Annotated in this window: 54 protein-coding genes (1 of these 54 cut by a window edge); 40 read left to right on the top strand and 14 right to left on the bottom strand. The window is 66.7% G+C overall.

What is annotated here, in order from left to right:
* The 3 genes from pgsA to DXK94_RS11045 all read left to right on the top strand — a co-directional run.
* A protein-coding gene (gene pgsA / locus DXK94_RS11055; RefSeq protein WP_079595483.1) for a CDP-diacylglycerol--glycerol-3-phosphate 3-phosphatidyltransferase crosses the window boundary here: on the top strand, window positions 1-479 show its 3' portion. 166 nt of this gene lie to the left of the window's left edge; the window shows 479 of its 645 coding nt (coding positions 167-645); the start codon falls outside the window, past its left edge; it ends in the stop codon at window positions 477-479.
* A complete protein-coding gene (locus DXK94_RS11050; protein WP_115525026.1) occupies window positions 476-955 on the top strand; it encodes a CinA family protein in 480 nt (159 codons plus the stop codon). The genes pgsA and DXK94_RS11050 overlap by 4 nt, the downstream gene beginning before the upstream one ends.
* A gap of 182 nt (window positions 956-1,137) precedes the next feature.
* Window positions 1,138-1,590, top strand: coding sequence for a helix-turn-helix domain-containing protein (locus tag DXK94_RS11045; RefSeq protein WP_079595481.1), 453 nt, complete (start codon window positions 1,138-1,140; stop codon window positions 1,588-1,590).
* Window positions 1,591-1,685: 95 nt separating this feature from the next.
* Here DXK94_RS11045 and DXK94_RS11040 read toward each other — a convergent pair whose 3' ends face one another.
* Window positions 1,686-2,213 carry a MarR family winged helix-turn-helix transcriptional regulator gene (locus tag DXK94_RS11040; protein WP_079595480.1) on the bottom strand — a complete coding sequence of 176 codons (528 nt, stop codon included), beginning with the start codon at window positions 2,211-2,213 and terminating at the stop codon, window positions 1,686-1,688.
* 41 nt (window positions 2,214-2,254) lie between these two features.
* Here DXK94_RS11040 and DXK94_RS11035 point away from each other — a divergent pair, with 41 nt between their 5' ends.
* The 6 genes from DXK94_RS11035 to dapF all read left to right on the top strand — a co-directional run bounded on the left by DXK94_RS11035 (window position 2,255) and on the right by dapF (window position 7,849).
* The gene (locus DXK94_RS11035) at window positions 2,255-2,479 is read left to right on the top strand and encodes a DUF3046 domain-containing protein (RefSeq protein WP_115525025.1); all 225 of its coding nucleotides are present in this window, start codon (window positions 2,255-2,257) and stop codon (window positions 2,477-2,479) included.
* 210 nt (window positions 2,480-2,689) lie between these two features.
* Complete coding sequence (gene recA, locus DXK94_RS11030) at window positions 2,690-3,745, top strand: recombinase RecA (RefSeq protein WP_079595873.1); 1,056 nt, start codon at window positions 2,690-2,692, stop codon at window positions 3,743-3,745.
* 147 nt (window positions 3,746-3,892) lie between these two features.
* Window positions 3,893-4,399 (top strand): regulatory protein RecX, encoded by a 507-nt coding sequence (locus DXK94_RS11025; RefSeq protein ID WP_115525043.1) that lies wholly within the window; start codon window positions 3,893-3,895, stop codon window positions 4,397-4,399.
* 3 nt (window positions 4,400-4,402) lie between these two features.
* Window positions 4,403-5,962, top strand: coding sequence for a tRNA (N6-isopentenyl adenosine(37)-C2)-methylthiotransferase MiaB (gene miaB, locus DXK94_RS11020; protein ID WP_115525024.1), 1,560 nt, complete (start codon window positions 4,403-4,405; stop codon window positions 5,960-5,962).
* A gap of 3 nt (window positions 5,963-5,965) precedes the next feature.
* A complete protein-coding gene (gene miaA / locus DXK94_RS11015) occupies window positions 5,966-6,862 on the top strand; it encodes a tRNA (adenosine(37)-N6)-dimethylallyltransferase MiaA (protein WP_115525023.1) in 897 nt (298 codons plus the stop codon).
* A 42-nt stretch (window positions 6,863-6,904) separates the two neighbouring features.
* On the top strand, window positions 6,905-7,849 hold the full coding sequence (dapF, locus tag DXK94_RS11010) for a diaminopimelate epimerase (RefSeq protein WP_115525022.1): 945 nt from the start codon (window positions 6,905-6,907) through the stop codon (window positions 7,847-7,849).
* On the opposite strand, the gene DXK94_RS11005 is transcribed toward dapF, so the two are convergent.
* On the bottom strand, window positions 7,821-8,444 hold the full coding sequence (locus tag DXK94_RS11005) for a class I SAM-dependent methyltransferase (RefSeq protein ID WP_115525021.1): 624 nt from the start codon (window positions 8,442-8,444) through the stop codon (window positions 7,821-7,823). The two genes, dapF and DXK94_RS11005, sit on opposite strands and share 29 nt — an antisense overlap.
* A 440-nt stretch (window positions 8,445-8,884) precedes the next feature.
* On the opposite strand from DXK94_RS11005, the gene hflX reads away from it, so the two are divergent.
* Together hflX and DXK94_RS10995 are read left to right on the top strand one after the other, a co-directional pair.
* Window positions 8,885-10,462, top strand: a complete 1,578-nt coding sequence (gene hflX / locus DXK94_RS11000; protein WP_115525020.1) for a GTPase HflX — start codon at window positions 8,885-8,887, stop codon at window positions 10,460-10,462.
* The gene (locus DXK94_RS10995) at window positions 10,455-12,512 is read left to right on the top strand and encodes an ATP-dependent DNA helicase (protein WP_079595472.1); all 2,058 of its coding nucleotides are present in this window, start codon (window positions 10,455-10,457) and stop codon (window positions 12,510-12,512) included. The genes hflX and DXK94_RS10995 overlap by 8 nt, the downstream gene beginning before the upstream one ends.
* A gap of 77 nt (window positions 12,513-12,589) precedes the next feature.
* Here DXK94_RS10995 and lexA read toward each other — a convergent pair whose 3' ends face one another.
* Window positions 12,590-13,327: a transcriptional repressor LexA gene (gene lexA, locus DXK94_RS10990; protein WP_115525019.1), complete on the bottom strand. Its 738-nt coding sequence runs from the start codon at window positions 13,325-13,327 to the stop codon at window positions 12,590-12,592.
* 469 nt (window positions 13,328-13,796) lie between these two features.
* On the opposite strand from lexA, the gene DXK94_RS10985 reads away from it, so the two are divergent.
* The 8 genes from DXK94_RS10985 to DXK94_RS10955 all read left to right on the top strand — a co-directional run bounded on the left by DXK94_RS10985 (window position 13,797) and on the right by DXK94_RS10955 (window position 20,015).
* Window positions 13,797-14,141, top strand: coding sequence for a LysM peptidoglycan-binding domain-containing protein (locus DXK94_RS10985; protein WP_258868520.1), 345 nt, complete (start codon window positions 13,797-13,799; stop codon window positions 14,139-14,141).
* Between the two features lie 82 nt (window positions 14,142-14,223).
* Window positions 14,224-15,342, top strand: coding sequence for a histidinol-phosphate transaminase (locus tag DXK94_RS10980; protein WP_115525017.1), 1,119 nt, complete (start codon window positions 14,224-14,226; stop codon window positions 15,340-15,342).
* Between the two features lie 64 nt (window positions 15,343-15,406).
* Window positions 15,407-16,033 carry an imidazoleglycerol-phosphate dehydratase HisB gene (gene hisB, locus DXK94_RS10975; protein ID WP_115525016.1) on the top strand — a complete coding sequence of 209 codons (627 nt, stop codon included), beginning with the start codon at window positions 15,407-15,409 and terminating at the stop codon, window positions 16,031-16,033.
* Entirely contained in the window at window positions 16,030-16,818 is a 789-nt protein-coding gene (gene hisH, locus DXK94_RS10970) for an imidazole glycerol phosphate synthase subunit HisH (protein ID WP_115525015.1), read from the top strand. The genes hisB and hisH overlap by 4 nt, the downstream gene beginning before the upstream one ends.
* Window positions 16,819-16,980, top strand: a complete 162-nt coding sequence (locus tag DXK94_RS21400; protein WP_181884810.1) for a hypothetical protein — start codon at window positions 16,819-16,821, stop codon at window positions 16,978-16,980.
* Between the two features lie 38 nt (window positions 16,981-17,018).
* On the top strand, window positions 17,019-17,765 hold the full coding sequence (gene priA / locus DXK94_RS10965; RefSeq protein WP_115525014.1) for a bifunctional 1-(5-phosphoribosyl)-5-((5-phosphoribosylamino)methylideneamino)imidazole-4-carboxamide isomerase/phosphoribosylanthranilate isomerase PriA: 747 nt from the start codon (window positions 17,019-17,021) through the stop codon (window positions 17,763-17,765).
* Between the two features lie 28 nt (window positions 17,766-17,793).
* Window positions 17,794-18,669, top strand: a complete 876-nt coding sequence (locus DXK94_RS10960; protein WP_115525013.1) for an SseB family protein — start codon at window positions 17,794-17,796, stop codon at window positions 18,667-18,669.
* 56 nt (window positions 18,670-18,725) lie between these two features.
* Window positions 18,726-20,015: an MFS transporter gene (locus tag DXK94_RS10955; protein WP_115525012.1), complete on the top strand. Its 1,290-nt coding sequence runs from the start codon at window positions 18,726-18,728 to the stop codon at window positions 20,013-20,015.
* 171 nt (window positions 20,016-20,186) lie between these two features.
* Here the strand turns inward: DXK94_RS10955 and DXK94_RS10950 are convergent, their stop codons facing one another.
* Window positions 20,187-20,573: a DUF1844 domain-containing protein gene (locus tag DXK94_RS10950; protein WP_079595872.1), complete on the bottom strand. Its 387-nt coding sequence runs from the start codon at window positions 20,571-20,573 to the stop codon at window positions 20,187-20,189.
* Window positions 20,574-20,963: 390 nt separating this feature from the next.
* On the opposite strand from DXK94_RS10950, the gene infC reads away from it, so the two are divergent.
* The 4 genes from infC (at window position 20,964) to DXK94_RS10930 (ending at window position 23,770) form a co-directional block, all read left to right on the top strand.
* The gene (gene infC / locus DXK94_RS10945; protein WP_395928962.1) at window positions 20,964-21,977 is read left to right on the top strand and encodes a translation initiation factor IF-3; all 1,014 of its coding nucleotides are present in this window, start codon (window positions 20,964-20,966) and stop codon (window positions 21,975-21,977) included.
* A gap of 118 nt (window positions 21,978-22,095) precedes the next feature.
* Complete coding sequence (gene rpmI, locus DXK94_RS10940) at window positions 22,096-22,290, top strand: 50S ribosomal protein L35 (protein WP_009358635.1); 195 nt, start codon at window positions 22,096-22,098, stop codon at window positions 22,288-22,290.
* A gap of 118 nt (window positions 22,291-22,408) precedes the next feature.
* A complete protein-coding gene (gene rplT, locus DXK94_RS10935) occupies window positions 22,409-22,795 on the top strand; it encodes a 50S ribosomal protein L20 (protein ID WP_050055645.1) in 387 nt (128 codons plus the stop codon).
* Between the two features lie 63 nt (window positions 22,796-22,858).
* On the top strand, window positions 22,859-23,770 hold the full coding sequence (locus DXK94_RS10930) for an RNA methyltransferase (protein ID WP_115525011.1): 912 nt from the start codon (window positions 22,859-22,861) through the stop codon (window positions 23,768-23,770).
* Window positions 23,771-23,857: 87 nt separating this feature from the next.
* Here DXK94_RS10930 and DXK94_RS10925 read toward each other — a convergent pair whose 3' ends face one another.
* Window positions 23,858-24,133: a GlsB/YeaQ/YmgE family stress response membrane protein gene (locus tag DXK94_RS10925; RefSeq protein ID WP_009358633.1), complete on the bottom strand. Its 276-nt coding sequence runs from the start codon at window positions 24,131-24,133 to the stop codon at window positions 23,858-23,860.
* Window positions 24,134-24,336: 203 nt separating this feature from the next.
* Entirely contained in the window at window positions 24,337-25,545 is a 1,209-nt protein-coding gene (locus DXK94_RS10920; RefSeq protein ID WP_115525010.1) for an MFS transporter, read from the bottom strand.
* A gap of 162 nt (window positions 25,546-25,707) precedes the next feature.
* On the opposite strand from DXK94_RS10920, the gene DXK94_RS10915 reads away from it, so the two are divergent.
* A complete protein-coding gene (locus DXK94_RS10915; protein ID WP_115525009.1) occupies window positions 25,708-26,169 on the top strand; it encodes a (deoxy)nucleoside triphosphate pyrophosphohydrolase in 462 nt (153 codons plus the stop codon).
* Here DXK94_RS10915 and DXK94_RS10910 read toward each other — a convergent pair.
* The 3 genes from DXK94_RS10910 to DXK94_RS10900 are packed head-to-tail and all read right to left on the bottom strand — an operon-like array spanning window position 26,166 to window position 28,501.
* The gene (locus DXK94_RS10910; RefSeq protein WP_115525008.1) at window positions 26,166-27,284 is read right to left on the bottom strand and encodes an Rv2578c family radical SAM protein; all 1,119 of its coding nucleotides are present in this window, start codon (window positions 27,282-27,284) and stop codon (window positions 26,166-26,168) included. The two genes, DXK94_RS10915 and DXK94_RS10910, sit on opposite strands and share 4 nt — an antisense overlap.
* A 60-nt stretch (window positions 27,285-27,344) precedes the next feature.
* Entirely contained in the window at window positions 27,345-28,025 is a 681-nt protein-coding gene (locus DXK94_RS10905; RefSeq protein ID WP_115525041.1) for an SIMPL domain-containing protein, read from the bottom strand.
* Window positions 28,026-28,036: 11 nt separating this feature from the next.
* Window positions 28,037-28,501 (bottom strand): hypothetical protein, encoded by a 465-nt coding sequence (locus tag DXK94_RS10900; RefSeq protein WP_181884807.1) that lies wholly within the window; start codon window positions 28,499-28,501, stop codon window positions 28,037-28,039.
* A 199-nt stretch (window positions 28,502-28,700) separates the two neighbouring features.
* On the opposite strand from DXK94_RS10900, the gene pheS reads away from it, so the two are divergent.
* The 3 genes from pheS to DXK94_RS10885 are packed head-to-tail and all read left to right on the top strand — an operon-like array spanning window position 28,701 to window position 33,015.
* A complete protein-coding gene (gene pheS / locus DXK94_RS10895) occupies window positions 28,701-29,762 on the top strand; it encodes a phenylalanine--tRNA ligase subunit alpha (protein WP_115525007.1) in 1,062 nt (353 codons plus the stop codon).
* Between the two features lie 2 nt (window positions 29,763-29,764).
* Window positions 29,765-32,308, top strand: a complete 2,544-nt coding sequence (gene pheT, locus DXK94_RS10890) for a phenylalanine--tRNA ligase subunit beta (RefSeq protein ID WP_115525006.1) — start codon at window positions 29,765-29,767, stop codon at window positions 32,306-32,308.
* Window positions 32,309-32,346: 38 nt separating this feature from the next.
* Window positions 32,347-33,015 (top strand): 4'-phosphopantetheinyl transferase superfamily protein, encoded by a 669-nt coding sequence (locus tag DXK94_RS10885; RefSeq protein ID WP_115525005.1) that lies wholly within the window; start codon window positions 32,347-32,349, stop codon window positions 33,013-33,015.
* Window positions 33,016-33,021: 6 nt separating this feature from the next.
* Here DXK94_RS10885 and DXK94_RS10880 read toward each other — a convergent pair whose 3' ends face one another.
* The 3 genes from DXK94_RS10880 to DXK94_RS10870 form a co-directional block, all read right to left on the bottom strand.
* Window positions 33,022-34,383 carry a M1 family metallopeptidase gene (locus tag DXK94_RS10880; RefSeq protein WP_115525004.1) on the bottom strand — a complete coding sequence of 454 codons (1,362 nt, stop codon included), beginning with the start codon at window positions 34,381-34,383 and terminating at the stop codon, window positions 33,022-33,024.
* A gap of 19 nt (window positions 34,384-34,402) precedes the next feature.
* Entirely contained in the window at window positions 34,403-38,296 is a 3,894-nt protein-coding gene (locus DXK94_RS10875; RefSeq protein WP_395928993.1) for a Pls/PosA family non-ribosomal peptide synthetase, read from the bottom strand.
* Window positions 38,297-38,506: 210 nt separating this feature from the next.
* Window positions 38,507-39,472 (bottom strand): quinone oxidoreductase, encoded by a 966-nt coding sequence (locus DXK94_RS10870; RefSeq protein WP_115525002.1) that lies wholly within the window; start codon window positions 39,470-39,472, stop codon window positions 38,507-38,509.
* 132 nt (window positions 39,473-39,604) lie between these two features.
* On the opposite strand from DXK94_RS10870, the gene argC reads away from it, so the two are divergent.
* From argC to DXK94_RS10820, 10 genes are all read left to right on the top strand, one after another.
* The gene (argC, locus tag DXK94_RS10865) at window positions 39,605-40,636 is read left to right on the top strand and encodes an N-acetyl-gamma-glutamyl-phosphate reductase (protein ID WP_115525001.1); all 1,032 of its coding nucleotides are present in this window, start codon (window positions 39,605-39,607) and stop codon (window positions 40,634-40,636) included.
* Complete coding sequence (argJ, locus tag DXK94_RS10860; RefSeq protein WP_115525000.1) at window positions 40,633-41,799, top strand: bifunctional glutamate N-acetyltransferase/amino-acid acetyltransferase ArgJ; 1,167 nt, start codon at window positions 40,633-40,635, stop codon at window positions 41,797-41,799. Before argC ends, argJ begins: the two co-directional genes overlap by 4 nt.
* A gap of 41 nt (window positions 41,800-41,840) precedes the next feature.
* Window positions 41,841-42,800, top strand: coding sequence for an acetylglutamate kinase (gene argB / locus DXK94_RS10855; RefSeq protein WP_079595451.1), 960 nt, complete (start codon window positions 41,841-41,843; stop codon window positions 42,798-42,800).
* Window positions 42,797-44,083: an acetylornithine transaminase gene (locus tag DXK94_RS10850; protein ID WP_115524999.1), complete on the top strand. Its 1,287-nt coding sequence runs from the start codon at window positions 42,797-42,799 to the stop codon at window positions 44,081-44,083. The genes argB and DXK94_RS10850 overlap by 4 nt, the downstream gene beginning before the upstream one ends.
* Complete coding sequence (gene argF, locus DXK94_RS10845) at window positions 44,080-45,114, top strand: ornithine carbamoyltransferase (protein ID WP_079595449.1); 1,035 nt, start codon at window positions 44,080-44,082, stop codon at window positions 45,112-45,114. Before DXK94_RS10850 ends, argF begins: the two co-directional genes overlap by 4 nt.
* Entirely contained in the window at window positions 45,114-45,644 is a 531-nt protein-coding gene (locus tag DXK94_RS10840) for an arginine repressor (RefSeq protein WP_079595448.1), read from the top strand. Before argF ends, DXK94_RS10840 begins: the two co-directional genes overlap by 1 nt.
* Window positions 45,645-45,689: 45 nt before the next feature.
* Window positions 45,690-46,895 carry an argininosuccinate synthase gene (locus DXK94_RS10835; RefSeq protein WP_079595447.1) on the top strand — a complete coding sequence of 402 codons (1,206 nt, stop codon included), beginning with the start codon at window positions 45,690-45,692 and terminating at the stop codon, window positions 46,893-46,895.
* Window positions 46,892-48,307: an argininosuccinate lyase gene (argH, locus tag DXK94_RS10830; RefSeq protein WP_115524998.1), complete on the top strand. Its 1,416-nt coding sequence runs from the start codon at window positions 46,892-46,894 to the stop codon at window positions 48,305-48,307. Before DXK94_RS10835 ends, argH begins: the two co-directional genes overlap by 4 nt.
* Before the next feature lie 84 nt (window positions 48,308-48,391).
* Window positions 48,392-48,928 carry a pyridoxal 5'-phosphate synthase gene (locus DXK94_RS10825; RefSeq protein ID WP_115524997.1) on the top strand — a complete coding sequence of 179 codons (537 nt, stop codon included), beginning with the start codon at window positions 48,392-48,394 and terminating at the stop codon, window positions 48,926-48,928.
* A 10-nt stretch (window positions 48,929-48,938) separates the two neighbouring features.
* Complete coding sequence (locus DXK94_RS10820; RefSeq protein WP_115524996.1) at window positions 48,939-49,700, top strand: maleylpyruvate isomerase family mycothiol-dependent enzyme; 762 nt, start codon at window positions 48,939-48,941, stop codon at window positions 49,698-49,700.
* 85 nt (window positions 49,701-49,785) lie between these two features.
* On the opposite strand, the gene DXK94_RS10815 is transcribed toward DXK94_RS10820, so the two are convergent.
* Together DXK94_RS10815 and DXK94_RS10810 are read right to left on the bottom strand one after the other, a co-directional pair.
* Window positions 49,786-50,280 carry a methylated-DNA--[protein]-cysteine S-methyltransferase gene (locus tag DXK94_RS10815; RefSeq protein ID WP_115524995.1) on the bottom strand — a complete coding sequence of 165 codons (495 nt, stop codon included), beginning with the start codon at window positions 50,278-50,280 and terminating at the stop codon, window positions 49,786-49,788.
* On the bottom strand, window positions 50,277-51,764 hold the full coding sequence (locus DXK94_RS10810; protein WP_115524994.1) for an AlkA N-terminal domain-containing protein: 1,488 nt from the start codon (window positions 51,762-51,764) through the stop codon (window positions 50,277-50,279). The genes DXK94_RS10815 and DXK94_RS10810 overlap by 4 nt, the downstream gene beginning before the upstream one ends.
* 112 nt (window positions 51,765-51,876) lie before the next feature.
* Between DXK94_RS10810 and DXK94_RS10805 the strand changes: the two genes are divergently transcribed.
* Genes DXK94_RS10805 through tyrS form a run of 3 tightly spaced genes read left to right on the top strand, consistent with a single transcriptional unit; the run spans window position 51,877 to window position 56,188 of the window.
* Complete coding sequence (locus tag DXK94_RS10805) at window positions 51,877-52,569, top strand: DNA-3-methyladenine glycosylase (RefSeq protein ID WP_115524993.1); 693 nt, start codon at window positions 51,877-51,879, stop codon at window positions 52,567-52,569.
* A gap of 52 nt (window positions 52,570-52,621) precedes the next feature.
* The gene (locus DXK94_RS10800) at window positions 52,622-54,850 is read left to right on the top strand and encodes an AAA family ATPase (protein WP_115524992.1); all 2,229 of its coding nucleotides are present in this window, start codon (window positions 52,622-52,624) and stop codon (window positions 54,848-54,850) included.
* A gap of 24 nt (window positions 54,851-54,874) precedes the next feature.
* Window positions 54,875-56,188: a tyrosine--tRNA ligase gene (tyrS, locus tag DXK94_RS10795; RefSeq protein ID WP_115524991.1), complete on the top strand. Its 1,314-nt coding sequence runs from the start codon at window positions 54,875-54,877 to the stop codon at window positions 56,186-56,188.
* The last annotated feature ends 477 nt before the right edge of the window (window positions 56,189-56,665 follow it).

The following is a 56,665-nucleotide window of genomic DNA, read 5'->3' as shown; positions in this document are numbered from 1 at the left end:
CGGTGCTGGCGTTCGCCGTCGCAATCTACACAGACAAGCTCGACGGCGACATCGCCAGGAGCCGGAACCTCGTCACGGACTTTGGCAAGATTGCCGATCCCATCGCGGACAAGCTCCTTACCGGGTCTGCCCTGGTCATGCTGTCGGTTCTGGGCGAACTGCCGTGGTGGATCACCCTGGTGATCCTGGTCCGTGAATGGGGCATCACCGGCCTGCGCTTCTTCGTCATCCGTTACGGCGTCATCCCCGCGTCCCGCGGCGGCAAGCTCAAGACCGTGGTGCAGACCGCGGCGATCTTCCTCTACCTCCTGCCGCTGGGTGCCTTCGCCCCCTGGCTGGCCTGGGTTGCGTTCGCCGTCATGATGGCTGCTGTCATCATCACCGTCTGGACGGGCGTCGAATATGTTGTTGAAGCGCTGCGCCTCCGGGCCAAGGGGAAGCTGCAGGCAAGGCCCGACCAGGGACAGGAACAGCCATGACGAACCTTCACCACCTCGCCCAGCAGGCAGTGCGGCAGGCCCTTGAATCCGGGCGTACCGTAGGCACTGCCGAGTCGCTGACCGCGGGCATGGTGTCGGCCGTCCTGGCCGATACCCCCGGGGCTTCCGGCATGCTCCAGGGCGGCGTCGTCGCCTACCAGAATTCCGTCAAGCAATCAGTCCTGAACGTCCCGTCGGCCCTGCTGGCCAGTGTTGGGTCCGTGGACGGGGACGTTGCAGGCGCCATGGCGGCCGGAGCCCGCACGGTGCTGGGCGCCGATGTTGGTCTTTCCACAACCGGGGTAGCCGGTCCGGAAGGTCACGATGGGAAGCCGGTGGGCACTGTGTACATCGGTATCGCCACTGCCGCCGGCACGTCAGCCTTCGAGTATGTTTTTGACGGCAACCGGGCTGAGATCCGTGGACAGGCATGCGGCGCTGCCCTTGAACGGCTGCTCGAAGCGCTGTCGTCCTGACCCGGGTTCCGGCTGCCCTTGTCCAGGCGAAGTTACCGGGCGTAAAGTTACCGGGAACAAAAGCCGGTACCGATTAGTTATTACATTGTGTCGCTTCCGAAGAGCGGAGGCGCCTAGGATGAAAACACCACGACGGTTCGCCCCACGGCGGACCTGACCAATGAGGGAGCAAGGCGATACAGATGGTAAAGCAGCCCGTATCCGTAAACGGCGTTGTCCGCTGGAAGGATGTGGGCCTCGCCGATCAGGCTAAGAGCGAACAGAAGGAGCGCAAGATGGTTGTACTTCGTCACGAAATTGGTGATGTCCTGCGCGATGTCCGCCAGCGTCAGGGGCGCACGCTCCGTGAAGTTTCGCACAGCGCCCGTGTCTCCCTGGGATACCTCAGTGAAGTGGAGCGCGGCCAGAAGGAAGCGTCATCCGAGCTTTTGTCCTCGATCTGCTCGGCCCTGGATGTTCCGTTGTCCAGCATGCTCCGCGAGGTCAGCGACCGTGTGGCAGTAGCCGAAGGCGTTGCCGTTCCGGACACCGTTCCCCAGGAATTCTCCCAGCGTTACGGCCGTGACCTTGAAAGCGACCTTAACAACGAGCTCAACGACGAACTTTCCACCGGTCTTCTCTCCGGCGCCCGCTAAGGGCAGCCCCCACCCGAAGTGGGCCCTGGAATACATGAAGCCCCTGGCCGCAGGCCAGGGGCTTCATCGTTCCTGTCCGGCATAGGACCGGTTCGTCAGTCCCGACCTGCAGCTGATGCGGGCGCGTCCTTGGGGAACCCGTCCCGCTCGTAAGTGGAGTTCAGCATCGCCATGTAGCGCGCCAGTTCTTCCAGGTCCTGCACCGGCCATTCGCCCAGGCGCTCACGGAAAACCTGCCGCCGGGCATCCTGAACCTGGTGCATCTTCTCCTCGCCCTTGGGCGTGAGCCGGATCGACTGCGCCCGGCCGTCCAGCGGGTCTGCCTCTTTGGACACCAGCCCGATGCTTTCGAGGAACGCGATCTGGCGGCTGATGGACGGCTTGCCCACGCCGATGTTCATGGCAAGGTCGGTGAGGCGGATGGGGCCCTCGCGCCGGATGACGGTCAGCAGGCCGTAGGCTGCCGGCTCCATGTCCGGGTGGACCTGGCGGGACAGCTGGTTGGAGATGGCACGCGTCCGGCGCCAGAACAGGCTGATCTGGTGTTCGACGTTCTGCAGCGCAGCATCGACTGTCGCTTCGTCCGGGCGGCTGTCCGGCAGTGCATCGGGGGAGTTGCTCATGGCAACAATTCTAGGGTCCCGGAGCGTGAGAGAATTTTCGGATGCGAATCAGCGACTACTGGCGGCTCATGGATGACGAATTCGGTGCAGGGTACTCCCGCGTGCTGAGCAGCACCCTGGTCCTCGCCGGCGTAGGCAGCCGGACTGCAGACCAGGCACTGGCCGCCGGTGTGGAACCGCGCAAGGTGTGGCTCGCCGTCTGCGATGTCCAGGATGTTCCCGCGGAACGGCGGCTGGGACGCGACATCAAACCCCTTCGGGACTAGCAGTCCCTGCCGGTTGTCCGTCACCGGTATTTCCCTGACACGCCGCGCCGCTGTTCGAATACCTGTTCGGATAAAGCTATGCTTTCCATAACGGGTTATCCACATAGCCGTCGTCATCCGGCAGGAATGTCAGTGGGTCCCCTTAGCGTCAGAGATGACCAATAAACGGCCGCTGAGGCCACCATCGAGAAAGCATTAGAGGTGTCAACCATGGCGGCAGCCCCGGATCGTGCAAAAGCGCTGGAAGCAGCACTTGCCCAGATTGACAAGCAGTTCGGCAAGGGCTCGGTCATGCGCCTGGGCGATGAAGTCCGTGCCCCGATCGAAGTCATTCCCACCGGTTCCATCGCATTGGATGTCGCCCTGGGAATTGGCGGCCTGCCCCGCGGCCGCGTCGTGGAGATCTACGGACCGGAATCCTCCGGTAAGACCACCGTTGCCCTGCACGCGGTGGCAAACGCCCAGCGCCAGGGCGGTATCGCGGCGTTCATCGATGCCGAGCACGCCCTGGACCCGGAGTACGCCGCCAAGCTGGGCGTGGACACGGATGCCCTCCTCGTCTCACAGCCGGATACCGGTGAACAGGCCCTGGAGATCATGGACATGCTGGTCGGCTCCGGCTCCCTGGACGTCATCGTCATTGACTCCGTCGCAGCCCTGGTGCCCCGCGCCGAAATCGAAGGCGACATGGGCGACAGCCACGTGGGCCTCCAGGCACGCCTCATGAGCCAGGCCCTGCGTAAGATCACCGGCCGCCTGAGCCAGACCAAGACCACCGCCATCTTCATCAACCAGCTCCGCGAGAAAATCGGTGTTTTCTTCGGCTCCCCTGAAACCACCACCGGTGGTAAGGCCCTGAAGTTCTACGCTTCAATCCGCATCGACGTACGCCGTATCCAAACCCTGAAGGAAGGCGCCGATTCCGTCGGCAACCGGACCAAGGCGAAGATCGTCAAGAACAAGATGGCCCCGCCCTTCAAGGTGGCCGAGTTCGACATCATCTATGGCCAGGGCATTTCCCGTGAGGGCGGCATCATCGACATGGGTGTTGAGCACGGCATCATCAAGAAGTCCGGCTCGTGGTTCACCTACGATGGCGACCAGCTTGGCCAGGGCATGGAGAACTCGCGGCGGTTCCTCCGCGACAACCCGGAGCTGGCGGCTGAACTCGAGCGCCTGATCAAGGAAAAGCTTGGTGTCGGCGTGAAGCCGGCGGAGCCCGAATCCAAGGACTCGCCCAAGCTGAAGGCCGTCGACGGGTTCTAGCAGTTGACGGGAAGTGAACGGGAGCGGCGGCCCCGGATTGCCGGAGGCCGCCCACGCGGCGCCCGCCGGGCCACCCCTGATGAAGGGGCGGCGGGCGGGTTCGAGGATCCTGAGGCTCCGGGGTTTGGCGATGCCGAGCCCGATCCGGTGTCGGTTGCGCAGGCCATCGTCTACCGCCAGCTGACTGCTTCTGCCAAGAGCCGGCTGCAGCTGGCACGCAAACTCGCCGAACGGAACATCCCGGAAGACGTCGCCGAGGCGGTGCTGGACAAGTTCGAGGAAGTCCGGCTGGTTGATGACGCCGAATTCGCCGACATGTGGGTTCGCAGTCGCTCCCAGTCCCGGAAGCTGGCAAAGGGCGCGCTCCGGCGTGAACTCGCTGAGAAGGGCATCGACCAGGAGACTGCCAGCGCAGCGCTGGAGCAGCTCTCTGACGCCGACGAGGAAGCTGCGGCGCGGACCCTGGTGGAACGGAAGATCCGTCCGGGAACGGACCTCGGCGACCGGGCTGAGCGGGACAAGGCAACCCGGCGCCTGGCGTCCATGCTTGCGCGCAAGGGCTACCAGCCATCCCAGGCATTCCGGATCGTCGGCGAGGTCCTCGATTCGCACGCCGCTCCCGACAATGACCAGCCGGGAAGCCGGTACCCTTAACAGGTGAGTTTGACCATTCCTTCCCCCCTTTCCGGCGCCAACTCCTCCGAAGAGAGCGCACCCGCTGTGCTGTCCGGCGGACATAAGCCGCGCACGTACCAAGTGCGGACGTTCGGCTGCCAGATGAACGTGCACGACTCAGAGCGCATGGCCGGAATGCTCGAGGACGCCGGCTACATCCCCGCCGACGGCGAGCAGGCGGATGTTGTGGTGTTCAACACCTGTGCAGTGCGCGAAAACGCCGACAACAAGCTCTACGGCAACCTGGGCATCCTGGCACCGGTGAAGGCGGCCAATCCCGGAATGCAGATCGCGGTGGGCGGATGCCTTGCCCAGAAGGACCGCGAAACCATCCTCAAAAAGGCGCCCTGGGTGGATGCTGTCTTCGGCACCCACAACGTGGGCGCCTTGCCTGCCTTGCTGGACCGTGCCCGGCACAACAACGAGGCCCAGCTGGAAATCCTGGAATCCCTGGACGTTTTCCCGTCCACGCTTCCCACCAAGCGGGACTCCGTCTATTCGGGCTGGGTGTCCATTTCGGTGGGCTGCAACAACACCTGCACGTTCTGCATCGTGCCCGCTCTCCGGGGCAAGGAGAAGGACCGGCGCCCCGGCGACATCCTTGCCGAAATCCAGGCCCTCGTGGACGACGGCGCCATCGAGGTCACCCTCCTGGGCCAGAACGTCAATTCCTACGGCGTGGAGTTCGGTGACCGGCAGGCCTTTTCCAAGCTCCTGCGGGCCTGCGGCGACATCGAAGGCCTGGAACGCGTGCGGTTCACCAGCCCGCACCCCGCAGCTTTCACTGACGACGTCATCGACGCCATGGCAGAAACCCCAAATGTCATGCCGCAGCTGCACATGCCGCTGCAGTCCGGCTCTGACGGCATCCTGCGCGCCATGAAGCGCTCCTACCGGTCAACGAAGTTCCTGGGCATCCTGGACAAGGTCCGCGAAAAAATCCCGCACGCCGCCATCTCAACGGACATCATTGTGGGCTTCCCCGGGGAAACCGAGGAAGACTTCCAGGCCACCCTGGACGTGGTGGAGAAGTCCCGTTTCGCCACGGCATTCACGTTCCAGTACTCCAAGCGTCCGGGCACGCCCGCCGCAGACCTGCCGGACCAGCTGCCCAAGGCCGTAGTCCAGGAACGCTTCGAACGGCTCACCGCCCTGCAGGACCGGATCGCCGCGGAAGAAAACCGGAAGCAGCTCGGCCGCCGCGTGGAAGTCATGGTCACCGCGCAGTCCGGACGGAAGGCCGGGGAAACCCACCGGTTGTCCGGCCGGTCCCAGGACCAGCGGCTGGTGCACTTTTCCGTGCCTGGCGGCGCGCCGGCCCCGCGCCCCGGGGACCTCGTGACAGTCACCATCACCGAGGCTGCCGCCTTCCACCTCGTGGCCGACCCCACCATCGGGGACTACAGCCTCCGCCGGTCACGAGCCGGCGACGCCTGGGACAGGTCCCAGGCGGATTCCTGCGGCGCGCCTGCACCCGGCTCCGGTGCCGGCCGCACGGGAGTCTCCCTCGGCATGCCGTCGCTGCCGCTGCGCACGCGCTGACCGGTGGGCACCCCGCCAGTCATCGCCGTCGTTGGCCCCACCGGTTCCGGCAAGTCTGACCTGGCCGTCAGCCTTGCCCTTGAGCTGGACGGCGAAGTGGTCAATGCCGACGCCATGCAGTTCTACCGCGGCATGGACATCGGCACCGCGAAGATCACTCAGGCCGAACGCAGGGGAGTACCGCACCATCTCCTGGACATCCTGGACGTCACGCAGGAAGCGAGCGTCTCCGATTTCCAACAACAGGCGCGGCAGCTCATCGGCGAAATCCACGCCCGGGGAAAGCGGGCCATCCTGGTGGGCGGGTCGGGTCTCTACGTGCGGGCCGCACTTGATGTCCTGGAATTCCCGGGAACCGACCCGCAGCTGCGCCAGCGGCTGGAGGCAGACCTCGCTGCCCAGGGTACGTCCGCTCTCCTCGCCCGGCTCCATGCAGTGGACCCGGTCTCGGCGGGCCGGCTGTCCGATGACAGGCGCATCATCCGGGCCCTGGAGGTTCATGAACTGACCGGCCGTCCCTTCAGCTCCTTTATGCCGCAGCGGGAGTACGTCCAGCCTGCCGTGCAAATCGGCCTCGCTGTGGACCGCGAGGCACTCCGGGAGCGTCTGGCGCTGCGGGTCCATGCGATGGTGGACAACGGTTTGCTGGCCGAGGTGCGGCGGCTCGACGCACAGGGTCTGCGCGAAGGAAAAACAGCACCCCGGGCGCTCGGCTACTCCCAGTTCCTGCAGGTGATCGACGGTACAGCGACCCAAGCGGAGGCAGCCGAAGACACCATCGTTGCCACCCGCCAGTTCGCACGCCGCCAGCTCACCTGGTTCCGTGCCGACCCCCGGATCAGTTGGCTGGACTGGCAGGACCCGCAGTTGCTTGACCGGGCCGCGGCGCTCTCCCGGTAGCCGGTTTCCAGCCCGCCGGGCACGGCCGGTACCCTTGGATCCATGGATGCAACCCTGGCAGAGACCACCGCGCCCGCTTTCCGCACGCTGGGCGGACTCCGCTTCTCAAAGGGGCACGGCACGGGCAACGATTTTGTCCTGGTAGCAGATCCCGAGGGTGCCCACACCATCACGGCCGACCAGGTTGCGGCGCTGTGCGACCGGCACCGCGGCATAGGCGGCGACGGCCTCATCCGGGCCGTGCCCTCGCGGTTCCTCCCCGAGGGGCGTGAACTGCTGGCCGGCACCCCCGAGGCAGAGTGGTTCATGGACTACCGGAACGGCGATGGCTCACTCTCGGAGATGTGCGGCAACGGCGTCCGCGTTTTCGTCCACTTCCTCCGCTCGGAGGGCCTCATCGACCTTCCCGACGGCGGTGCCCTCACCATCGGCACGCGGGGCGGGGCCAAGACGGTGGTCCGTACCGGCGATGACTACGCGGTGGACATGGGTCCCTGGGAGTTCATCTTTCCCGGCGAGGCCACGGCCAAAGCCATGGATTCCCTGGTGACCGCCGAAGGCCTGGAAGTTCCGCGCCCGGCACTGTCCGTCAGCATGGGCAATCCGCACACGGTGGTTGCCCTTGCTGAGTTGTCGGAACTGGCGGGAACCCGGTTGTTCACTCCCCCGAGCGTCGAGCCCGTTCCTGCCAACGGGACCAACGTGGAATTCGTTGTTCCGTCCGAACCACTGGTCCACGACGGCGTCGGGTCCGTCACCATGAGGGTCCACGAACGCGGTGTGGGGGAGACCCAGTCCTGCGGTACCGGGGCCTGCGCCGCCGCCGTCGCCATCCGGCACTGGGCCGGCGCCGAAGCACCTGACACCTGGCGGGTCCACGTCCCCGGAGGAGTGGTGGGCGTCAAGTTCTTCGCCGGCCCCGGAGGGCACGAGCATGTCGAGCTCAGCGGCCCGGCCGTTATTGTGGCAACCGGGACGCTTTCCTGACCTTCAGGATCCGGAAGGACTTTGACGTTGATTCCCGGGTCACGGTGAAGGCGCTGCCGAGTTCGGCCGCCAGCCAGCGCTGGAGGGAATCCGATCCCAGGTTCTTCTGCACCACCAGCCAGGCGGTACCGCCCGGCGCCAGCCGTGGCAGCCACAGGGTCAGCAGGCTGTGCAGCTCATCCTTGCCGATCCTGATGGGGGGATTCGACCAGATGGTGTCGAAGCGTACGTCCGGGTCCACTGCCTCCGGCGTGCTGGCAACAACGTTGGACAGGCCCAGCGCGGCGGCGTTTTCGTTGGTCAGCGCGATGCACCGCTCATTGACGTCCACGGCATAGACCTGGGCGTGCGGTGCCCGCAGGGCCATGGTGAGGGCGATCGGGCCCCAGCCGCAGCCAATGTCCAGCAGGTTGCCCGTGGGGGCTGGCGCCGGAACTTCGGCCAGGAGGATGGCCGTTCCCTTGTCGATCCCGTCCGGGCTGAAGATGCCGCTGGAAGTCTGCAGCCTGCGCGTTTCACCGGCCAGTTCAACAGTGAGGGGCTTGCGGGTAAAGGGGCCGGCGGGCGATGCGCTGAAATAGTGTGCGGACTCCATAACTGGCCAGAGTAGTTCCCCTTGCAGCGTAATGGGAAACTGCCCCCAATCACGCTCTGCTAATCTGGGAGGCATGTTCCTGATCTTCGAGTAGCCGGCACGGGCAAAGCCCGTCCCGAAGCCTGTCCTTCCGCGACAGCCTGTCCCACAGCGATGCAGGTTATTCCTTCCGCTTGTGCACCGGACCAGACGCATCCCCGTTTGCTCCGGCAGCCGGACAACACTCGAAAGTCAGCTTTCCGCTGGTCCTCTCGCCGTTTTTCCGGCCCGTTCCGCCGCCCGTACTTGGTGCGGCACGTCCGCCGCCGCCCCTTCCCGGCCGCCGGCGCAAAACTTCCCAGGAGAACCGCATGACCGCAGGCCGTCAGCCCAGCGCGAATACTTCCCCACAGACCAGCAATCGGCACTATTCTGGAAATGCCGAACCTTCAAAGGAGACCATGACCAGCCAGCCCAACACCGGATCCGATTCAGCCGCCCAGGACATGAGTCCTGAGGAAATCCAGGCTGTTATCGACCGGATTCTCTCCAAGGACGTACCGGCCAAAAACCTCAGCACGCCCCCCACCGACGAACGCGGAGACGGGAAGGTGCTGGGCAAGGCCCAGGCCATTTCCCGCCTGGATGAAGAACACACCACGTTCGACGGTGACCAGCAGGACCTCGAGGAACGCCGCGCACTGCGCCGCACGGCAGGTCTTTCCACCGAACTCGAAGACGTCACCGAGGTCGAGTACCGCCAGCTCCGCCTTGAGCGCGTCGTCCTCGCCGGGCTCTGGTCCGACGGAACCCTCGCCGACGCCGAGAACTCCCTTCGGGAGCTTGCAGCCCTCGCGGAAACGGCGGGCTCCGAGGTCCTGGACGGCCTCGTGCAGCGCCGGGCCAAGCCGGACCCCGGAACGTTCCTGGGCTCCGGAAAAGCCCTGGAACTCAAGGACATCGTGATGTCCACCGGTGCGGACACCGTGGTGGTGGACGCCGAGCTTGCCCCGTCCCAGCGGCGTGGCCTTGAAGACATCGTCAAGGTCAAGGTCATCGACCGCACGGCACTGATCCTGGATATCTTCGCCCAGCACGCCAAGAGCCGCGAAGGCAAGGCGCAGGTTGAGCTTGCCCAGCTCGAATACCTGCTTCCCCGCCTCCGCGGCTGGGGCGAGTCCATGTCCCGCCAGGCAGGTGGCCAGGTGGGCGGCGCGGCGGCCGGTATGGGTTCCCGCGGTCCCGGTGAAACGAAGATCGAACTGGACCGCCGGCGGATCCGCACGCGCATGGCCAAGCTGCGGCGCGAGATCGCCGCGATGAAGCCTGCCCGCGAAACCAAACGCGCCAACCGCCGTCGTAATGCCGTCCCGTCCGTGGCCATCGCCGGGTACACAAACGCCGGAAAGTCCTCGCTGCTCAACCGGCTGACGGACGCCGGCGTCCTGGTGGAGAACGCCCTGTTCGCCACGCTGGACCCCACAGTCCGCAAGGCGGAGACGGCGGACGGCCTGGGGTACACCCTGGCCGACACCGTGGGTTTTGTCCGGTCGCTGCCCACCCAGCTCGTGGAGGCATTCCGCTCCACCCTGGAGGAGGTCGCCGACGCCGATCTGATCCTGCACGTGGTGGATGTGTCGCACCCGGACCCGGAAGGGCAGATCGGCGCAGTCCGCAAGGTCTTCAGCGAAGTGGATGCCCGGAAGGTTCCCGAAATCATCGTCCTGAACAAGGCCGATGCCGCGGACCCCTTCGTGGTGGAACGGCTGAAGCAGCGCGAACCGCGCCACGTGGTGGTATCGGCACGCACCGGTGAAGGAATCGCAGAGCTGCTGAAAGCGATCAGCGACGCCATTCCACGGCCCAGCGTCAAGCTGGAACTGCTGATTCCGTACAACCGCGGTGACCTGATCAGCAAGCTCCACGAGTCGGACGCCGAGATCATCAGCGTGGACCACGTTGAGGCTGGTACCCGTGCCGTGGTGATGGTGCGGGAAGGCCTCGCGGCCGAACTGGAATCATTCATCAGCAATGACTGACGCCGTGGCCGGCGAAGCCACGGACACGGCCGGCGGGCAGTTCGTTATCGAACTGCTCGACCGGGCCGTGGCCGCCATGGGCGGCCAGAGCCGCGCGGGGCAGCACGAGATGGCCAAACAGGTTGCCCAGGCCATCGAAACAGGTAACCACCTGCTCGTCCAGGCAGGAACGGGTACCGGTAAGTCGCTGGCCTACCTGATACCCCTGATCGCGCACGCCCTGGAGAGCAACAAACCCGCCCTGGTCTCCACGGCAACGCTGGCACTGCAGACGCAGATCGTGGGCAGGGACCTGCCCCGGCTCCTCAAAGCCATCACGCCTGCCCTTGACCGGCCCGTCAAAGTGGCCCTGGTGAAGGGCCGGTCCAATTACGTCTGCCGGCACAAGCTGGAGGGCGGGTTTCCGTCCGAGGAACCTTCCGAGGGCCAGCTCTTTTCGCTGGGGGAGGACACCAGCGTTCCCCACTTCGCAGCTACGGTGGGTGGACCCGCGTCCCAGCTCGGAAAAGAAGTGGTGCGCCTTCGTGAATGGGCGGAGAAGACCGCAACCGGCGACCGTGACGAACTCCTGCCCGGCGTAACGGACCGGGCATGGCGGCAGGTGTCAGTGACGTCGATGGAATGCCTGGGCGCGCAGAAGTGCCCGATGGCTGCGGAGTGTTTCAGCGAGCTTGCCCGGCAGGACGCCGCGGAAGCCGATGTTGTGGTCACCAACCATGCGATGCTGGCTGTCAGTGCCTTCGAGGGGCTGGCGGTCCTTCCGGAATACGACGTCGTGGTGGTGGATGAAGCCCATGAACTCCAGGACCGGGTCACGGGTGCGGTGTCGGGCCAGCTTTCGGTGGCCATGATCCACGCGGCAGCTTCCGGGGCGCGGAAGCATACGGCCATCACGGTGGATGCGCTCAACGCCGCAGCCGCCAATCTTGAGCTCGCCCTCGCGGGCGTGCCAAACGGGCTGCTTCCAAACGGGCTGAATGACGAACAGCTGGACTGCATCGACCAGCTGCGTGAGGCCTGCCGCGCGGCGCTGTCCGACTCCAAGGGGGACAGCAGCACCACGGCCGACGGCGGCAGGCAGCTTGCGCGGTCCCGTCTGATGCTCATCCTGGAACTTTGCGAACGGCTCCTCGCTGCCCGCGAGAACCGGGAGGTGGTGTGGTTTTCCCGCGCCAGCTCCTTTGATCCCGCCCAGGGCTATTCACAGCCGGACGAAACAGCGCCGGCCCTGATCAACATCGCACCGCTGTCCGTCGCCGGACGGTTGCGGGAGGGGCTTTTCGCCGGGCACACCGTGGTCCTGACGTCTGCCACGCTTGCCATCGGTTCCGCATTTGAACCGGCCGCAGGCGGGCTGGGCCTGGTGGGCGAGGGTGCTCCCAGCTGGACCGGCGTGGACGTGGGATCGCCCTTCGACTACCCGAAACAGGGCATCCTCTACGTGGCCGGGCACCTGCCCAAGCCTGGCCGGGGTGCGTCCCCTGAATCCCTGGCTGAGCTGGAGGCGCTCATCCGCGCGTCGGGCGGCGGAGCGCTCTGCCTCTTCTCCTCCAGACGCGCCGCTGAAGAAGCGGCCGAGGCCCTCCGGCCCAAGCTGGGCGTGACCGTCCTCTGCCAGGGCGACTCCACCATGACGGCACTGGTCAAACAGTTCGCCGACGAGCCCGACACCTGCCTGTTCGGCACCATGTCCCTCTGGCAGGGAGTGGATGTGCCGGGCGGGTCCTGCCGGCTGGTGGTCATCGACCGGATTCCGTTCCCGCGGCCGGATGATCCCCTGATGACAGCGCGTTCCCGAGCGGTGGCCCAGGCGGGCGGAAACGGCTTTATGTCGGTCTCGGCAACCCACGCCGCCATTCGGCTGGCGCAGGGCGCCGGCCGGCTGATCCGGTCCACCGGCGACAAGGGAGTGGTGGCAGTGCTGGATTCCCGGCTGGCCACGGAGCGGTATGCGGGTTTCCTGCGGGCTGCCCTGCCGCCGTTCTGGGCCACCACGGACCGGAAGACCGCGGTGGCGGCCCTTGAGAGGCTGGCCGGGGAGTCCAACTGAAAAGACGGCACCATGCCCGGGATCCGGGAATGGTGCCGTCTCTTTGCAGGGTTTGGCTGTACCAGGCCCTGTTGTTCCTAGAGTGAGCGCAGGACCGAGACCACTTTGCCCATGATGGTGGCGTGGTCGCCAAGAATGGGTTCGTACTGCGTGTTCTGCGGGAGCAGCCATGTGTGGCCGTCACGCTGGCGGAAGGTCTTGACGGTGGCTTCATCGTCCAGGAGCGCGGCCACGATGTCGCCGTTGGCGGCGTCCGCCTGGCGGCGGACCACCACCCAGTCGCCGTCGCAGATGGCTGCGTCCACCATGGAGTCACCAGCCACCTTGAGCATAAAGAGCTCGCCCTGGCCCACCAGTTGGCGGGGCAGCGGCATGACATCCTCCACCAGCTGGTCCGCCAGGATGGGGCCGCCGGCAGCAATGCGGCCAACCAGGGGAACCATTGCCGTATCCAGTGCCGTGGGCAGCGCGGTGACTGTTGCGCCGGCGCCAGGCGCCGAAGCGGCCGCAGGCTGGTGTGCCGTCTTGGCCGCGCCGCCGTCCAGCGTGAGGGGCATCAGCACCTCCATGGCGCGCGGCCGCTTCGGATCCCGGCGGAGATATCCCAGTTTCTCCAGCTGCGAGAGCTGGTGCGTCACGCTTGAGAGGCTTGCGAGCCCCACCGTATCGCCGATCTCGCGCATGGACGGCGGATAGCCGTTGTCATTGACGGAGCGCTGGATGGTTTCGAGGATTTTTTTCTGCCGGGGCGTCAACCCTTTGGCGGTCTTCTTCGGCTGCGGGGCTGCCCTGCCCCCGGTGGCTGCTGCTGCCATATTCGCCAATGCCTTTCGGTTGCCACCGGGCTTGTCGCTGCGCCGGACTGGGTGAGCTTGCCTCAATGTCAGACCCTGCTGATCAACTTCAAGGGTGGTTGTTCTTTCCTTCAAAACTAGGCCAGCCACATTGCTTTTTCAAACATTTGTTCTAGCGAGTCTCGACATTGTTCGTTGATAGGTGCTAAAACAGAAGGAGCAAAGTTCGAACATGTGTTCTACTCGAGGCTTGCATCATTCGAATACAGCGTGCGTTTTTCGAAGAACCAGCCGAAGTGCCGGCGGTGCAGCAGCGGAGCGGGACATAGAAGCAGCAAGGTCGGGCAGCACAGTACGGTCCAGGAGGGCTCAGTTCATGTCAGCTATATCCGCTTCGCAGGCCAAGGGTCCGCGCGTTCATTCCCATCAGTCCGCACACCAGCTTCTGTCGCAACGGCACAGGTCCCGGTCCTCGCAGGTGCCGGCGGGTATGCCGGAGTCCCCGGGCAAGCCGGCACCCCTGCCGCCGTTGCGCCTGACGCGCCGGGGCAAGGTTGTCCTGATCGGGATTCCGCTGGTGCTGCTGGCTGCCCTGCTGCTATCCCTGGCGGGGTTCTTCAACTCGCCGGCCAAGGCGTCCGATGCGCCGGAGGACCTGTCGGTGACACCCACCGTCACGGTGACCGTCCAGCCCGGCGAATCGCTGTGGGCCATCGCGGGCACCGTTGCCCCTGGCCGGGACGCCCGCGATGTGATTGCGGACATCGTCCAGCTCAACAACCTGCCGGCCGGAGCAGTCCTCCCCGGGCAGCAGCTCTACGTCCCCACCCGCTGAAGCCGCAGAAGTCCGTGCACGCTGAGCGCGAACAGGGGCCGTCACATTTTCCGGTCTCCGGAACGGCCACTAAACTGTTCAGGTGAATGACCAGCTTGAGCGTCTGAACCGGCTTCCCCTCCGCAGCAACCTCCGCGGGCTGACCCCCTATGGGGCGCCCCAGCTGGATGTCCCCATCCTTCTCAACGTCAACGAAAACACCCACGGTGTTCCCGCGGACGTGCGGGCCGCCATCAGCGCCGCGGTAACAGAGGCCGCCGCCGGGCTCAACCGCTACCCGGACCGGGAGTTTACCGAGCTTCGGAAGGCGTTGGCCGAATACCTGGGGCATGGACTGGATGAGGCCAATCTCTGGGCTGCCAACGGTTCCAACGAGGTGCTCCAGCAGATCCTGCAGGCATTCGGCGGTCCGGGCCGGACGGCGCTGGGCTTCCCCCCCACGTATTCGATGTACCCGCTGCTCGCCAGCGGTACCGACACCGAATACATCACTGGCGAACGCGCCGAGGGGTACGGCCTCAGCGCCGAATCGGCAGCACGCCAGGTCAAGGAACTGCAGCCAAACATCGTTTTCCTGAGCTCGCCCAACAATCCCACCGGCACGGGCCTGGGAATGGATGTTGTGGAGGGCGTCTATGCCGCCGGTGAGGCCAGCCAGACGATCGTGATCGTGGACGAGGCTTACCACGAATTTGCCCACGACGGCACGCCGAGTGCCCTGACCCTGCTGCCGGGCCGCGAGCGGCTCATTGTCATCCGCACCATGAGCAAGGCTTTTGCCCTGGCCGGCGCCCGGCTGGGCTACATGGCCGCGGCACCCGAGGTCACGGACGCCCTGCGCCTGGTCCGGCTGCCCTACCACCTGTCCGCCGTCACCCAGGCCACGGCCCTGGCCGCCCTGCAGCACCGCGAAGCACTGATGGCCGATGTTGAGGACATCAAGAGGCAGCGTGACCGGATCGTCTCGGAGCTGACCCGTATGGGCCTTAAGCCCGCTGCCTCGGACTCCAACTTTGTCTTCTTCGGCGGACTGGATCGGCCCCACGACGTCTGGCAGCAGCTGCTGGACGCCGGTGTGCTGATCCGGGACGTCGGAATCCCCGGCCACCTGCGCGTGACCGCCGGCACTGAGACCGAAACCACAGCCTTCCTCACGTCCCTGGAAAGCATCCTTGCAAGCCAGGCTGCCCTTCCAGCCTAGACTTGACCTACCGGGCGCTGGGCGCCCCCAAAATCAAACCTTCTGCCTTAAAGGACACCTGACCATGACTTCCACCGGATCGAACGCGGCCGCCTCCCGGACTGCGCGCATGGAGCGTGCCACCAGCGAGTCGTCCGTGCTCGTGGAAATCAATCTCGACGGCACCGGCATCTCGGACATCGACACGTCCGTGCCGTTCTACGACCATATGCTCACGGCGCTGTGCAAGCACTCGCTCATCGACATGACGGTGAAGGCCACCGGCGACATCCATATTGATGTTCACCACACCGTGGAAGACGTCGCCATCACCTTCGGCGAGGTACTGCGCACCGCCCTGGGCAACAAAGCCGGGATCCGCCGGTTCGGCGAAGCTACCGTTCCCCTGGACGAAGCGTTGGCCCACGCCGTCGTGGACGTTTCCGGACGGCCCTACCTGGTGCACGGCGGCGAGCCGGCCGGCCAGGAGTACCACCTCATCGGCGGCCACTTCACAGGCTCCCTGACCCGGCACATCTTCGAAGCCATCACGCTGCACGCAGGGATCTGCCTGCACATGAACGTGATCGCGGGCCGCGACCCGCATCACATCGTGGAAGCGCAGTTCAAGGCGTTCGCCCGGGCGCTGCGCGCTGCCGTGGAGCCGGATCCCCGCGTTGAAGGCATCCCGTCCACCAAGGGCGCGCTGTGAGCGGCCAGGTCCTGAAAGACGGGGCCATCATCGATCCTTCTGCGTCCCGGAAGCTGCCCTCGCCGGAGGGAAAGCCCACGGTCACCGTCCTGGACTATGGCTCGGGCAACGTCCGGTCGGCCGTGCGCGCCCTGGAACGGGCCGGTGCCGAGGTGGTCCTCAGCGCCAAGCCCGAGGATGTCCTGAACGCCGACGGCCTGGTGGTCCCCGGCGTCGGCGCCTTTGAAACCGTCATGCGCGAACTCAAGGCCGTGGACGGCATCCGCCTTATCGGCAGGCGGGTTGCCGGCGGCCGCCCGGTCCTCGGTATCTGCGTTGGCCTCCAGGTGCTTTTCGAGGCCGGCGTCGAACACGGCACCGAGGCCGAAGGCATCGGGGAGTGGCCCGGGAAAGTCGAGCTCCTCCCGGCGGACGTGGTGCCGCACATGGGCTGGAACACGGTGAAGGTGCCGGAGGGCTCCAAGCTCTTCGCCGGGGTTGAAAACGAGCGGTTCTACTTTGTGCACTCCTATGGAGTACAGGAATGGAACTTCGACGTCATCCAGCCGCGGATGGCGGCGCCCTTGGTCACCTGGTCGGAGCACGGCGCCCCGTTCATCGCGGCGGTCGAAAACGGCCCGCTCTGTGCCACGCAGTTCCACCCGGAAAAGTCCGGCGATGCCGGTTCCCGGCTGCTGCGGAACTGGGTGGAGGCCCTGCGCCGCCCCGCTGCCGGCGGCAATGCCCCGGCTGCGGAGAACCCGGCCGCCGGCGACACTTCAGAGCCGGCCGGCGGCAACGCCTAGATGCTGTGGTCCGTTGTCCTGATGGCCCTCGCCGGCCTGCTGGTGGGCGGAGCCCTGTCCTTCCGGCAGCAGCACAAGCCGCTCTGGACCCAAATATCGTTCTACGTCCTGGCGGGCATGGCTTTGCTTGCCGCCTACCTGCTGACGCTGCCGGCCAACTGACGGCCCGGCCCACCCTGCCCCAACCCTGAAGGATGAAGATGACCACCGCTAACGATCTGCCGGTTCTTGAACTGCTGCCCGCCGTTGACGTCGTGAACGGGCAGGCCGTCCGGCTGGTCCAGGGCGAAGCGGGCAGCGAAACGAGTTACGGCACTCCGCTGGAGGCCGCGTTGAACTGGCAGCAGCAGGGCGCGGAATGGGTGCACCTGGTGGATCTGGATGCCGCTTTTGGACGAGGATCCAACGCTGAACTGCTCCGGGAAGTGGTGGGCCGGCTGGACATCAACGTGGAACTCTCCGGAGGCCTGCGCGATGACGAAACCCTCGAGGCCGCCCTGGACCTCGGCGTAGCCCGCGTAAACCTGGGCACCGCCGCCCTGGAAAATCCGGACTGGACGCGCCGGGCCATCGACCGCTTCGGCGACAAGATCGCCGTCGGCCTGGACGTTCGCGGAACCACCCTTGCCGGCCGCGGCTGGACCAAGGAAGGCGGGGACCTCTGGGAGGTCCTGGGCCGCCTTGAAGAGGCAGGCTGCTCCAGGTATGTCGTCACCGACGTCACCAAGGACGGCACGCTCCAGGGTCCCAACGTCGAACTCCTGCGCCAGATGGTGGAGAAGACGGGCAAGCCCGTGGTGGCCTCCGGCGGCATCTCCAGCCTGGACGACCTGAAGGTCCTGCGTTCGCTCGTGCCGCTCGGTGTCGAAGGCGCAATCGTAGGCAAGGCGCTGTACGCCCGGGCCTTCACACTTCCCGAAGCCCTCGACGTCGCCGGCCGCCGCTAAGGGCGCGGCAACAGGGACCATTCGCAGCATGGCCAACCACGAAGCACCCGCACCGCGTCCCCTTCCAGGGCACATCGCGGCAGCACTGGCAGGCGCGGGAGGTGCCACGGACTCCGCCGGCCAGCCATGGGCGGGCCGCAGCCTCGCCGGCGACGACGCCAGGATCCACAACTTCGAGGACGATGACGGATCGGCTGACGCCGGTTACCTCGCCGCCGTCGCGGACCTCCGGGCAGGCGCAGCGGACGAAACAGCCGTTGTTGCTTCCCTGGCCACCGCCCGGGTCTTCATTCCCATCGTTGCCCAGCTCGCCGAAGAAGGGGAATCCGCCCATGGCCTGCACGCGGATAAGCAGGCTGACATGGCTTTGGTCACCCTGAAAGCCGCAGACGGCCGGACCGCCATGCCAGCGTTCACCTCGGTTGCGGCGCTGGCCAGCTGGCATCCGGACGCCCGGCCGGTAGCCGTCTATGCAGCCCGTGCTGCCTTGTCTGCGGTGGCTGAGGGCGCCGAACTCCTGGTTTTGGATCCCGGGGCCGAGGTCACCTTTGTGGTCCGCCGGCCTGCCGTGTGGGCCCTTGCCCAGCAGCAGGACTGGACCCCCTCCTACATGGATGGGGAACTCGCGGCGGAAATGGGCCGGGCCGCGGCGGATTTTCCCGCTGTCCGGCGCATCGAGTTGTTGCCCGGCGGGGGAGTGGCGTCCCGTACGGCCGACGGATCCGCCATGCCGGGCGGAGGAGCCGGACCCGAGCTGCAGGTGGTGCTTTACCTCGAAGACGGCCTTGACGCGGCAGGGGTTCAGCAACTGGTGGCGGGACTCCAGGCCCAGTGGTCACGGAATGTATTGTTTGGGGAGCGGGTCGACTCAATCGAGATCAAGTTGCGGCGCGCAGCACAGTAGCCGGCAGCCGTGCGGGGTGACCCCCGGTCCGCTGCGGCAGACGTAAGGATCACCTCGTGAATTTCGCTCTCTACCGGGAGTTGCTCGCCGTCCGGCCCATCCGGCGCCTGCTCCTTGTGGGCATGGTCGCCCGTATCCCGCATTCAGCTGCCGGAGTCCTGCTGACCCTCCACATTGTCCTGACCCTCGGCGAGGGGTACGCCGCCGCCGGTGCGGCAGCGGCCGTCATGACCATCGGCATCGCCCTTGGTGCCCCCTGGCGGGGCCGGCGCGTGGACACCGCCGGCCTGCGACGGGCCCTGATCCCGTCCGTCATCTCGGAAACCGTCATCTGGTCCATCGTTCCGCACGTGTCCTACCAGTGGCTCCTGCCGCTGGTGTTCGTGGGCGGCCTGCTTACCCTGCCCATCTTCAGCGTGGTCCGGCAGTCCCTGGGCGTGCTGGCCGACGGCGACCAGCGGCGTACCGCGTTCGCCCTGGACGCCATCACCACCGAGATGGTGTTCATGATCGGCCCGGCCGCGGGCGCAGTGGTCGCCACAAGCGGCTACACCACCGCCGGCTTGACGGTGGTGGGCGTCTCCACATCACTGGCCGGGCTCTTCCTGATCTGGTTCAATCCGCCCACCCGGAGCCCCGAACAGAGCGCGGAGTGTGCCGCTGACCAGCGCCATGCCGCGGAAGTCGCCGTCGTGTCCTCCGCCCCGGCCCACGTGCAGGAGGCGGCTGCCGAGCTGGTACCGGCCGGAGCTACGGCGACGCCCGGACTCCGCAGCAAGGTGGCCCGAAACTTCGCCTGGTTCACCGCCACCGTGGCCGCGCTTTTTGCCGTGGCGGCAGGCGCCGGAATGGTGCTCAGCGGCACCGACGTGGGTATCGTGGCAGCCCTGGAAACCGGCGGCCGCCAGAGCGAAATCGGCATTGTCTTCCTGTTCTGGTGCGCCGCGTCAGTGGTGGGCGGGCTTGTCTACGGCGCCATGCACCGGCCCGTCGCGCCGATTGTCCTGCTGCTCGGCATGGCGGCACTGACCATCCCCATGGGATTCGCCCACGACACCTGGACACTGGCCCTGTTCTCGATCCTGCCGGGACTCCTGTGTGCTCCGGTGCTCTCCTCAGCCTCCGAGAAAGTGGCGGACCTGGTATCCGAGGAGCGCCGCGGGGAGGCCATGGGCTGGTATGGCTCGGCGCTGACCGCCGGAGTTGCCCTGGGCGCGCCGCTCGCCGGGATCTTCATCGACGGCATGGGTCCGTCCGGCGGGTTCGTATCCGTGGGGGTTGCGGGCGTCCTGCTGTGCCTCGTTGGCCTGGTTCTCCAGCTCCGCCGCCGCAGGGTGGCCGCCTGACCTTCCCAGCACACGGCTGCTGTGGGTCAACGGATGGACTGCCGCCTCACCGGAAGTGGGGCAGGAGGCCTGTACCAACGACGACGGCGGGCCGACCCCTCGAGGTCGGCCCGCCGTCGTCGTGGCTGCTTTGGCCCTAAGGCGTCAGGCAGCCGGTGTCATTGCGTGATATCAGTTGACGGCGCCGGTGTACTTCTCGCCCGGGCCCTTCCCGGGGGCATCCGGGATCAGGGATTCTTCGCGGAAGGCAAGCTGGAGCGAACGCAGTCCGTCGCGCAAGGGTCCTGCATGCTGGGAGCCGATCTCGGGCGCAGCTGCGGTCACCAGGCCTGCCAGCGCAGTGATCAGTTTCCGGGCCTCGTCCAGGTCCTTCAGTTCCTCGGCGTTGTCCTCCGCGGCAAGCCCGAGCTTGACGGCTGCGGCGCTCATCAGGTGGACGGCGGCGGTGGTGATGACCTCGATGGCCGGTACCTCGGAAATGTCGCGGATCTGCTGGGAGACGTCGCCGCTGGCGTCGGCGGACTCGAAAACGTATGAATTACTGTCTGGGGTGCTCATACTGGTAAGCTTGACACAGACCAACTGGATGTCGTTATTTCAGAGATTCGGTTCCCACCGGCGCTTCGCTGCGTTGACGGGAATTTTTTCTGTAGAATGGCATGCAGTTTGCAAGCGGAGTTCTCTCCCACCCGCGTCAGCCGCTGTTCCGAGTGTTCTCCTTGAACATCTCCGGGACGCAAGGTTGCCGGGTACCTGGTTGGGCAAGGCGCCGGCGTTCGCCGGGGACCTTGCATGCTGTCCTTTCGCGGGACCGGCATCACCAACCGTTCAGAGGCCTTCGATTGCTCCGGCAGTTGGGGGCCTTCTCTATTTGCCGGATTCCACAACAAAAACAGGAGCTTTAACATTAGCGAGCCAAGAATCAATGAGCGTATCCGCGTCCCCGAGGTGCGGCTGGTCGGCCCTGCAGGTGAACAGGTAGGCATCGTCCGTATTGAGGATGCCCTGCGTCTGGCTGCCGAGTCCGACCTTGATCTCGTTGAAGTTGCACCTCAGGCGAAGCCTCCGGTGTGCAAGCTGATGGACTTCGGCAAGTACAAGTACGAGGCCGCGGTCAAGGCACGTGAAGCCCGGAAGAACCAGACGAACACCGTTCTGAAGGAAATCCGCTTCCGCCTGAAGATCGACACCCACGACTACGAGACCAAGCGCGGACACGCACTGCGCTTCCTCGGCGCCGGGGACAAGGTCAAGGCCATGATCCAGTTCCGCGGCCGTGAGCAGCAGCGTCCGGAAATGGGCATCCGCCTGCTCCAGCGCTTCGCCGACGACGTCGCCGAAGTTGGTGTGGTGGAGTCCAGCCCCCGCATCGACGGCCGCAACATGGTCATGGTGGTGGGCCCGCTCAAGAACAAGGCTGAGGCCAAGGCCGAGGCACGCCGCGCAACGCAGCGTGCCGAAGCGAAGGCGCAGAACGAAGCCAAGGCGTCCGGACGCATCGATGTTTCCGGTGACGACCAGGCCCCCCTGACGCAGTCCCTGGCGGACCTGCTGCCTGAGGGTTTCACCGTCTCCACGGAACCCGAAGCACCGGCCGAGGCCCCCGAGCAGACGCCGGCACCCGCCGTCGAGCCTGCCGCAGCCGAAGCCCCCGCGAAGGCCGCCGAAGCTCCCAAGCAGGAAGCTCCCAAGCAGGAGGCCCCTCAGCAGGAAGCCCCCAAGCAGGAAGCCCCCAAGGCTGCCGCACCCGCTCCCAAGGCTGCCGCACCGGCTCCCAAGGCTGCCGCGCCGGCCCCCAAGCCTGCGGCGGAAAAGCCCGAAGCTGCCCCGGCAGCTGCGGCGCCCAAGCCTGCAGCAGTACCTGCTCCGCCGAAGCCGGTGGCCAGGCCCGCCGCGCCGAAGCCCGCCGCCCGTCCTGCCCCCAAGGCAGTGCCGAAGCCGGCCGGTAAGAAGACCACTTAGTTCACAGCTGCCGGAGGTTCCGCCTTCCGGCAGTCAGCAACCAGCATGCCGCCCGCAGGGGCGGCTGCGCGATGAAGCTGCAGGCATAGCCTGCGGATACGTAAGGAGATCGGTTCCCATGCCGAAGATGAAGACCCACAGCGGTGCTAAGAAGCGCTTCAAGCTGACCGGCAGCGGCAAGCTGCGCCGCCAGCAGGCCAACCGCCGCCACTACCTGGAGCACAAGTCCTCCCGGCTGACCCGTCGCCTCGCCGGTGACAAGATCGTCTTCAAGGGCGACGCCAAGGTCATCCGGAAGATGCTCGGCATCTAATTTCCAAGTTCTTTGACTGACAGCCACCTGGTTGTCAGTCACCTGCCAAACAGCCTTCTCAGGCCGCCGGGAAACCGGCAGTAGATGCTTGGGATCAGATTTTCGAAGGAGTACGCACGTGGCACGTGTGAAGAGGGCGGTCAACGCCCACAAGAAGCGCCGGGTTATCCTTGAACGCGCAAAGGGCTACCGTGGACAGCGTTCACGCCTGTACCGCAAGGCCAAAGAGCAGCTGCTGCACTCGTTTGTGTACAGCTACGGCGACCGCAAGAAGAAGAAGGGCGACTTCCGCCGCCTGTGGATCCAGCGCATCAACGCGGCTTCCCGCGCCAACGGCCTGACCTACAACCGCCTCATCCAGGGCCTGAAGGCCGCTGAGGTTGAGGTCGACCGCCGCATGCTGGCCGAGCTGGCTGTCTCCGACGCCAACGCCTTCGCCGCACTGGTCCAGGTCGCCAAGGACTCCCTGCCGGCCGACACCTCCGCCAAGAAGGTTGTTGCCTAGCAACGCTGCTCCCCGTGAGGGGACAGTTCAGGAACGGGTGGCAGCAGCCACTAAAGTTCTTATATGAACGAAACCGGGCGCCCGCAAGATTTTCCACTCTCCAACCCCCGAGCTGATCGGGTCCGGGACGTGGCAAAACTTGCAGGGCGCCCGGCCCGTTTAAAGCGTGGACAATTCCTCGCGGAGGGGCCCCAGGCCGTGCGGGAGGCCTTGAAGCTTCACCACGAGCGCCTCGCCGCGGGAGCCCCCGGTATCGTCACGGAAGTTTTCGCCAGCGAGGCCTGCCTTGACCGGTTTCCGGAGTTCGAGGAACTTGCAGAAGGAACCAACGCCCGGCTGGCCACGGACGAGGTCCTCGCGGCTATGGCGGACACCGTTAACCCCCAGGGCATCATCGCCGTGTGCGGCTTCGTCGATGTGGCGCTGGAGGAAGTGCTCGACGCCGGGCCCCGCCTGATCGCAGTGCTCTGCCAGGTGCGCGACCCAGGAAACGCCGGCACCGTCCTGCGCGCCGCGGACTCCGCAGGGGCTGACGCCGTGGTCCTGACTTCTTCCAGCGTGGACATTTACAACCCCAAGGCCGTGCGGTCGACAGCGGGGTCCCTGTTCCACCTGCCCGTGGTGCTGGGCGCGGACCCTGCTGAACTCGTGGCCGCCTGCAAGGCCCGGGGGATCGGAGTCCTGGCTGCGGACGGCTATGGCCCGCTGAACCTGGACGCGCTGCAGGACGAAAACGCCCGCCGCCGCCTGACCGGAGCCGGGCCGGAGTCCATCTATGACCTGGCGGCGCCCACCGCATGGCTGTTCGGCAACGAGGCGCAGGGGCTCTCGGCTGCCGAGCTTGAGCTGGCGGACCATCGGGTCGCCGTCCCGGTGTATGGAGCCGCGGAAAGCCTCAATCTCGGCACAGCGGCCACCGTTTGCCTTTACGCGAGTGCGCGTTCCCAGCACTTGCCTGCTGACGCCACCGCCTGAGCTTCCCGCCGGGCGTGCGGTGGCATGAATAAAGGCCCCGGATTGTCCGGGGCCTTGGTGCCATGAAATTTCAAATAGCGGAAAGCATCAGGGTGCGCGGGTGGCTTTTCCGCGTCCGGTGATGGCTCCGTAGATGCCGGCAACGACCAGGCCGCCGACGATAGCGAGAATCCAGGTGCCGAGGTCAAAGAAGGCAAGATCGCCCCTGTTGAACAGGAGGCTGCCGATCCAGCCGCCAACGATGGCGCCCACCACACCCAAAACAAGGCTGGTGACCCAACCGCCGCCGACCCGCCCGGGCATGACCGCTTTAACGATGGCCCCTACAATGAGGCCGAGAATAATCCACGCAAGAAAACCCATGTCTCCTCCTTATGGTTACCGGGATTTAATAGTCCCGATGAGCCTCAAGCTAACATAACGGCACCTTAATGTCAGCAGGCATAGGGCCTGCCGCTGTCGCAGGCGGGAGCCACGGGGGCAATCGGTTCGTGCTGACGGCGGGCGGCAAAAAAGCGCAACGGACCGCAGGGGGGCCTCCGTTTGGTAACGGCGTGGACGCTGAATTACGCGGCCAGCGGCTTCCTGCGTTCCAGGACTCCGCTGACGATGGCGACGCCGAAGCCGAGGATGGCAAGGACGGCACCTACCAGCGCCGGGGCAACGTAGCCCCAGCCCAGCGCGATGACGAGCCCGCCGAGGAAGGCACCCAGGGCGTTCGCCACGTTCAGCGCCGCGTGGTTCAGGGACGACGCCAGCGAAGGGGCATCCGGTGAGGCGTCCAGCAGCCTGGTCTGCAGCGCAGGAATCAGCATGGAGCCGGACGCACCCACCACAAACACCATCACGAAGGCTGACCACGGCCACTGGACTGCCACGGCGTAGACCACCAGCGCCACCGCAATGGCCGGGAGCACCTTGTACAGGGTTCCCATGACCGACTTGTCGGCGATCCGTCCGCCAACGATGTTTCCGGCCACCATGCCCAGGCCGTAAAGGGCCACCACGATGGGAATCAGCGACGACGGGATCCCTGCCACCAGCGTCATGGTGTGGGCGATGTAGGTGTAGGTGGCGAAGAAACCGCCGAAGCCCACAACGCCGATCAGGATGGCCAGCCACACCTGCAGCCGCTTCAGCGCGCCCAGTTCCCTGACGATGCTCGCGTCCGGATGGGCTGGCTGGAAGGGGACGAACCGCCACACCAATGCCATAGTCAGCAGGCCGATGAAGCCCACCAGGACAAAGAGCAGCCGCCAGCCGTAGGTCTGGCCCAGCCAGGTGGCGAACGGCACACCAATAACGTTGGAGATGCTGAGGCCCGCCATCACCATGGAGATGGCCCAGCCGCGCTTGGAGGGCGGAACCAGGGAGGCGGCGATGACGGCCGCCACGCCGAAGAAGGCCCCGTGCGGCAGGCCGGCGGCAAACCTAGAAACCAGCATGGTCCCGTAGTCGGGGGCGATGAACGACGCCAGGTTGGCCACGGTGAAAAACACCATCAGGCCGAGCGCAAGGTGCTTGCGGGGGAGCCTGGCACCCACCGCGGCAAGCAGGGGCGCTCCAACCACCACTCCCAGGGCGTAGGCGGATATAAGGTGTCCCGCCTCCGGCGTACTGATCCCCAAACCCTGCTCCACCTCTTTCAGCAGGCCCATCATGGTGAACTCGGTGACACCGATGCCCACGCCGCCCATGGCAAGGGCAATAATGGCCATCGCCAGGTTGCGGGAGGTGGTGGGGGCTGCCGTGGACGTTTGGAGGGCGCTGCTCATATGCCTGCTTTTCGAGGAGAAATTCTGCTGGAAGGAGTGTTGCCACGGCGATGGGGCGGAGGGACCTGGACCCCTGTTCGGAAACCCCTGACCGGTGAGGAGTATTCCCGGTGCCTGGCTGAGGTGCCCGGCTGCTCCCATTGTCCCCCATAGAATGATGCGGTGACTGGACTGATACAGGTGGTGGGCGGAGCCGTGGTGGACCGCTTGGCGGAACCGGCCATGTTGCTGGTGGCCCGGCGCAGCGCACCGGAGAAGCTCGCTGGCCTTTGGGAGTTTCCGGGCGGCAAGGTGGAGCCGGGCGAGGACCCGGAAGCTGCCCTGACACGGGAGCTGTCCGAGGAACTGGGCGTCGCTGTCCGGCTGGGTTCCGAACTTCCGGGGGAGGACGCGTTGGGATGGCCGCTGAATGACCGCGCTGCAATGCGGGTCTGGTTCGCGGAAGTCACGCATGGGGAGCCCGCGCCCCTGGAAGACCACGATGAACTGCGCTGGGTGCCGCTGGCGGATCCGGACACGGTCCTGGCCTTGCCCTGGATTCCTGCGGACTTCCCGATTGTCCGGGCGCTGCTGGCAATCCTGGCCGTTCCTGCCGGCAAGACATCCGGCTGGAACGGCAGCTAGAACAAAGCCTCCTGGTTTGCCTGCCCTGCCTGTCCCCGGGCTTGGCCTGACCCTTGGGGAAGGCTGCCGGCCGGAGCTTCCGGAATGATGCCTGCGGGGTATTCAGCTTCCTCAACGCGTGGATCGTCCAGGTCCCGGTGGCTGAATCCCGACGAATGGGAGAAGCCGTGCCGTGCCTTGAAATAACGGACTTTCCCGGCAAGCCAGGTGCGGTACTCCTTGGACGCGTAGGAGCCCGATTCGTACAGGCGACGGTAGCGGCCTGCCAGCTCGGGATGGTTGGCCGCAATCCACTTCATGAACCATTCCCTGGTGCCGGGCTTCAAGTACAACGCACCTGCGGTGACCCCCGTAGCCCCGGCGGCAGCCAGGGAAGCGAAGAGCGCATCCAGCGCTTCGTCGCTGTCCGAGAGCCACGGGAGGATGGGCATGGCCATCACACCGCAGGGAAGGCCGGCCTCGCGAAGCCGGGAAACCAGCTTCAGCCGTGCCCGGGGACCCGGCGTGCCCGGTTCAATAGCCTCGGACAGGGCTTCATTGGTCATGGCCAGCGAGATTCCCAGGCCCACTGGAACCTGGGTGGCAGCGCTTTTCAGTAGCGGGATGTCCCGCGCCAGCAGTGTTCCCTTGGTCAGGATGGACAGGGGTGTACCGGAATCCGCAAGGGCGGAGATGATCCCCGGCATGAGCCGGTACCGGCCCTCCGCACGCTGGTATGGATCCGTGTTGGTGCCGAGTGCCACCTGATGGCGGCCCCAGGATGGTTTGGCAAGTTCCTTGCGGAGTACTTCTGCGGCATTGACCTTGACCACCACCTGGCTGTCGAAGTCCAGGCCGGCGTCGAAGTCCAGGTAGGTGTGGCTCTTGCGTGCGAAGCAGTAGACGCAGGCGTGGCTGCAGCCGCGGTACGGGTTGACCGTCCACTCGAACGGCATGCGGGACCGCGCCGGTACTTTATTGAGCACCGATTTCGCGGTGACCTCATGGAAAGTGATGCCGGCAAACTCGGGAGTGGTCACCGATCGGACCAGCCCGGCGAGCGGGAGGAGCGCCGGAGCGGGTCCGCTGGTTTCCTCCGCAGGTGCCGGCACCAATGCTTGTGCGTCCCATCTCATGCCACCTATTCGAAAACATGTTCGAATAAAAGTCAAGGCCATACCTGACTTGGCGGATCGTCAGGCGTGCAGTTCCCAGACCACAGTCACCGCTGTTTCCACCCGGCTTTCCCCGGGTTCAATAGCCAGGCTTTCCACGGCGCTGGCCCGCTGGATCCCGGCCAGCGGCACCGGGCCCTGTGCCGGATTGTGTTCAGTTACGGAAACCACAGGTCCCAACGTGGCCGAAGCCAAGGCAGCGAACTGCGCGGCAGCCCGGAGCGCATCCTGCCAGGCGGCCGCGCGTGCCTGTTCCCTGACCGCTGAGTCGTCGGAAAGGGTCAACTGCAGGCCGTTGAGCCGGGCGTCGTTGCCGCCTGCGCGGACGGCTTCCGATATGGTGCCGGACGCGGACGCCAGATCCCGAAGCCGGATGCTTAAAGTGCTGCCGGCAACGTAACCCGCAACCTGCTGGCCTTCGCCCTCGCGCCAGACGAGATCGGCGCGCACCGTAAGCCCGGTTGTCCGGGTGTCCGCGGAGGCAACGCCGGCACTGCGGAAGACGGCGATAACCGCAGCCAGTGCTTCCCCCGCGCCGGAATAAGAGGCCTCAACTGAAGCGGCACGGCACTCCACGCCGATGGAAACGAGCATCAGGTCCGGGGCGGCTTCCGCCCACCCGGTGCCCGTCACCGTGACAGTGCCGGCGCCCCCTTGCCGCTCCAGGTTTTCCCCGTCCCCGCTCTCTTGGTTCCCGTTCATCCGGCCCATGGTCATGACCAACCCCGGGACGCGAGGGATTCCCCGGAGGGGTAGCCTCCCGCAGCCAGTCCGGCGTGCCGCTCAAAGATATTGGCCGTCCCGGGATTCCCGGTCCGCAGGACGGACCACCCGGCGGCGGCGAGATACAGCGGGATGAACGGAACCCCCAGGCACCAGGCGTACTGGGTGCAGTGCCTTTCCTCATGGCCCAGCAGGGCGGGCAGTGACAGCAGATCGTGCGCGGGGCCCCTGCAGAGGACCACGTTTCCCAGCGTGAACGCCCGTGCAAAGGGCAGCCGCCACCGATAGCCCGCGGCGAGGATGAGGCCGCGCGGACCACTGCTGAGGCGGGTGCGGGCGGCAACTGCTACGGCCACACCCAGCACCGTACTGCCGTTGATGAGGTTCGCAGCTTGCCTCAACCGCTGGGCAGCGGTCAGGGGTGGCAGGGATCCCGGGCGCTGCCGCAGTGTCATGAGGCCATGGTAGCCGGAGGGTTCAATTAGACTGGAGGGCAGTGGCCGCCGGTTTTGCCGGTGTGCCCTGACCTGGTCATTGAATGAACTGAATTTGAGGGCATTCATCCATGACCTGCCAGTGACGGACGCGCCGCCGGGAGACCGCGCAGGGCTGCTCCGCTCGCCGGCAGCCACGACTCGTAGCTAAGAACAGTAGATGACTGAAACTTTGCCGGGCGCCGCCATTCCGAACCCCACGGATGAAGCCGCCATCAACGCCGCTGTAGACCAGGCCATCACCGCCATTGCCGGTGCGGCCACCCTTGACGAGCTGAAGGCGGTGAGGCTGGCGCACACGGGGGAGAAGTCCCCGCTGAGCCTCGCCAACCGTGAAATCGGCAAGCTGCCCAAAGACCAGAAGGCGCTCGCCGGAAAACTCATGGGTGCATCCCGCGGGCGGGTCAACAAAGCGCTCGCCGACCGTACCGAAGTCCTCGAGGCCGAGAACGACGCACGCATCCTCCTGGAGGAGACCGTGGACGTCACGGCGGCTCCGCGCCGCCGTCGTGCCGGTGCCCGGCACCCGCTCTCCACACTCCAGGACCGCGTGGCGGACATCTTCGTGGGCATGGGCTGGGAAATCGCCGAAGGCCCCGAGGTGGAATCGGAATGGTTCAACTTCGACGCCCTGAACTTCAAGCCGGACCACCCGGCCCGCGAGATGCAGGACACCTTCTTCGTGGAGCCCCCGGAGGCCCACCTGCTGATGCGCACGCACACCTCACCGGTGCAGGTCCGCTCCATGCTGGAACGCGAGCTGCCCATCTATGTGCTGTGCCCCGGCAAGGTGTTCCGCACGGACGAGCTGGACGCCACCCACACCCCGGTGTTCCACCAGTTCGAGGGCCTGGCCATCGACAGGAACCTGAGCATGGCGGACCTGCGCGGCACCCTGGAGCACTTCGCCCGGCAGATGTTCGGCGATGAAGCCTCCATCCGGCTGCGCCCCAACTACTTTCCGTTCACCGAGCCGTCCGCCGAGCTGGACATCTGGCACCCGGGTGCGAAGGGCGGTCCGCGCTGGATCGAGTGGGGCGGCTGCGGCATGGTCAACCCCAACGTCCTCCGGGCTGCCGGCATCGACCCGGACGTCTATTCAGGTTTTGCCTTCGGCATGGGCATCGAACGCACCCTCATGTTCCGCAACGAGGTGGGCGACATGCGCGACATGATCGAAGGCGATGTACGTTTCAGCGAGCACTTCGGGATGGAGATCTAACAGTGCGTATCCCACTTTCCTGGCTGCGTGAATTCGCAGAGGTACCGGCCGGAGCAACGGCCGAAGACGTGATGGCCGAGCTGGTCAAGGTCGGTTTCGAAGAAGAGGACGTGCACCGTCCCACGGACACCCTGCAGGGGCCCATCGTGGTGGGCCAGGTCCTGAGCCTGGTCAAGGAACCGCAGACCAACGGCAAAACCATCAACTGGTGCCAGGTCCGGGTTGTCCCCGAGGGCAAGGAACAGACCCTCACCGGAGACGGCATTGACCCGTCCGGTGTGCAGGGCATCATCTGCGGCGCCCACAACTTCGTGGAAGGCGACAAAGTTGTGGTCACCCTTCCCGGCGCCGTGCTGCCCGGGAACTTCCACATCTCCGCCCGCAAGACGTACGGCCACCTGTCCGCCGGCATGATCGCTTCGGTGCGCGAGCTGGGCATCGGCGAGGACCACGACGGCATCCTGGTCCTGTCCCGCATCGGACTGGACCCGGAGATCGGCACCGATGCCATGGAGCTCCTGGGCCTCTACGACCAGGCTGCCGAAATCAACGTCACCCCGGACCGCGGCTACGCCTTCTCCATCCGTGGTGTGGCCCGCGAGTACGCGCACGCCACCGGAACAACGTTCACGGACCCGGCCGGCAAGGTCCAGGCCCCGGCTGAACTTTCAGGCGGCTACGGCGTCAAGATCAACGATGACGCACCCATCTACGGCAAGCCAGGCTGCGACCGCTTTGTGGCACGCACGGTCCGCGGCGTGGACGCCACCCGGCCCACCCCGCTATGGATGGTTTCCCGGCTGCGGCTGGCCGGCGTCCGTTCCATCTCCCTGCCGGTGGACATCTCCAACTACGTCATGTTCGAGCTCGGCCAGCCCACGCACTGCTACGACCTGGACAAGCTGTCCGGAGACATCGTGGTCCGCCGTGCCGCAGCCGGCGAGAAAATCACCACCCTGGACAGCAAGGAACGCACCCTTGGCGCCGAGGACCTGCTCATCACGGACGACTCCGGCGCCATCGGCATCGCCGGCGTCATGGGCGGGGCCGCCACCGAGGTGAGCGACTCGACGTCGAACATCCTCGTGGAGGCCGCGCACTTCGACGAGGTGTCCATCGCCCGGTCGCGGCGCCGGCACAAGCTGCCCTCCGAAGCCTCGAAGCGGTTCGAACGCGGGGTGGACTGGCAGGTTGCCGGGATCGCCGCGCAGCGTGTGGTGGACCTCCTGGTGGAACTGGGCGGCGGCACCGCCGACGAAACCGGCACTGACGTCGGAACCGCTCCGGACACCGTGACCATCGAACTGCCCGCTGCCTTCGCTGCCGCCAGGATCGGCATCGACTTCACGGAAGAACAGATTGTCACGTCCCTCGAGGACCTGGGCGCCGCAGTGGTGAAGCACGACGGCGGCTATACCGTTACGGCCCCGAGCTGGCGGAACGACCTCGAGACCAAGGAAGACCTTTCCGAGGAAATTGCGCGGCTGGTGGGCTACGACAATATACCCGCCACCCTGCCGGTGGCCCCTCCCGGCCGGGGCCTGACGCGCGTGCAGCAGCAGCGCCGCCGCCTGATCCAGGCACTGGCGGACGCAGGCCTCACCGAGGTGCTGTCCTACCCGTTCGTTTCCAAGGCGGCCAATGACACCTTCGGTGTGGCTGAGGAGGGTGCTGCCCGCAGCGCGGTCAAGCTGGCCAATCCCATCAGCGAGGAGCAGGGCTTCCTGCGGACCTCCATCCTGCCCGGACTGATCGAGGTGGCCAAGCGCAACCATTCGCGGGGCTTCCGCGACCTGGCGCTGTTCGAATCCGGGCTGGTGTTCCTGCCCGGCGAGAACCTGGGAACCGCCTCCATCCCGCCGCTTGGTGCCAAGCCCGCCGATGAGGTGCTGGACGCGCTGTACGACGGCGTTCCGGCGCAGCCCTTCCACCTCGCCGCCGTCCTGACCGGCCATGATTCACCGGCCGCCGCTGCCCACACGCCTCGCGCGTGGGACTGGGCCGACGCGCTGGACATCGCGCGCCTTGCCGGCGACGTCCTGGGTGTTGAGCTCGTGGTCACGCAGGGCAGCCACCAGGCATTCCATCCGGGCCGTGCGGCGCAGTTGTCGCTGCGCACGGGCGAAGCGGTGGGGTACGCAGGTGAGCTCCACCCCAAGCTGCTGGCTTCGGCCGACATGCCTGCCCGCTCGGTGGCACTCGAGATCAACGCCGACGCCCTGTTCGAGGCCGCGCCGGACGTGATTGTGGCCCGCCACATCTCGGCATTCCCGGTAGCCACCCAGGACGTTGCCCTTGTGGTTCCGGCGGATGTGCCGGCGGACGAGGTCCTGGCCGCGCTGCGCGAAGGCGCCGGTGAACTGCTGGAGGATGTTGCACTCTTCGACGTGTACGCAGGCAAGGGCATTGAGGACGGCAGGAAGTCGCTGGCCTTCGGGCTGCGGTTCCGCGCTGCAGACCGGACACTGACGGCCGACGAAGCCTCCGCCGCCCGGGAAAGTGCCGTAGCGCTGGCCGGCGAACGATTCGGGGCAGTCCAGCGATAACAGCCGTTCCGATGGGCAGCTCGTGAAAGGGCGGGTGCATGGTGTCGCAGCTTGTGGTGCGGGCCATCCCGCCCTTTCTGCTGCCCAGGGAAGCCGGGCAGGTCCGCCGTGACGCTGAAACTGCGCTTGATGCCTCCGAGCTGGCAAGGGCACGGGCCATGGAGCCGGCAGCCGGGAACGGCTTCCTGGCGGGGCGGCTCGCCCAGCGGCTGTTCGCGGCCGAACTGCTGGCCGTGCCCGGCACGCAGCTGGCGGCCTCCTACACGTGCCCCCGCTGCGGCGCCGGACCCTATGTCAGCCACGGCCGCCCGGGTTACCTGCTGGGCGGCGTGCCGGCACCGCTGGCCCTCAGCCTGTCCCGGGCGGCGGGCTGGACACTGCTCGCCGCTGTGGTTGACCCTGAACCCGGACTCCGGCTGGGAGCGGACGTGGAGGATCCGGCCCGCACCGGCTTCGACGGGTTCCCGGCACTGGCACTCAGCGCCGCCGAGCAGCACAGCCTGCGTGCCCTCGACGGCCGCGACCTGCTTGCGGCGAGGGCGAGGCTGTGGGCGCGCAAGGAAGCCTGGCTGAAAATGACGGGGGACGGGCTGCGCACTGCACCATCGTCGGTGGACGTCCTGGCGCGCCCGGAGATAAGGGACCTGGACCCGGCCGGGACCGGGCTGCCCGCCCGCCTGGCGGCCGCCGTCGCGCTTTCCCTCTAGGCGGCGTCAGCGCACCGGCAGGGGCGGCAGGACCTCTTCATACAGCCACGGGTGCAGCAAAGCCTCCGTGTCCAGCGCGGTGGCCCGGTCCACTGCGAGGATGAAGTCATGGGTGGACACGGACCCGTGGCGGTGCCGGGCGGTCCACTCCTGGAGCAGGGCGAAGAATGCGAGGTCGCCGCATGCGAGCCGTACGGCGTGCACGGCCAGCGCTCCCCGTTTGTAGACGCGGTCATCAAACATGTGCTGCGGTCCCGGATCACCCACCAGGAGGTCCTGGGCGTCCGCCGCCAATCGGCGCCACGCAGCTTCGGCCCGGGCGGCGACGGGCATAACCCCGGCCTCCTCCGACCAGATCCATTCCGCATAGCAGGCAAAGCCCTCGTGCAGCCAAATGTCCTGCCATGAGGCCGCCGTCAGGGAGTTGCCGAACCACTGGTGCGACAGTTCATGGGCGATCAGCCGCTGCGATTCCCAGTCCTGGTCCAGGTGGTTGGGGCCCAGGATGGACATGCCCTGGGCTTCGAGCGGGATTTCCAGCTCATCCTCCGTCACCACCACGGTGTAACCGGGGAACGGGTACGGTCCGAAGCAGTCGATGAAGGTCCGCATCATGGCCGGCTGCAGTGCCAGCCCGGCCCGTGCACGGTCGGCCAAAGCGGCGGGTACGGCAACGGGCTGGGGCACCGGGGCAGCGTGCCTGCCCGTCTCCAGTTCCAGGACGCCATAGCGGCCGATCTGCACCGTCGCCAGGTAGGTGGGCATCGGCTCGGACTGCTCATAAACCCACGTCTCCCGGCTGGAGCGGGTGGTGCGCGACTGCAGGACACCGTTGCATACGGCGCGGTACCCGGCGTCGGTGGTCACGGTGAGCCGGTAGCTGGCCTTGTCCCTGGGGTGATCGTTGCACGGAAACCAGGAGGGCGCCCCGTTCGGCTGCCCGGCCACCAGGACGCCGTCGGACAGCTCCTCCCAGCCCACCTCGCCCCACAGGCCCCTGCGCGGTGACGGATTGCCCTCGTAACGGATCTCAAGCGTGAACTGTTGCCCCGGCTGCAGCGGGGAAGGCGCGGACACCACCAGTTGTTCCGGCCGCTGGCTGAACCTGGCCGCCTTCCGGCCGTCCAGCTGCACCTTCGTGGCCCGCAGGCCGGTGAAGTCCAGGACGATGGCCGACGTCGGCACCCGGGTCACGCCGTGCAGCACAGCCCTGCCGCTGAGCCGGTTGGTGCTGACCCTGTAGTCAAGCTCCAGTTCGTAGCGGTCCACGGTGAAGGCATCGGTGCCGGAGCCGGGCAGGTAAGGGTCGGGGGCAGCGTCCCTGGACACGGGGACGTGGCCGCCGGCGGCTGATACTGGAGAACTCATGGATAACCTTTGCTTGCTTTTAGGCAGGGGGTGCTGCGGGTCCCCGCCACGGACTGACCGGGTTGCCCATCCAGTACGTTGCGGCGGGGACTGTTTCGCCGCGCATCACCAGGGACGCCGGTCCCACGGTTCCGCCCGCGCCAACACTTGCCTGCGGGAGGATGACGCCGTGCGGGCCCATGGTGGCCCCGTCTTCGAGCGTAACAGCGTCTATGCTCATCACCCGGTCGTGGAAAAGGTGCGTCTGCACCACGCATCCGCGGTTCACCGTGGCGTTCCTGCCCAGCGTCACCAGGTCGGCCTCCGGCAGCCAATAGCTCTCGCACCACGTGCCGGACCCGATTTTCGCGCCGAGGGAACGCAGCCACCAGACCAGGGCGGGGGTGCCGGTTGCGGCGCGGGCAAACCAGGGTGCACTGACCAGTTCGATGAAGGTGTCCACCACTTCATTGCGCCAAATGAACGAACTCCACAGCGGGTGCTCGCCGGCACGGATCCGTCCTACCAAAATCCATTTGGCGATGACGGACGCTGCGGCGGCCACCGCCCCGGCCAGGAGCATCACGACGCCGCTGAGGATGGCCGCGCCACCATAGCTGAAGGTTGCGGCCAGCCAGTCAAAGGCAAGCATGGTGCCGACCGCGATTCCCACCGTGAGCACCACCGGCACGAACCTGCCCAGTTCCCAGAGGGACCGGGCCAGTTTGAGTTTCAGCGGTGGCTGGAATGTGCGGGAGTCGTCGGAGGCGATGGCTGTCCGCCGCAGCCGGACGGGTGGGCTGCCCAGCCAGGAGGTGCCCGACTTCGCCTTCGCGGGGGTCGCGGAGAGGACTGCCACCAGGGAATTCTTGGGAACGCTGCGTCCTGCGGCCGTCATTCCTGAATTGCCCAGGAAGGAACGCTTGCCGATTTTGGCAGGAGCCACCCGGAGCCAGCCGCTGTCCAGTTCGTAGGAGGCAACCATGGTGTCATCGGCCAGGAACGCACCTTCGCCCACGGTGGTCATTGCGGGAATCAGCAGGACGGTGGACGCTTCCACGTTTTTGCCGATCTTTGCCCCCAGCAGCCGGAGCCACACGGGCGTGAAAAGGCTCGCGTAGATGGGAAACAGCAGGTCCCGGGCAAGGTCCAGGACCCGCTCCGTGGCCCAGACCTGCCAGCCGACGCGGCTGCGCACCCGGTGATACCCCTCGGTAAGGCCGATGCTGAGCAGCCGCGTGACGGCCAGGATCAGCAGGGCATTGGTGAGGAACCATGCCAGGGAGGCCAGTGGAAGGGCCAGCAGCAGCTGCGGCAGGGCAGCCGACAGCGAGGCGCTGCCTTGGATGAAGAGGAAAGCCACCCAGAGCGCTGCGGCCGCCGACAAATAAGGGATCACCGCCAGGGCTGCCGAGGCCGCGGCGAAGCCGGCAAACCACAGCCTCGCCGCGAAGGGGCCCGGGGCCGGGGCATCGGGCACCGCATGTTTTGCCTTGCCCTGCCGCCGGGCGGGGGAGCCGGCCACCAGCTGGCCTGCCTTGACCTTGCCCAGTACTGCGGATCCGGCCTCCACCTGGGCGCCGGCTCCCACGGAGGCGCCGGGCATCAGGGTGCTGCGGGCCCCCACCGTGGCCCCGGATCCGATGCGGATGGCACCAATGTGGACGTTGTCGCCGTCGATCCACCAGCCGGAGAGGTCAACCTCCGGTTCCACGTTGGCTCCGTTGCCCAGCGACAGCAGCCCGGTGACGGGCGGCAGCGAGTGGAGCTGGACGTCCTTGCCGATTTTCGCGCCCAGCGCCCTGGCGTAATGGGGGACCCAGGGTGCGCTGGCGAGGCTGATGGCGCCGGCCAGGTCCTGGATTTGTTCGGCGAGCCAGAGGCGCAGGTGGACCTTCCCGGAGCGCGGGTATGTTCCGGGCTTGACGCCACGCAGCAGGTACCTGGCCGAACCGACAGAAATCATCATCCGCCCGGCCGGGCTCACAAACACCAGCCAGGAGGCGCCCACCCACCACCACGAAACGGTGGGGGCAGCGGAGAAGCCCGCCAGCACGGCGAGCACGTTGTTGATGGCCATGACGTACGTCAGCCACCGCATGCCCACCAGGACGTGCAGCGGAACGCCCATCAGGGTTTGGAAGACCTGCGACTTGCGGGCCGTTGGCCGTACTGCACGCTCAGGAGCGGGGCCCGTACCTCCCTCCGGCCGGGACTGCCGTGCCACCTCGATCAGGGCACCCACCCGGGGCGTGGCGTAAATGTCGGCCACCGTGACGGTGGGGTAGCGGACGCGCAGGGCGGACACGAGCTGAGCCGCCGACAATGATCCTCCCCCATAGGCGAAGAAATCGGCGTCAAGGGACGTGACCGGGCTGCCCAGGACTGCGCTCCACTGCTCCACGATCCAGGCGGCATCGTCGGGCAGGTTCAGGGACGCGGCATCGGCCTCGGCTGCGCCGGCCCCGGCAAGGGGCCAGGGCAGGGCATGCCGGTTCACTTTCCCGCTGGTTTTCGTGGGCAGCGATTCCACCAGGGTGAGCAGGGGGACCAGCGCGGCGGGCAGGCTGGCCGAGAGCTGGTCCCGGGCAGCGGCCAGGTCAAGGTCCTGCCCGGCGACGGGCGCGAGGTAGCCCACCAGGATCTGGTTGCCGGCCGCCGTCGTCTGGACTGCCGCGGCAGCTCCGGCCACCTGCGGGAGTGACTGCAGGGCCGCGTCAATTTCGCCAAGCTCAATCCTGCGCCCGCCCAGCTTCACCTGTTCGTCCGCCCGGCCCTGGAAAATCAGGCCCGCCTGCTCATAACGCACCAGGTCTCCTGACCGGTAGGCACGCGACCAGCCCAGCCCCGGCATCGGTGCATATTTCTCCGCGTCCTTGGCCGGGTCCAGGTAGCGGGCCAGGCCCACTCCACCGATGATCAGCTCACCCACCTCGCCCTCGGCCACCGGCACGCCGTTTCCGTCAACCACGGCCAGGTCCCAGCCGTCCAGCGGCAGGCCGATCCGCACGGGACCCGGCCCGCCTAGGGGCGCCGCGCACGCCACTACGGTTGCTTCCGTGGGGCCGTAGGTGTTCCAGACTTCCCGCCCGGCCACGGCCAGGCGGGTGGCCAGCTCAGGCGGACAGGCTTCGCCGCCGAAGATCAGCAGGCGGACGTTCTCCAGCGCTTCGGCGGGCCACAGCGCTGCAAGCGTGGGGACTGTGGAGACGGCGGTGATTCCGTGGTTGATAAGCCACGGGCCCAGGTCCATGCCGGTCCGCACCAGCGCCCGCGGGGCCGGGACCAGGCAGGCCCCGTGCCGCCACGCCAGCCACATCTCCTCACAGGAGGCGTCGAATGCCACCGAAAGGCCGGCCAGGACCCGGTCCTGCGGTCCCAGCGGTTCACCCTGGAGGAAGATCCGCGCTTCGGCATCCACAAAGGCTGCTGCTGACCGGTGGCTGACGGCCACCCCCTTCGGGGTGCCGGTGGAGCCCGACGTGAAGATGACCCAGGCGTCATCGTCAGGAACAGGCGGGCGGGCACCGGCAAAAGGAACTGTGCGGGCGGGACCGCCCAGGGTGGATTCCTGGAGTACGCCGCCGGCTTCCAGGACGCCCGCCACCCGGGCCTCGCCGAAGACCAGCCGCGCACGTTCGTCGGGATCGTCCGCGTCGACGGGAACGTAGGCCGCCCCCACCAGGAGCACCGCGAGAATGGAAACGTAGAGCTCGTTGGTGCCGGACGGAATCCGCACGCCGATTCTGTCGCCGGCACCCAGGCCTGCCTGGTGCAGCCGCCTGGCCGCCGCCCGGACTTCTCCCATCAACTGCGAGTAGCTGAGCGAGCGGTGGCCGTCGTCCAGGGCTGAAGCGTCGGGATGCCGGGCTGCAGTGTCCCGCAGGATGTCGATGAGGGTCCGCTCCGGGGGCGCAGCCAGGGACCCGGGCAGCTGGGGAGCGTACCTTGGGGCTTCCCCTGAGGGCTGTCCGCCGGGCGGGACGTCACGGGAGGGACGGACGTCCTCAAGGGGGACCTGCTGCTGAGTCACTCCGGCATTCTGCCCGTGCCAGATGAACAGAAGATGTCCCGGATGGCCGAACATTCCATTCCTGCAGGCCTTGCGTTCACCTTTTGTTCATCTTTTCTGTGGCGGCAGCCACTACGGGATCAGAATCACTTTGCCGGTGGTGTTCCGTGCTTCCAGGTCGCGGTGCGCCTGGGCGGCCTGGGACAACGGGTAGCGGGCACCGATGCGGACCTTCAAACTTCCATTGGCTGCGGCGGCGAAGATCTCCCCGGACCGCCAGCGCCGCTCCTGCTGGTTGAGCAGGAAGTGGCCCAGGGTCGGCCGGGTCAGCGTCAGCGATCCGCCGGCGTTGAGGCGCTGCGGATCCACCGGGGGAACCGCTCCTGAAGCGGCCCCGAACAGGACCAGCATTCCGCGCGTCCGCAGGCAGGACAGGGAACCGTCGAAGGTGTTGCGGCCAACGCCGTCGTACACCACATCAACGCCTTGCCCGTTGGTCAGCTCACGGACGTGGTGGGGAAATCCGTCGTACCGAAGCACATGGTCCGCCCCGGCAGCCCGGGCAAGTTCTGCCTTGGCGTCGGAGGAAACAGTGGTGATGACCCGGGCGCCCCTTTCCTTCAGCAGTTGGGTCAGCAGCAGGCCCACGCCGCCGGCGCCCGCGTGCGTCAGCACCGTGTGTCCGGGCTCCACCCTGAAGGAGGAGTTGATCAGGTAGTGGGCAGTCATGCCCTGGAGCGGCAGTGCCGCGGCGGTGAGGTCATCCACCCCGTCCGGCACCGGGAGGGCTTTGGCTTCGTCGATCAGGGTGTATCCGGCATAACACCGCGAGCCTTCCGCCGTGGCCACCCGGCTGCCTACGGTGAAGGATTCGACCCCCTCGCCCACCTCCTCGACCGTTCCCGCGGCTTCTGATCCGGGCGTGAAAGGGAAAGGCACCTGGTACATGCCGCCCCGCTGGTAGGTTTCGATGAAATTGACTCCCACCGCTGCCACCTTCACCAGCAGCTGGCCCGGACCAGGGACGGGCCGCTCAACATCCGCATACTCAAGGACTTCCGGGCCGCCTGCCTGGCGTGCGACGATTGCATGCGTCATTGCTCTCCTTCCCCGGGCCCGGCTTTTCCGGCCCCGGCTGCCGGAACCATCCTAGGGACACTTCTCCCTCAGCCGACAAGCCATGCATAAATATCGGCGCCTATGCATAACTATTGCTGTATAGTCGGGGTCATGACTATTTCTGTTGCAGTGTCGGGCGCCAGCGGCTACGCCGGGGGAGAGGTCCTCCGCCTCCTGGCCGGTCATCCGGACGTCACCATCGGCGCCATCACGGCCCACAGCAACGCCAGCTCCCGGCTCGGCGAACTGCAGCCCCACCTGCATGGACTTGCCAGCCGCATCCTCGAAGACACCACAGTGGAGAACCTGTCAGGCCATGACGTGGTCTTCCTGGCCCTGCCGCACGGTGCCTCGGCCGAGATCGCCGCACGCCTGCCCGAAGGGACGGTGGTGATCGACGCCGGCGCCGACCACCGCCTGGAGGACCCCGCAGCGTGGGAAAAGTTCTACGGCTCCGCGCACGCCGGAACGTGGCCCTACGGACTCCCGGAGCTTCCCGGCCAGCGCGAGGCGCTTAAGGGCGCCACCCGCATCGCCGTTCCCGGCTGCTACCCGACGTCGGCCCTGCTGGCCCTGACGCCCGGGTTCGCGGCCCACCTTTTGGAGCCCGACGACGTCGTCATCGTTTCCGCGTCCGGCACCTCGGGTGCCGGCAAGGCAGCCAAGGTAAACCTGATCGGTTCCGAAGTCATGGGTTCCATGAGCCCCTACGGCGTGGGTGGCGGGCACCGCCATACTCCCGAGATCGAACAGGGCCTGTCCAATGCTGCAGGTGGGCGGGTGACCGTATCCTTTACCCCCACGCTGGCCCCCATGAGCCGAGGCATCCTTACCACCGCAACAGCCCGCGTTAAAGCCGGTACCACGGCAGCGCAGTTGCGGCAGGCCTGGACCGACGCGTACGACGACGAACCGTTCGTGCACGTCCTTTCCGAGGGCCAGTGGCCCACCACCAAGTCCGTGCAGGGATCCAACCATGCCGCGATGCAGCTGGCCTTCGACGCCCACACCGGCCGCGTGATCGTCACCTGCGTCATCGACAACCTCACCAAGGGAACGGCCGGCGGCGCCGTCCAATCCATGAACATCGCACTCGGCCTGCAGGAAACCGCCGGCCTCAACCTGCAGGGAGTAGCCCCGTGACCATCACCGCACCCCAGGGATTCCGGGCCGCCGGCGTCACCGCCGGACTGAAGGCTTCCGGCAAGCCCGACCTGGCCCTGGTGGTCAACGACGGGCCCGAGAAGGCCGCTGCCGCCGTGTTCACCAGCAACCGGGTGGCCGCAGCGCCCGTCCACTGGTCCCGCCAGGTGGTCTCCGATGGCCGGGTGGACGCCGTGGTCCTCAACTCCGGCGGCGCGAACGCCTGCACCGGGCCAACCGGCTTCCAGAACACGCACAGCACGGCCGAAAAGGTGGCAGAAGTGCTGGGCATTTCCGCCACCGACGTCTTTGTCTGCTCCACGGGCCTGATCGGCGAGCAGCTTCCCATGGACAAGATCCTTCCCGGCGTGGAGGCTGCCGCCGCGGCCCTCAGCACCGACGGCGGCCCGGCTGCCGGCACCGCCATCATGACCACCGACTCGGTCCCCAAGTCCGCGCTGTTCATCGGCACGGACTCCGACGGCCAGGAGTTCACCATCGGCGGCATCGCCAAGGGGGCCGGCATGCTTGCACCCGGCCTCGCCACCATGCTCGTTGTACTCACCACGGACGCGGGGGTGGAGCCGGAACTGCTCGACGTCGTCCTCCGCGACGCCACCCGCGTCACCTTCGACCGGGCCGACTCGGACGGTTGCATGTCCACCAACGACACCGTGGTCCTGCTGGCCTCCGGCGCCTCCGGGGCCGTGCCCTCTGCCGAGGCTTTCACCGCCGGCCTCACACAGGTCTGCGCCGAGCTGGCGCGGAAGCTCATCGCCGACGCCGAAGGTGCCAGCCACGATATCGCCATCCGGACGTTCAACGCGGCCAGCGAAGCGGACGCCGAGACGGTGAGCCGTTCTGTTGCCAGGTCCAACCTCTTCAAGGCCGCGATCTTCGGCAAGGACCCCAACTGGGGCCGCGTGCTTTCCGCGGTGGGCACCACCGACGCCGTCTTCGAACCGGACCAGCTCAACGTGGCCATGAACGGCATCCAGATCTGCCGCAATGGCAGCATCGGCGACGACCGCAGCCTGGTGGACCTTGAGCCGCGCGAGGTCCTGGTGGAGATCGACCTGCAGGCCGGCGACGCCGAAGCCACGGTCTGGACGAATGACCTCACCCACGACTACGTGCACGAGAACAGCGCCTACTCCAGCTAGGTGCACTGGCCCATCACCGGAACCCCTGCGGAAGCGACAGCATGAACACCCAGACGCGCGAGACCACCAGCATGTCCGACGCCCAGGCAAAAGCCGGAACGTTGATCGAGGCACTGCCCTGGATCCAGCGCTTTGCCGGCACCACCATGGTGATCAAGTACGGCGGCAACGCCATGGTCAACGATGACCTGCGCCGCGCCTTCGCCGAGGACATCGTGTTCCTCCACCACGTGGGGATCCACCCCGTGGTGGTCCACGGCGGAGGCCCGCAGATCAACTCCATGCTCGGCCGGCTTGGCATCGAATCCGAATTCAAGGGCGGACTCCGCGTCACCACCCCTGAAGCCATGGACGTGGTCCGCATGGTGCTCACCGGACAGGTGGGACGGGAACTGGTGGGGCTTATCAACTCCCACGGGCCCTACGCCGTCGGCATGTCCGGGGAGGACGGCGGCCTGCTGCGCGCCGTCCGCACCGGGACAGTGGTGGATGGCGAAGAAGTGGACCTTGGACTGGTGGGCGAGGTGGTCGGCGTCGACCCCGCCGGGATCAAGGACATTCTCGACGCCGGGCGCATCCCCGTGATCTCCACCGTGGCCCCGGAAATTGTCGACGGCGGCGACGGCGTCCCCGGTGCCGCCAGGTTCCAGCCCACCGGCCAGGTGCTGAACGTCAACGCCGATACCGCCGCCGCTGCCGTTGCCTCCGCGCTGGGTGCGTCCAAGCTGGTGATCCTGACTGACGTTGAGGGACTCTATGCCAACTGGCCGGACAAGTCCTCGCTGATCTCCTCCATCACGGCCACCGAGCTGCGGGGAATGCTGCCGAAACTTGAATCAGGCATGATCCCCAAAATGGCAGCGTGCCTCAAGGCCATTGACGAGGGAGTGGAACGGGCGCACATCGTGGACGGCCGACTGCCGCACTCCATGCTTCTTGAAACTTTCACGACCGCCGGAATCGGTACCCAGGTGGTTCCGGACGAGGAGACCAACGCATGAACCAGAATCAGAAGGCCACGGTGGCTGAGCTGCCCGAAACCCCGTTGACCGAACTGGTGGAAACCAGCGGCCACGCAGGGTCGGAGTGGCTGGCCCGCTACTCCACCTCCCTGATGGGCGTCTTCGGCACCCCGCAGCGCGTCCTGGTCCGCGGTGCCGGCTGCCTGGTCTGGGACGCCGACGGGAAGGAATACCTGGACCTGCTGGGCGGCATCGCCGTCAACGCGCTGGGCCACGCCCACCCGTTCGTCACCTCGGTTATCGCCAGCCAACTGGCCACCCTGGGGCACGTCTCCAACTTCTTCACCAGCCCCACCCAGATCGCGCTGGCCGAAAAGCTCCTGGCGCTGGCACACGCGCCGGCCGGGTCCAAAGTGTTCTTCACCAACTCCGGCACCGAGGCCAACGAGGCCGCGTTCAAGCTCGCCCGCCGCAACTCCGGTGCAGCCGCAGGTGAAACGCCCACGCGGACAAAAATCGTGGCACTGGAAGGGGCCTTCCACGGGCGCACCATGGGAGCGCTGGCCCTCACCGCCAAGGAAGCGTACCGGACGCCCTTCGAGCCGCTGCCCGGCGGCGTGGTCCACATTCCGTTCGGCGACATTGCTGCACTGGAAGCCGCCGTCGACGAAACGGTGGCCGCCGTTTTCCTGGAGCCCATCCAGGGCGAAGCCGGTGTCCGCCACCTTCCGCCGGGCTACCTGCAGGCAGCCCGGGACGCCACCACCAAGGCGGGTGCGCTGCTGATCCTGGACGAGGTCCAGACCGGCATCGGCCGGACCGGCAAGTGGCTCGCCAGCGAGGACGCCGGGATTGTCCCGGACGCCATCACCCTGGCCAAGGGCCTGGGCGGCGGCTTCCCCATCGGTGCCCTGGTCACGATGGGCGAGCAGACGTCGTCGTTGTTGTCCGCGGGCCAGCACGGCACCACCTTTGGCGGGAACCCCGTGGCAACGGCGGCCGCCCTCGCCACGCTGCACGCGATCGAAAACCAGCATGTGCTGGACAACGTGCGCCTGGTGGGGGAGCACCTCCGCTCCGCGCTGGCGGCCGTCCCGGGCGTCACCGAGGTCCGCGGCGAAGGCCTGCTGATCGGCTTCGACCTTGACGCCGACGTGGCGCCGGCCGTGGTGCAGGCCGGGCTGGATGCCGGCTTCATCGTCAACAGCCCGGGACCGCGCACCATCCGCCTGGCACCGCCGCTGGTCCTCACCACGGCCCAGGCCGACTCCTTCCTCGCCGCCTTCCCGGCAATCCTCCAGAAAGCTAAGGACGCCCAGTGACTTCTGCCGTTTCCACCAGCGCAGCCCCTGAGAAGAACACCACCCGGCACTTCCTCAAGGACACCGACCTCAGCCCGGCAGAACAGGCTGAGGTCCTGGAGCTTGCCGCGCGCATGAAGGCGGCGCCCTACAGCGTCCAGCCCTTCGCGGCGGAGGGCAACAGCCGCAAGACCGTCGCCGTGATCTTCGACAAGACCTCCACCCGCACCCGCGTCTCGTTCGCCACGGGCATCGCGGACATGGGCGGCAACGCCCTGATCATCAACCCCGGCGAGGCGCAGATCGGCCACAAGGAATCCGTGGAGGACACCGCCAAGGTCCTGGAGCGGATGGTCTCCACGATCGTGTGGCGTACCGGTGCACACTCCGGCCTGGTGGCCATGGCGGAAAACTCGAAGGTCCCCGTCATCAACGCGCTGTGCGACGACTACCACCCGTGCCAGCTCCTGGCCGACCTGCTGGCCGTCAAGGAGCACAAGGGCGAGCTCAAGGGCCTCACCATGAGCTACCTGGGCGACGCCGCCAACAACATGGCCAACTCCTACCTGCTGGCCGGGGTCACGGCTGGAATGCACGTCCGCATCGCCGGGCCCGAAGGGTACCTGCCCGCCGCGGATATCGTTGCCGCTGCCGAGGAACGCGCCGCCCAGACGGGCGGCTCGGTCCTGATCACCACGGATGCAGCAGAAGCGCTCAAGGGCGCCGACGTGGTGGCCACGGACACCTGGGTGTCCATGGGCCAGGAAGCGGAAAAGGAAGCACGGCTGCAGCTGTTCCGGGAGTACTCCGTGGACGAGGCGGCCATGGCACAGGCTGCGGAAGACGCCGTCGTGCTTCACTGCCTGCCGGCCTACCGCGGCTACGAAATTTCGGCAGGGGTTATCGACGGCCCCCAGTCCATCGTGTGGGACGAGGCGGAAAACCGCCTGCACGCCCAGAAAGCGCTGATGGCCTGGCTGATGCACCGCTCCGGCCTGGCATTCGTCGACGGTCTTGCACCCGTTGAAGGCACCGGGGAGAGCACGTTCTAGTGTCCACCAGCCCGTCGGTGCCGGGCTCCAGCCCGGCCACCAAAACCGCCCGCCAGGCGCGCATCACCGCCATCCTGACGGGTGAGTCGGTGCGTTCCCAGGCCGAGCTGGCCGCTTTGCTGGCGGACGACGGCGTGCAGGTCACCCAGGCAACGCTGTCGCGGGACCTGGTGGAACTGGGAGCGGTCCGCGTCCGCGGGAAAGAGGGCGTCCTGGTGTACGCAGTCCCCGGCGAAGGGGGCGAGCGGGCCGCGAAGAGCGGCGTCAGCCAGGAAATCCTGGACGCAAGGCTCGCCCGGCTGTGCAGTGAACTGCTGGTGACGGCCGAAGCCTCGGCCAACATCGTGGTGCTCCGGACCCCGCCCGGTGCAGCCAACTTCCTGGCCCTGGCCATCGACCATTCGGTGATGCCGTCCATCCTGGGCACCATCGCCGGGGACGATACGGTCCTGCTGGTCTCCCGGGACCCGCTCGGAGGTCCGGACCTCGCCGCCCGCTTCCTGCAACTGGCAGAGGAAGCCGGGCAATAAGCTTGAAGGCAACAACCAACAAACCCCCAACAAGGAGCATTTAAAGTGACTGAACGCATTGTGCTGGCCTATTCCGGCGGCCTGGACACGTCCGTAGCCATCGGCTGGATCGGCGAAGCCACCGGCGCTGAGGTCATCGCCGTGGCGGTGGACGTCGGACAGGGCGGCGAGTCCCTCGAGACCATCCGCCAGCGCGCCCTGGGCTGCGGCGCCGTCGAAGCCTACGTGGCCGACGCCTCCGACGAGTTCGCCAACGAATACTGCGTCCCCACCCTGAAGGCCAACGCCCTCTACCAGGGCCACTACCCGCTGGTCTCCGCCATCTCCCGCCCCGTGATCGTGAAGCACCTGGTCAAGGCCGCCCGCGAGTTCGGCGCCACCACCGTTGCCCACGGCTGCACCGGCAAGGGCAACGACCAGGTCCGCTTCGAGGTCGGCATCCAGACCCTCGGCCCGGACCTGAAGTGCATCGCCCCCGTCCGCGACCTCGCCCTGACCCGCGACAAGGCCATCGCCTTCGCCGAGGAAAAGGGACTGCCCATCGAGACCACCAAGAAGAACCCGTACTCGATCGACCAGAACGTTTGGGGCCGCGCCGTCGAAACCGGTTACCTCGAGGACATCTGGAACGCGCCCACCAAGGACATCTACGACTACACCGCCACCCCGGAGTTCCCGCCGGCACCGGATGAGGTCACCATCTCCTTCGAAGCCGGCGTGCCGGTAGCGATCGACGGCGTCCGGGTCACCCCGCTGCAGGCCATCAAGGAACTCAACCGCCGTGCCGGCGCCCAGGGCGTTGGCCGCATCGACGTCGTCGAGGACCGCCTGGTGGGCATCAAGTCCCGCGAAATCTACGAAGCCCCCGGCGCCATGGCACTGATCACTGCGCACAAGCACCTTGAGGACATCACCATCGAGCGCGAGCAGGCCCGCTTCAAGGCCACCGTTGGCCAGCGCTGGGCAGAGCTGGTGTACGACGGACAGTGGTTCTCCCCGCTGAAGCGCTCCCTGGACGCCTTCATCGAGGACACCCAGAAGTACGTCTCCGGCGACATCCGCATGACCCTGCACGGTGGCCAGGCCATCGTCAACGGCCGCCGCTCCGACACCTCCCTGTACGACTTCTCGCTGGCCACCTACGACACCGGTGACACCTTCGACCAGTCCATGGCCAAAGGCTTCATCGAGCTGTGGGGCATGTCCGCCAAGGTAGCCTCCGGCCGCGACATCCGGGTCGCAGGTCAGTGACCAGCGCTACCAACGAGGGCGCACTGTGGGGCGGCCGGTTCGCCGGCGGCCCCGCGGATGCCCTGGCCGCGCTGAGCAAGTCCACGCACTTCGACTGGCGGCTGGCGCGCTACGACATCGCCGGTTCCAAGGCGCATGCCCGCGTGCTGCACAAGGCAGGGCTGCTGGACGACGGCGAGCTTGAGGGCATGCTCTCGGCCTTGACCCAGCTGGACGAGGACGTTGCCTCAGGCGCCTACCTGCCGGCGGAGTCCGACGAGGACGTCCATGGTTCCCTGGAGCGCGGCCTCATCGAGCGGGCCGGGGTCCAGCTGGGCGGCAAGCTCCGCGCCGGCCGGTCCCGCAACGACCAGGTGGCCACCCTGGGCCGGATGTTCCTGCGCGACCATGCCCGGATCATCGCCCGCGGCGTGCTGGCCACGGTGGATGCCCTGGTGGACCAGGCCAAGGCCCACCACGGAGTGGCCATGCCGGGCCGCACCCACCTGCAGCACGCCCAGCCGGTCCTGCTCAGCCACCACCTGCTGGCCCACGCCTGGGCACTGCTGCGCGATGTGCAGCGGCTCCAGGACTGGGACAAGCGGGCCGGTGTGTCCCCGTACGGTTCGGGCGCGCTGGCAGGGTCCTCGCTGGGCCTGGATCCCGAAGCCGTGGCGGCGGACCTTGGCTTCTACTCGGCAGCCCACAACTCGATCGACGGCACCGCATCGCGCGACGTCTTCGCCGAGTTCGCCTGGGTGTGCTCCATGATCGGTGTGGACCTGTCCAGGATCTCCGAGGAAGTCATTTTCTGGGCCACGAAGGAGTTCTCCTTCGTCACGCTGCATGATTCGTACTCCACGGGGTCCTCGATCATGCCGCAGAAGAAGAACCCGGATGTGGCGGAACTGGCCCGCGGCAAGGCAGGGCGCCTGATCGGCAACCTGACCGGGCTGCTGGCCACGCTCAAGGGCCTGCCGCTGGCGTACAACCGCGACCTGCAGGAGGACAAAGAGCCGGTTTTCGATGCCGCCGACACCCTGGAGCTGCTGCTTCCGGCCGTGTCCGGCATGATCGCCACGCTCACGTTCAACACGGAGCGGATGGAATCCCTGGCACCGCAGGGCTTCGCGCTGGCGACGGACATTGCCGAATGGCTGGTCCGCCAGGGTGTGCCGTTCCGCGAGGCGCATGAGCTGTCTGGTGCTGCGGTCAAGCAGGCCGAAAGCCGCGGCGTGGAACTGTGGGACCTGACCGATGAGGAGTACGCCGCCATCTCGGACCACCTGACGCCTGAGGTCCGGACGGTCCTGTCCACGGAAGGGTCGCTGAACAGCCGCAACTCACAGGGCGGCACCGCACCCGCCGCCGTCGAACGCCAACTGGTTGCGCTGGAAGCCGAGCTCGCGGGCGTCCGGGAGTACGCCGGCTAACCACCCCGCGAGATGGCACTTCGCGGCAATGTTTTTCATAAACACTGCCGTGAAGTGCCATCTCGCGGCGTTTAAGCTGGACGCATGAGCGAAACGTTCCGAAAGTTCCTTCGCACGCTTCCCGACTTTCCGGAGTCGCTGCCGGGCTTTGATCCGGAGAACGCGCCGGCAGATCCCGTTGAGCTGTTCAAACAGTGGCTGGACGAGGCGCTGGCCGCAGGGGAGCAGCAGCCGCACGCGTTCAGCCTCGCCACTGTCAGCGCCGGGCAACAGCCGTCGTCCCGGATGCTGATCCTGAAAAACATCGACGACGACGGCTGGCACTTCGCCACATCCCGCAACTCCCGCAAGGGCCGGGAGCTTGCCGAGGCACCGCGGGCTGCCATGAACTTCTACTGGCCCTCCCAGGGCCGGCAGGTCCGGGTGGCGGGTCCCGTCGTGGAACTGTCGGCGGAGGCGTCCGCCGTTGACTGGCACGAGCGGCCCCGCGCCGACGGCAGCGACAACCCCAACTGGCAGCTCTACGCCGTCCAGCCCACGGAGTACGAGTTCTGGCAGGCCAGCAACGACGGCGAGCACGTGCGGCACCGTCTCGGTCCCGACGGCAACCGTCCGGGCTAGGATGGGCGCCATGACAGCTCCCGCACCCGATGACCTGCTCGCATGGCTCCACAAGGCCGCCGACACCGTTGCCGCTGATGCTGCAAAGTTCAGCGACGAGGACGTGCGGGCTCCCTCCGCCCTTCCGAAGTGGACACGGGGGCATGTCCTTGCCCACCTCACCGGGATCTCGAACGCCATGGCCCGGCAGCTCGAGTATGCAGCGCGCGAGGAGACCATTGAGTTATACGACGGCGGCATGGAGGGCCGGAACAGGGCCATCGAGATGGCTGCAGGACATGACGCCGCCACCCACCGTGCAGACCTCGGCGCGGCTCTGCAACGGGTCCTCAAGGCCTTCGACGCGCTGCCGGACGTCAAGGATTCCTCGGCGCACCGCATCGGGTGGTGGGCCCCCATCGCCTACCGCGGGGGAGTGGTGCTCGACGGCGGCCTGGCGCTCTGGCGCGAACTCGTCATCCATGCCTCGGATCTGAACACGGGCAGGGGACCGGAAACGTGGAGCCGGCAGTTCTGCGACCACCTGTTCGAATTCCTCGCTGCCCGGGTACCGTCGGAGGACAAGCTGGTGCTGCAGCCCTTGGGCCTGCCGCCCGTCAGCATCGGCAGCGGAAACCGTTCCATCGTGATCAGCGGCATGCTCACGGACATTGCCGCCTGGCTGGCCGGCCGCGAGCCATCACTGGGCAGCCTGCGGGCGTCTGCCGCCGCCGACGGCACCGACCTGCCCCAGCTGCTGCCCTGGCCGGCGGGCACGCCGGCCCCCCAATAGCCGGACAGGCCTTCCGTTGCCCTATCACTCTTGGTCCCTAAAACCCTGGTTTGGGAACCACAAGTGATAGGGCAATGAGGGCTGTTCAGATTTTTTCGCGGGCCAGGAGGCTCTCCTTCACGCGCAGGCCCCAGCGGAACCCGCCCAGCGAGCCGTCAGTCCGGATAACGCGGTGGCAGGGAACAAACAGTGCAGCGGCGTTGAAGGCGCAGGCGCTGGCGGCGGCCCGGACGGCTTTGGCGTTGCCCGCCAAGGCGGCGTACTCCGTATACGTCACCGGAAAACCGGGTTTGACCAGCCGGAGGACATCCCAGGCGTGGGCCCGGAACGGCCCCGATTGCTGCCGGACCGGCACGTCCATGGCGGGGCCCGGATCGCCGTCGTAGAAGGCCTCCACCGCAAGCGAAACCGCACCCAGCCCCGAAACCGTCTCCATGGATGACGGGAGAAGTGCCGGGTGGATCTGGCCGGTCAGTTCGGTGACCTCCGCTGTCCAGCCGGAGGCCAGGACCACCCCGTCCCGGGCCAGGATGGTGAAGGGGCCGTCCGGCGTGGACATCGTGAGCAGTTGGGCTTTCATGGCATCACTTTCAGGGGAACGACATTCAGGGCAAGGCTTTTGGGTGCGGCGGCAGCCCGCCACAGGTGCATGGTGGCGTAGGAGCGCCAGGGGCTGACTTCCTGGAAGTCCGGGCTCAGTTCGGTGTTGCCGCCGGTGGACAGGGCCCGGATCCCGTTCCGGACGGCGGCGTCGTTGGCAAGGAAGACGTCGGGGGCGCCAAGCACCCGCATTGCCACGTAGCCCACTGTCCACGGTCCCACACCGGGCAGCGGGAGCAGCATGGCGGTGAGGCCGGGAAGGTCGTTGCCGTAGCCCGGGTCGATCCTGCCTTCTGCCATGGCGGCGGCGGCGTTGAGGAGTGATTCCGTCCTCCGCCGGGGGCCGCGCAGCAGGTGTCCCGCCTCCGCAATTTCCGACGGCGTGGGGAAGAGCCGGTCCAGTCCGTCGCCGGGGACGGTGCTGGGGCGCCCCGCTGCGGACAGCTGGGTCAAGGCGGTCCGGGCGGCAGCCACGGTGATCTGTTGCCCCACCATCGCCCGCACCAGCAGTTCCTGCGGATCCAGCGCGCCGGGCATCCGGATGCCCGGCGCTTCCGCCACTGGGTTGGCGAGCCGGCTGTCCTCCGCGAGGGCGCCGTCGATGGCTTCGGGGTCGGCGTCAAGGTCGAACAACCTGCGGACGCGGCTCAGCAGCGCCGGCAGGTCGCGAAGGTCCACCGCGCCGATGGTGAGGGTCAGGGGCCGCTCCCGGGCGCCGGCGTCGTACTCCACCCGGAAGCGGGCGTCGCCGTGGGGCAGCCGCAGGGTCCGGGCGTAGGACGCAGCCGTCCCTGCCTCGATTCCCGGGATGGCGCGCACCGCCAGGAACGTGAAAATGCCGGGATCGAACGGCTTGCGGTAGGGGAGGCTGAGGGTCAGCGCGGTGGAGCCCGCCGCGGATTTTGTGGTCCGTCCGGTCAGGCGCAAGGCCGTGGGGGTCATGTCGAAAACTTCCAGCATGGTTTCGTTGAACTGCCGGACGCTGCTGAAGCCGGCAGCAAACGCGATGTCGGCGAGCTTCATGGATGTGGAAACCAGCAGGGTGCGGGCTGTCTGGGCCCGTCCGGCCCGGGCAAGGGACAGCGGCCCGGCACCCAGCTCCTGCACGAGGATCCGGTTGAGCTGGCGGGAAGAATAGCCCAGCCGGGCAGCGAGGCCCTCCACGCCGTCCCGGTTGATCACGCCGTCGTTGATCAGGCGCATGGCGCGGCCGGCGACGTCCTGCCGAAGGTTCCAGGCAGGGGTACCGGGAACCGCCTCCGGAAGGCACCTCTTGCAGGCCCGGTAGCCGGCGTCGTGCGCCGCAGCGGACGTCTCGTAGAAGGTGACGTTCGCGGCCTTGGGCGTCCGGGCCGGGCACGAGGGACGGCAATAGATTCCCGTGGTCCGCACGGCAGTGTAGAACTGCCCGTCGAAACGGGTGTCCCGGGCATCGATTGCCCGGTAGCGCTGCCAGAAGTCCATTACTCCATCCTGCCAGCCGCCGGACGCCCCTCCTAGCGGAAATCAGACATGGCCGTGGCCCGCCCGGCAGTGCATTGCGGCTGGACCGCGGGGAATTGGGTAAGGTCTGGCCATGAGTGAAAATCCCTTGCCGGCCGGTCCGCCGCTGCGGGAAATCCTCGCCGGCGACGCCCGCGAGCTGGCCCCGAAGCTGCTGGGTGCTGTGCTCACGCACGATTCGCGCGAAGGACCCGTCTCCGTCCGGCTGACCGAGGTGGAAGCCTATCTGGGGCCGGAGGATTCCCTGCACCCTGATCCTGGATCGCACACCTACCGCGGCCCCACGCCCCGCAACGCGCCGATGTTCGGCCCCGCCGGTCACCTCTACGTCTACTTCACCTACGGCATGCACCACTGCACCAACATCGTGTGCGGGCCGGACGGGGTAGCCTCCGCCCTGCTGCTGCGTGCCGGGGAGATCGTGGACGGGGTAGAGCTCGCGCAACGGCGGCGGCCCACGTCCAAGACCGCGGCCGACCTCGCCAGCGGCCCCGCGCGGCTCGCCAAAGCATTGGGCTTAACGACGGCGGACAGCGGGCGGGACGCCCTGGCGCCACCGTTCGGGCTGGTTCTTCCGTCCGGGCCGGCCGTGCACGTCAGTTCCGGCCCGCGGGTGGGTGTGGCCGGAGCAGGCGGCTCCGATGAGTACTCGTGGCGCTTCTGGATCACCGGGGACCCCACGGTCTCCAAATACAAGGCCGCCCAGCCCAGGAAACCGAAAAACGTGGCCGGGGCGGCCGCCGCAGCCAAGTTTCACCAGCGTTAACGGAAATGGTTGTAGAATGGACGGTCTGTCTTTTGCGATAGGGGAACGTTAAATGCTTGACGCCGATTTGGCCCACGAACGGGAGTATGTAGCCGGCCTGTATGCCCGGCTGGAAGAGCTCCGCGAGGAAAAGCGCCGGCAGTTGGCGCAGGTCCGCCGGGCCGGGGCTGTAGGCACCATGCAGAACGTTTCCGAACGTGACGCTTTCGCCGCCCTGTATGAGGACCGCCTGGCGCAGCTGGATGCGGTGGATGACCGGCTGGTCTTCGGACGCCTGGACCTGGACTCGGGCGAAGCGCAGTACATCGGCCGCATCGGCCTCACCACCGAGGACCTCCAGCGGCTCATGGTGGACTGGCGCGCGCCCGAAGCCGGACACTTCTACCAGGCCACAGCGTTTGACCGGCAGGGTGTGCGCCGCCGCCGGCACCTGATCCTGCAGGGCCGCGAGGTCAAGGCCATTGAGGACGACGTCCTGGACGCCGGAATGCTGGCGGACAACGAATCGCTGCAGGGCGAGGGCGCCCTGCTCGCAGCGCTGAACTCCAAGCGGACCGGCCGGATGTCCGACATCGTCAGCACCATCCAGTCGGAGCAGGACCGCATCATCCGTTCCTCCATCTCCGGTGCCCTGGTGGTCCAGGGCGGGCCCGGCACGGGCAAGACCGCCGTGGCGCTGCACCGCGCCGCCTACCTGCTCTACACCCACCGCGACAGGCTCAAAAGCGCAGGCGTGCTGCTGGTGGGCCCGTCGTCGTCGTTCATGAAGTACATCGAACGCGTGCTGCCATCGCTCGGTGAGACCGGCGTGGTCATGGCCAGCCTTGGCCGCCTGATGCCCGGCATCCAGGCCGTCCCGGAACTGGACGCCGCCGTCGCAGCCATCAAGGGCCGCCTGGACATGGCGGACATTGTGGCCAATGCCGTGTCCAACCGGCAGCGGATTCCCGGTGAAAACATGATCCTGCAGGTGGACGGGCGGAAGCTGGTGCTGACGCCCCGGCAGGTCCGCCGCGCCCGCGAACGTGCCCGGTCCACCGGGAAGCCGCACAACGAGGCACGGGTGACCTTCGTCAAGATCCTGCTCCGGGAGCTCACGGAACAGCTGACCGACATCGTCGAGGCAGGCAACATCGGGAACAACGCCGACCGCTCCTACCTGGCCGAGGACGTCCGGACGGCGCGCGACGTGCGGATCGCTCTGAACCTGTGCTGGATGCCCATGACGCCGGAGAAGCTGATCTCCGAACTGTTCAGCAAGCCGGCAATCCTGGAGTTCTGCACTCCCAAGCTTTCTTCGGCGGAACGGGCATTGTTGTTGCGTCCCTCGGACGCGCCGTGGACCGAATCCGACGTCCCGCTGCTGGACGAGGCCGCCGAACTGCTCGGCGAGCTGGATCCTGCGGCGGGACGGGGGCTGGCACAGCAGGAGCACGACCGTGCCCGCGACCTTGCCAACGCCAAGCAGACACTCGTCAACATGGAAACCGCCGGGGTTGACGCCCTGATGACGGCCGAAGACCTCGTGGACCAGAACCAGGAACGCGAGGCCAGGCTGACGGCTGCCGAACGTGCCACCAGCGACCGCACCTGGGCTTTCGGGCACATCGTGGTGGACGAGGCCCAGGAGCTTTCGCCCATGCAGTGGCGTCTCCTGGTCCGGCGCTGCCCCCTGAAGTCCTTCACCATCGTGGGGGACATTGCCCAGACCAGCTCTGTGGCCGGTGCCAATTCCTGGCAGGGTGCCCTCGCCCCGATGTTCGGCGACCGGTGGCAGCTGGAGGAGCTGACGGTCAACTACCGCACCCCGTCCCAGATCGCCGAGGCCGCGGTGCGGATGGCCAACGCCGCCGGCCTGGTGGTGTCTGCACCGAAGGCAGTCCGTGAAGGACGCTGGTCGCCCATCATCGATGAAGTGGAGCCGGGCACCCTGGTCAAGAGGCTCGTGGAAGTTCTGCCGGAAGAACTTGAAGCGCTCGACGGCGGCCTGCTGGCTGTCATCGCCGAAGGGGACCTTTTGCCGGAAGCCACCGCAGCCCTGCGCGCCGCCTACGGTCGGCGCATCGGCACGGGCGCGGGCAGCTACGAACAGGACATCGTGGTCATCAGCCCCCGGGACGCGAAAGGCCTGGAGTTCGACGGCGTGGTGGTCCTGGAGCCTGCCCGGATGCTCAACCACGAGCACGGCAAGGTGGGCGACCTCTACGTGGCCATGACCCGTGCCACCCAGCGGCTGCGGCTGATAGCCGGAGAACCGGTACCCGCCGGCATCGTCCGCTGAACCGGTACTGCTAACTTAGAAAGCGTGTCAGAAATCAACAGCGTCGAATCGCAGCAGAACGACCCCACTTTTGCCAACATCTGGCAGGAGCTGAAATGGCGTGGCCTGGTCCACGTCTCCACGGACGAAGCAGAGCTGGAAAAGCTCCTCGCCGGTGGGCCGGTCACCTACTATTGCGGGTTCGATCCCACCGCGCCGAGCCTCCACCTGGGCAACCTGGTCCAGCTGCTCGTGATGCGGCGGCTGCAGCTGGCGGGCCACAAACCGCTGGGACTTGTCGGCGGCTCCACGGGCATGATCGGCGACCCCCGCCCTACGGCGGAACGTACGCTCAACACCAAGGAAACGGTGGCGGAGTGGGTTGGGTACCTTCAGGGCCAGGTGCAGCGGTTCCTCAGCTTTGACGGGGACAACGCTGCCCGGATGGTGAACAACCTGGACTGGACCGCGCCGCTGAGCGCCATCGACTTCCTGCGGGAGGTGGGCAAGCACTTTCGGGTGGGCACCATGCTCCGCAAGGATGCCGTCGCTTCGCGCCTGAACTCCGATGAAGGCATCAGCTACACGGAGTTCAGCTACCAGATCCTGCAGGGCATGGATTACCTGCAGCTCTACCGCGACTACGGCTGCGTGTTGCAGACCGGCGGCTCGGACCAGTGGGGCAACCTCACCAGTGGAACCGAACTGATCCGCAAGGTGGAGGGCAAGAGCGTCCACGCCCTGGGGACGCCGTTGATCACCAACTCGGATGGCACGAAGTTCGGTAAGAGTGAGGGCAACGCCATCTGGCTCGACGCCGGGATGTGCAGCCCCTACGCCTTCTACCAGTTCTGGCTCAACACTGCCGATGCGGATGTGGTGGACCGGCTGAAGGTCTTCACGTTCCTCACCCGCGCGGAGATTGAGGACATCGCCACGGCTGTTGCCGAGCGCCCCTTTGCCCGTGAGGGACAGCGGAAGCTCGCCTTCGAAGTGACGTCCCTCGTTCACGGGCTGGAAGCCACCGAAAAAGTCATTGCCGCGTCGGCCGCCCTCTTTGGAAACGGTGACCTGGCTGCACTGGACAAGTCCACGCTCCAGGCGGCGACGTCCGAGCTTCCGTCCGCCACAGTCCAGGTGGACGCACTCGGAATCATCGATCTCCTGGTTGCCTCCGGGCTTTCGGAAAGCAAGTCTGCTGCCCGGCGCACCGTGGGTGAAGGGGGCGCCTACGTGAACAACGAAAAGGTGCTGGATCCGGAAGCCGTGATTTCCGAGGACGAGCTCCTGCACGGGCAGTACCTGCTGCTCCGCCGGGGCAAGAAGAACCTGGCCACTGTCGAAGTCCTGGTTCCGTAACAGGGGCAGACGCCACCTCCGCTTTGCCACATGCACGCCCCTCCGCAGCCGATTTGCACGGCCGCGGAGGGGCGTGTATTGTTTTCTGAGTCGCCGCCGCTGAGTGGTGACAAACCCCCAACTAATAAGAAGCAATTCTTGGTCACGCAGAGCGTGGGTTGAAGAAATGCTTCGCTTTTGGCTGGGCGGATTTATTCCGACAGAGTGAATTCCGGGAAAACAACCGGATTTGCAAAAGCGAGAATGAATGAAATAAGATTGAAACATCGCAGCGAAGAAATACGAAATATGAATTCAGCTTGCTGAATTGTTTCGGGAATATTCGAATGTGTCTGTTGTTTGAGAACTCAATAGTGTGCCAAGTTTGTTGATACCGATTTGTTTTTATGAATTGGTTGAATTTGCCGGGCCTGCCGCCCCTGTGGTGGGTCTGGTTTTGACAGCTGGTTTCAAATTTTGTGCAGTGCGTGTTGCCGT

Origin of the sequence: Arthrobacter sp. RT-1 (genome assembly GCF_003367205.1) — a bacterium.
Classification (GTDB): domain Bacteria; phylum Actinomycetota; class Actinomycetes; order Actinomycetales; family Micrococcaceae; genus Arthrobacter.
The sequence above is the reverse complement of the archived record's forward strand: the minus strand, read 5'-3'. Positions and strand labels throughout refer to the sequence as shown.

Coding starts and splice junctions, on each gene's coding strand:
- DXK94_RS11050 (WP_115525026.1), top strand. CDS start 476: ATGACGAACCTTCACCACCTCGCCCAGCAGGCAGTGCGGCAGGCCCTT.
- DXK94_RS11045 (WP_079595481.1), top strand. CDS start 1,138: ATGGTAAAGCAGCCCGTATCCGTAAACGGCGTTGTCCGCTGGAAGGAT.
- DXK94_RS11040 (WP_079595480.1), bottom strand. CDS start 2,213: ATGAGCAACTCCCCCGATGCACTGCCGGACAGCCGCCCGGACGAAGCG.
- DXK94_RS11035 (WP_115525025.1), top strand. CDS start 2,255: ATGCGAATCAGCGACTACTGGCGGCTCATGGATGACGAATTCGGTGCA.
- recA (WP_079595873.1), top strand. CDS start 2,690: ATGGCGGCAGCCCCGGATCGTGCAAAAGCGCTGGAAGCAGCACTTGCC.
- dapF (WP_115525022.1), top strand. CDS start 6,905: ATGGATGCAACCCTGGCAGAGACCACCGCGCCCGCTTTCCGCACGCTG.
- DXK94_RS11005 (WP_115525021.1), bottom strand. CDS start 8,444: ATGGAGTCCGCACACTATTTCAGCGCATCGCCCGCCGGCCCCTTTACC.
- hflX (WP_115525020.1), top strand. CDS start 8,885: ATGACCAGCCAGCCCAACACCGGATCCGATTCAGCCGCCCAGGACATG.
- DXK94_RS10995 (WP_079595472.1), top strand. CDS start 10,455: ATGACTGACGCCGTGGCCGGCGAAGCCACGGACACGGCCGGCGGGCAG.
- lexA (WP_115525019.1), bottom strand. CDS start 13,327: ATGGCAGCAGCAGCCACCGGGGGCAGGGCAGCCCCGCAGCCGAAGAAG.
- DXK94_RS10985 (WP_258868520.1), top strand. CDS start 13,797: ATGCCGGAGTCCCCGGGCAAGCCGGCACCCCTGCCGCCGTTGCGCCTG.
- hisB (WP_115525016.1), top strand. CDS start 15,407: ATGACTTCCACCGGATCGAACGCGGCCGCCTCCCGGACTGCGCGCATG.
- DXK94_RS21400 (WP_181884810.1), top strand. CDS start 16,819: ATGCTGTGGTCCGTTGTCCTGATGGCCCTCGCCGGCCTGCTGGTGGGC.
- priA (WP_115525014.1), top strand. CDS start 17,019: ATGACCACCGCTAACGATCTGCCGGTTCTTGAACTGCTGCCCGCCGTT.
- DXK94_RS10960 (WP_115525013.1), top strand. CDS start 17,794: ATGGCCAACCACGAAGCACCCGCACCGCGTCCCCTTCCAGGGCACATC.
- DXK94_RS10950 (WP_079595872.1), bottom strand. CDS start 20,573: ATGAGCACCCCAGACAGTAATTCATACGTTTTCGAGTCCGCCGACGCC.
- rpmI (WP_009358635.1), top strand. CDS start 22,096: ATGCCGAAGATGAAGACCCACAGCGGTGCTAAGAAGCGCTTCAAGCTG.
- DXK94_RS10930 (WP_115525011.1), top strand. CDS start 22,859: ATGAACGAAACCGGGCGCCCGCAAGATTTTCCACTCTCCAACCCCCGA.
- DXK94_RS10925 (WP_009358633.1), bottom strand. CDS start 24,133: ATGGGTTTTCTTGCGTGGATTATTCTCGGCCTCATTGTAGGGGCCATC.
- DXK94_RS10920 (WP_115525010.1), bottom strand. CDS start 25,545: ATGAGCAGCGCCCTCCAAACGTCCACGGCAGCCCCCACCACCTCCCGC.
- DXK94_RS10910 (WP_115525008.1), bottom strand. CDS start 27,284: ATGAGATGGGACGCACAAGCATTGGTGCCGGCACCTGCGGAGGAAACC.
- DXK94_RS10905 (WP_115525041.1), bottom strand. CDS start 28,025: ATGAACGGGAACCAAGAGAGCGGGGACGGGGAAAACCTGGAGCGGCAA.
- DXK94_RS10900 (WP_181884807.1), bottom strand. CDS start 28,501: ATGACACTGCGGCAGCGCCCGGGATCCCTGCCACCCCTGACCGCTGCC.
- pheS (WP_115525007.1), top strand. CDS start 28,701: ATGACTGAAACTTTGCCGGGCGCCGCCATTCCGAACCCCACGGATGAA.
- DXK94_RS10885 (WP_115525005.1), top strand. CDS start 32,347: ATGGTGTCGCAGCTTGTGGTGCGGGCCATCCCGCCCTTTCTGCTGCCC.
- DXK94_RS10880 (WP_115525004.1), bottom strand. CDS start 34,383: ATGAGTTCTCCAGTATCAGCCGCCGGCGGCCACGTCCCCGTGTCCAGG.
- DXK94_RS10870 (WP_115525002.1), bottom strand. CDS start 39,472: ATGACGCATGCAATCGTCGCACGCCAGGCAGGCGGCCCGGAAGTCCTT.
- argC (WP_115525001.1), top strand. CDS start 39,605: ATGACTATTTCTGTTGCAGTGTCGGGCGCCAGCGGCTACGCCGGGGGA.
- argB (WP_079595451.1), top strand. CDS start 41,841: ATGAACACCCAGACGCGCGAGACCACCAGCATGTCCGACGCCCAGGCA.
- DXK94_RS10850 (WP_115524999.1), top strand. CDS start 42,797: ATGAACCAGAATCAGAAGGCCACGGTGGCTGAGCTGCCCGAAACCCCG.
- DXK94_RS10825 (WP_115524997.1), top strand. CDS start 48,392: ATGAGCGAAACGTTCCGAAAGTTCCTTCGCACGCTTCCCGACTTTCCG.
- DXK94_RS10820 (WP_115524996.1), top strand. CDS start 48,939: ATGACAGCTCCCGCACCCGATGACCTGCTCGCATGGCTCCACAAGGCC.
- DXK94_RS10815 (WP_115524995.1), bottom strand. CDS start 50,280: ATGAAAGCCCAACTGCTCACGATGTCCACGCCGGACGGCCCCTTCACC.
- DXK94_RS10810 (WP_115524994.1), bottom strand. CDS start 51,764: ATGGACTTCTGGCAGCGCTACCGGGCAATCGATGCCCGGGACACCCGT.
- DXK94_RS10805 (WP_115524993.1), top strand. CDS start 51,877: ATGAGTGAAAATCCCTTGCCGGCCGGTCCGCCGCTGCGGGAAATCCTC.
- DXK94_RS10800 (WP_115524992.1), top strand. CDS start 52,622: ATGCTTGACGCCGATTTGGCCCACGAACGGGAGTATGTAGCCGGCCTG.